Origin of the sequence: Baekduia sp. (assembly GCF_035685985.1) — a bacterium.
In the GTDB taxonomy this organism is placed as follows: Bacteria; Actinomycetota; Thermoleophilia; order Solirubrobacterales; family Solirubrobacteraceae; genus Baekduia.
In genome coordinates this window covers 55,163-110,519 of record NZ_DASRZV010000026.1, presented here as the reverse complement: position 1 = coordinate 110,519, position 55,357 = coordinate 55,163, and the positions used below count along the sequence as shown (strand labels likewise).

General features: G+C 74.0%; 56 protein-coding genes (2 of these 56 cut by a window edge). 40 read left to right on the top strand and 16 right to left on the bottom strand.

Translation table 11 applies throughout. The annotated features are described in order from the left end of the window. Together VFG42_RS17430 and VFG42_RS17425 are read right to left on the bottom strand one after the other, a co-directional pair. A protein-coding gene (locus tag VFG42_RS17430) for a class I SAM-dependent methyltransferase (protein ID WP_324910040.1) crosses the window boundary here: on the bottom strand, window positions 1-354 show its 5' portion. 282 nt of this gene lie to the left of the window's left edge; the window shows 354 of its 636 coding nt (coding positions 1-354); the start codon lies at window positions 352-354; its stop codon lies off the left edge, out of view. Then, complete coding sequence (locus VFG42_RS17425; protein WP_324910039.1) at window positions 351-1,397, bottom strand: glycosyltransferase family 2 protein; 1,047 nt, start codon at window positions 1,395-1,397, stop codon at window positions 351-353. The genes VFG42_RS17430 and VFG42_RS17425 overlap by 4 nt, the downstream gene beginning before the upstream one ends. A 135-nt stretch (window positions 1,398-1,532) precedes the next feature. Between VFG42_RS17425 and VFG42_RS17420 the strand changes: the two genes are divergently transcribed. Genes VFG42_RS17420 through VFG42_RS17385 form a run of 8 tightly spaced genes read left to right on the top strand, consistent with a single transcriptional unit; the run spans window position 1,533 to window position 10,205 of the window. Beyond that, window positions 1,533-3,023: a hypothetical protein gene (locus VFG42_RS17420; RefSeq protein ID WP_324910038.1), complete on the top strand. Its 1,491-nt coding sequence runs from the start codon at window positions 1,533-1,535 to the stop codon at window positions 3,021-3,023. Further along, complete coding sequence (locus VFG42_RS17415) at window positions 3,010-4,533, top strand: hypothetical protein (protein ID WP_324910037.1); 1,524 nt, start codon at window positions 3,010-3,012, stop codon at window positions 4,531-4,533. The genes VFG42_RS17420 and VFG42_RS17415 overlap by 14 nt, the downstream gene beginning before the upstream one ends. Continuing rightward, complete coding sequence (locus tag VFG42_RS17410) at window positions 4,520-6,313, top strand: ArnT family glycosyltransferase (RefSeq protein ID WP_324910036.1); 1,794 nt, start codon at window positions 4,520-4,522, stop codon at window positions 6,311-6,313. The genes VFG42_RS17415 and VFG42_RS17410 overlap by 14 nt, the downstream gene beginning before the upstream one ends. Before the next feature lie 30 nt (window positions 6,314-6,343). Continuing rightward, window positions 6,344-7,474: a bifunctional diaminohydroxyphosphoribosylaminopyrimidine deaminase/5-amino-6-(5-phosphoribosylamino)uracil reductase RibD gene (gene ribD, locus VFG42_RS17405; protein ID WP_324910035.1), complete on the top strand. Its 1,131-nt coding sequence runs from the start codon at window positions 6,344-6,346 to the stop codon at window positions 7,472-7,474. A gap of 4 nt (window positions 7,475-7,478) precedes the next feature. After that, entirely contained in the window at window positions 7,479-8,072 is a 594-nt protein-coding gene (locus VFG42_RS17400) for a riboflavin synthase (RefSeq protein ID WP_324910034.1), read from the top strand. After that, window positions 8,069-9,382, top strand: coding sequence for a bifunctional 3,4-dihydroxy-2-butanone-4-phosphate synthase/GTP cyclohydrolase II (locus VFG42_RS17395; protein ID WP_324910033.1), 1,314 nt, complete (start codon window positions 8,069-8,071; stop codon window positions 9,380-9,382). The genes VFG42_RS17400 and VFG42_RS17395 overlap by 4 nt, the downstream gene beginning before the upstream one ends. Then, window positions 9,379-9,822: a 6,7-dimethyl-8-ribityllumazine synthase gene (gene ribH, locus VFG42_RS17390; protein ID WP_324910032.1), complete on the top strand. Its 444-nt coding sequence runs from the start codon at window positions 9,379-9,381 to the stop codon at window positions 9,820-9,822. The genes VFG42_RS17395 and ribH overlap by 4 nt, the downstream gene beginning before the upstream one ends. 44 nt (window positions 9,823-9,866) lie before the next feature. Next, window positions 9,867-10,205, top strand: coding sequence for a hypothetical protein (locus VFG42_RS17385; protein ID WP_324910031.1), 339 nt, complete (start codon window positions 9,867-9,869; stop codon window positions 10,203-10,205). Here VFG42_RS17385 and VFG42_RS17380 read toward each other — a convergent pair. The 4 genes from VFG42_RS17380 to VFG42_RS17365 form a co-directional block, all read right to left on the bottom strand. Next, the gene (locus VFG42_RS17380) at window positions 10,202-11,038 is read right to left on the bottom strand and encodes an MBL fold metallo-hydrolase (RefSeq protein ID WP_324910030.1); all 837 of its coding nucleotides are present in this window, start codon (window positions 11,036-11,038) and stop codon (window positions 10,202-10,204) included. The genes VFG42_RS17385 and VFG42_RS17380 overlap by 4 nt on opposite strands. A gap of 23 nt (window positions 11,039-11,061) precedes the next feature. After that, a complete protein-coding gene (locus tag VFG42_RS17375; protein WP_324910029.1) occupies window positions 11,062-11,955 on the bottom strand; it encodes a hypothetical protein in 894 nt (297 codons plus the stop codon). A gap of 66 nt (window positions 11,956-12,021) precedes the next feature. Beyond that, window positions 12,022-14,235 carry a virginiamycin B lyase family protein gene (locus tag VFG42_RS17370; RefSeq protein ID WP_324910028.1) on the bottom strand — a complete coding sequence of 738 codons (2,214 nt, stop codon included), beginning with the start codon at window positions 14,233-14,235 and terminating at the stop codon, window positions 12,022-12,024. A gap of 91 nt (window positions 14,236-14,326) precedes the next feature. Then, window positions 14,327-15,916: a serine/threonine-protein kinase gene (locus VFG42_RS17365; protein WP_324910027.1), complete on the bottom strand. Its 1,590-nt coding sequence runs from the start codon at window positions 15,914-15,916 to the stop codon at window positions 14,327-14,329. Between the two features lie 163 nt (window positions 15,917-16,079). Between VFG42_RS17365 and rpmB the strand changes: the two genes are divergently transcribed. The 8 genes from rpmB (at window position 16,080) to VFG42_RS17325 (ending at window position 22,539) form a co-directional block, all read left to right on the top strand. After that, entirely contained in the window at window positions 16,080-16,271 is a 192-nt protein-coding gene (gene rpmB, locus VFG42_RS17360) for a 50S ribosomal protein L28 (RefSeq protein WP_324910026.1), read from the top strand. A gap of 59 nt (window positions 16,272-16,330) precedes the next feature. Then, window positions 16,331-18,025, top strand: coding sequence for a DAK2 domain-containing protein (locus VFG42_RS17355; protein WP_324910025.1), 1,695 nt, complete (start codon window positions 16,331-16,333; stop codon window positions 18,023-18,025). A gap of 2 nt (window positions 18,026-18,027) precedes the next feature. Beyond that, window positions 18,028-20,160 (top strand): ATP-dependent DNA helicase RecG, encoded by a 2,133-nt coding sequence (locus tag VFG42_RS17350; RefSeq protein ID WP_324910024.1) that lies wholly within the window; start codon window positions 18,028-18,030, stop codon window positions 20,158-20,160. A gap of 4 nt (window positions 20,161-20,164) precedes the next feature. After that, on the top strand, window positions 20,165-20,707 hold the full coding sequence (gene rsmD, locus VFG42_RS17345) for a 16S rRNA (guanine(966)-N(2))-methyltransferase RsmD (RefSeq protein ID WP_324910023.1): 543 nt from the start codon (window positions 20,165-20,167) through the stop codon (window positions 20,705-20,707). Next, complete coding sequence (gene coaD / locus VFG42_RS17340; RefSeq protein ID WP_324910022.1) at window positions 20,704-21,201, top strand: pantetheine-phosphate adenylyltransferase; 498 nt, start codon at window positions 20,704-20,706, stop codon at window positions 21,199-21,201. The genes rsmD and coaD overlap by 4 nt, the downstream gene beginning before the upstream one ends. Before the next feature lie 16 nt (window positions 21,202-21,217). Then, window positions 21,218-21,685 carry a hypothetical protein gene (locus tag VFG42_RS17335; RefSeq protein WP_028075061.1) on the top strand — a complete coding sequence of 156 codons (468 nt, stop codon included), beginning with the start codon at window positions 21,218-21,220 and terminating at the stop codon, window positions 21,683-21,685. Window positions 21,686-21,763: 78 nt separating this feature from the next. Then, window positions 21,764-22,273: a macro domain-containing protein gene (locus VFG42_RS17330; protein ID WP_324910021.1), complete on the top strand. Its 510-nt coding sequence runs from the start codon at window positions 21,764-21,766 to the stop codon at window positions 22,271-22,273. Further along, entirely contained in the window at window positions 22,270-22,539 is a 270-nt protein-coding gene (locus tag VFG42_RS17325; protein WP_324910020.1) for an acylphosphatase, read from the top strand. Before VFG42_RS17330 ends, VFG42_RS17325 begins: the two co-directional genes overlap by 4 nt. Before the next feature lie 4 nt (window positions 22,540-22,543). Here VFG42_RS17325 and VFG42_RS17320 read toward each other — a convergent pair whose 3' ends face one another. Continuing rightward, the gene (locus VFG42_RS17320) at window positions 22,544-23,332 is read right to left on the bottom strand and encodes a hypothetical protein (protein ID WP_324910019.1); all 789 of its coding nucleotides are present in this window, start codon (window positions 23,330-23,332) and stop codon (window positions 22,544-22,546) included. Then, window positions 23,329-24,264: an ABC transporter ATP-binding protein gene (locus VFG42_RS17315; RefSeq protein ID WP_324910018.1), complete on the bottom strand. Its 936-nt coding sequence runs from the start codon at window positions 24,262-24,264 to the stop codon at window positions 23,329-23,331. Before VFG42_RS17315 ends, VFG42_RS17320 begins: the two co-directional genes overlap by 4 nt. Before the next feature lie 130 nt (window positions 24,265-24,394). Between VFG42_RS17315 and VFG42_RS17310 the strand changes: the two genes are divergently transcribed. Both VFG42_RS17310 and VFG42_RS17305 read left to right on the top strand, forming a co-directional pair. Further along, window positions 24,395-25,615 carry a sensor histidine kinase gene (locus tag VFG42_RS17310; protein ID WP_324910017.1) on the top strand — a complete coding sequence of 407 codons (1,221 nt, stop codon included), beginning with the start codon at window positions 24,395-24,397 and terminating at the stop codon, window positions 25,613-25,615. Then, window positions 25,612-26,271, top strand: coding sequence for a response regulator transcription factor (locus VFG42_RS17305; RefSeq protein WP_324910016.1), 660 nt, complete (start codon window positions 25,612-25,614; stop codon window positions 26,269-26,271). The genes VFG42_RS17310 and VFG42_RS17305 overlap by 4 nt, the downstream gene beginning before the upstream one ends. A 27-nt stretch (window positions 26,272-26,298) precedes the next feature. Here the strand turns inward: VFG42_RS17305 and VFG42_RS17300 are convergent, their stop codons facing one another. After that, window positions 26,299-29,967, bottom strand: a complete 3,669-nt coding sequence (locus VFG42_RS17300; RefSeq protein WP_324910015.1) for an AAA family ATPase — start codon at window positions 29,965-29,967, stop codon at window positions 26,299-26,301. Next, entirely contained in the window at window positions 29,964-31,175 is a 1,212-nt protein-coding gene (locus VFG42_RS17295) for a DNA repair exonuclease (protein ID WP_324910014.1), read from the bottom strand. Before VFG42_RS17295 ends, VFG42_RS17300 begins: the two co-directional genes overlap by 4 nt. Before the next feature lie 60 nt (window positions 31,176-31,235). Between VFG42_RS17295 and VFG42_RS17290 the strand changes: the two genes are divergently transcribed. Together VFG42_RS17290 and VFG42_RS17285 are read left to right on the top strand one after the other, a co-directional pair. After that, window positions 31,236-32,162 (top strand): hypothetical protein, encoded by a 927-nt coding sequence (locus tag VFG42_RS17290; protein ID WP_324910013.1) that lies wholly within the window; start codon window positions 31,236-31,238, stop codon window positions 32,160-32,162. A gap of 52 nt (window positions 32,163-32,214) precedes the next feature. Beyond that, complete coding sequence (locus tag VFG42_RS17285) at window positions 32,215-33,870, top strand: acyl-CoA synthetase (protein WP_324910012.1); 1,656 nt, start codon at window positions 32,215-32,217, stop codon at window positions 33,868-33,870. 41 nt (window positions 33,871-33,911) lie between these two features. On the opposite strand, the gene VFG42_RS17280 is transcribed toward VFG42_RS17285, so the two are convergent. After that, window positions 33,912-34,868 carry a zinc-dependent alcohol dehydrogenase family protein gene (locus VFG42_RS17280; protein WP_349260431.1) on the bottom strand — a complete coding sequence of 319 codons (957 nt, stop codon included), beginning with the start codon at window positions 34,866-34,868 and terminating at the stop codon, window positions 33,912-33,914. A 28-nt stretch (window positions 34,869-34,896) separates the two neighbouring features. Here VFG42_RS17280 and VFG42_RS17275 point away from each other — a divergent pair, with 28 nt between their 5' ends. Further along, entirely contained in the window at window positions 34,897-35,418 is a 522-nt protein-coding gene (locus tag VFG42_RS17275; RefSeq protein ID WP_324910011.1) for a DUF177 domain-containing protein, read from the top strand. 83 nt (window positions 35,419-35,501) lie between these two features. Here VFG42_RS17275 and VFG42_RS17270 read toward each other — a convergent pair whose 3' ends face one another. The 3 genes from VFG42_RS17270 to VFG42_RS17260 all read right to left on the bottom strand — a co-directional run bounded on the left by VFG42_RS17270 (window position 35,502) and on the right by VFG42_RS17260 (window position 37,892). Further along, window positions 35,502-36,461, bottom strand: coding sequence for a hypothetical protein (locus VFG42_RS17270; RefSeq protein ID WP_324910010.1), 960 nt, complete (start codon window positions 36,459-36,461; stop codon window positions 35,502-35,504). A gap of 67 nt (window positions 36,462-36,528) precedes the next feature. After that, complete coding sequence (locus VFG42_RS17265) at window positions 36,529-37,035, bottom strand: GNAT family N-acetyltransferase (RefSeq protein WP_324910009.1); 507 nt, start codon at window positions 37,033-37,035, stop codon at window positions 36,529-36,531. Further along, window positions 37,032-37,892, bottom strand: a complete 861-nt coding sequence (locus VFG42_RS17260; protein ID WP_324910008.1) for a GNAT family N-acetyltransferase — start codon at window positions 37,890-37,892, stop codon at window positions 37,032-37,034. The genes VFG42_RS17265 and VFG42_RS17260 overlap by 4 nt, the downstream gene beginning before the upstream one ends. A gap of 105 nt (window positions 37,893-37,997) precedes the next feature. Between VFG42_RS17260 and rpmF the strand changes: the two genes are divergently transcribed. The 5 genes from rpmF to VFG42_RS17235 all read left to right on the top strand — a co-directional run bounded on the left by rpmF (window position 37,998) and on the right by VFG42_RS17235 (window position 43,658). Then, complete coding sequence (gene rpmF / locus VFG42_RS17255; RefSeq protein ID WP_324910007.1) at window positions 37,998-38,201, top strand: 50S ribosomal protein L32; 204 nt, start codon at window positions 37,998-38,000, stop codon at window positions 38,199-38,201. Between the two features lie 3 nt (window positions 38,202-38,204). After that, window positions 38,205-39,296, top strand: coding sequence for a phosphate acyltransferase PlsX (gene plsX, locus VFG42_RS17250; protein WP_324910006.1), 1,092 nt, complete (start codon window positions 38,205-38,207; stop codon window positions 39,294-39,296). Then, entirely contained in the window at window positions 39,293-39,544 is a 252-nt protein-coding gene (gene acpP, locus VFG42_RS17245) for an acyl carrier protein (protein WP_324910005.1), read from the top strand. Before plsX ends, acpP begins: the two co-directional genes overlap by 4 nt. A 7-nt stretch (window positions 39,545-39,551) precedes the next feature. After that, window positions 39,552-40,244 carry a ribonuclease III family protein gene (locus tag VFG42_RS17240; protein WP_324910004.1) on the top strand — a complete coding sequence of 231 codons (693 nt, stop codon included), beginning with the start codon at window positions 39,552-39,554 and terminating at the stop codon, window positions 40,242-40,244. Between the two features lie 72 nt (window positions 40,245-40,316). Continuing rightward, window positions 40,317-43,658, top strand: a complete 3,342-nt coding sequence (locus VFG42_RS17235; protein WP_324910003.1) for a chromosome segregation SMC family protein — start codon at window positions 40,317-40,319, stop codon at window positions 43,656-43,658. Here the strand turns inward: VFG42_RS17235 and VFG42_RS17230 are convergent. Next, window positions 43,655-44,455, bottom strand: a complete 801-nt coding sequence (locus VFG42_RS17230; protein ID WP_324910002.1) for a hypothetical protein — start codon at window positions 44,453-44,455, stop codon at window positions 43,655-43,657. The two genes, VFG42_RS17235 and VFG42_RS17230, sit on opposite strands and share 4 nt — an antisense overlap. Before the next feature lie 16 nt (window positions 44,456-44,471). Then, the gene (locus tag VFG42_RS17225; protein WP_324910001.1) at window positions 44,472-44,936 is read right to left on the bottom strand and encodes a GNAT family N-acetyltransferase; all 465 of its coding nucleotides are present in this window, start codon (window positions 44,934-44,936) and stop codon (window positions 44,472-44,474) included. Window positions 44,937-44,956: 20 nt separating this feature from the next. On the opposite strand from VFG42_RS17225, the gene ftsY reads away from it, so the two are divergent. From ftsY to VFG42_RS17155, 14 genes are all read left to right on the top strand, one after another. After that, complete coding sequence (gene ftsY / locus VFG42_RS17220) at window positions 44,957-45,955, top strand: signal recognition particle-docking protein FtsY (protein WP_324910000.1); 999 nt, start codon at window positions 44,957-44,959, stop codon at window positions 45,953-45,955. Between the two features lie 81 nt (window positions 45,956-46,036). Further along, on the top strand, window positions 46,037-46,468 hold the full coding sequence (locus VFG42_RS17215) for an NfeD family protein (RefSeq protein WP_324909999.1): 432 nt from the start codon (window positions 46,037-46,039) through the stop codon (window positions 46,466-46,468). Window positions 46,469-46,493: 25 nt separating this feature from the next. After that, the gene (locus VFG42_RS17210; RefSeq protein WP_324909998.1) at window positions 46,494-47,414 is read left to right on the top strand and encodes an SPFH domain-containing protein; all 921 of its coding nucleotides are present in this window, start codon (window positions 46,494-46,496) and stop codon (window positions 47,412-47,414) included. Further along, on the top strand, window positions 47,392-48,036 hold the full coding sequence (locus VFG42_RS17205) for an O-methyltransferase (RefSeq protein ID WP_324909997.1): 645 nt from the start codon (window positions 47,392-47,394) through the stop codon (window positions 48,034-48,036). Before VFG42_RS17210 ends, VFG42_RS17205 begins: the two co-directional genes overlap by 23 nt. Window positions 48,037-48,091: 55 nt before the next feature. After that, a complete protein-coding gene (locus VFG42_RS17200; protein WP_324909996.1) occupies window positions 48,092-49,474 on the top strand; it encodes a hypothetical protein in 1,383 nt (460 codons plus the stop codon). Window positions 49,475-49,486: 12 nt separating this feature from the next. Continuing rightward, on the top strand, window positions 49,487-50,821 hold the full coding sequence (gene ffh, locus VFG42_RS17195) for a signal recognition particle protein (RefSeq protein WP_324909995.1): 1,335 nt from the start codon (window positions 49,487-49,489) through the stop codon (window positions 50,819-50,821). Window positions 50,822-50,887: 66 nt separating this feature from the next. After that, window positions 50,888-51,124 (top strand): 30S ribosomal protein S16, encoded by a 237-nt coding sequence (rpsP, locus tag VFG42_RS17190; RefSeq protein ID WP_414642402.1) that lies wholly within the window; start codon window positions 50,888-50,890, stop codon window positions 51,122-51,124. 30 nt (window positions 51,125-51,154) lie between these two features. Further along, a complete protein-coding gene (locus tag VFG42_RS17185; protein WP_324909993.1) occupies window positions 51,155-51,388 on the top strand; it encodes a KH domain-containing protein in 234 nt (77 codons plus the stop codon). 10 nt (window positions 51,389-51,398) lie between these two features. Beyond that, window positions 51,399-51,914: a ribosome maturation factor RimM gene (rimM, locus tag VFG42_RS17180; protein ID WP_324909992.1), complete on the top strand. Its 516-nt coding sequence runs from the start codon at window positions 51,399-51,401 to the stop codon at window positions 51,912-51,914. A 2-nt stretch (window positions 51,915-51,916) separates the two neighbouring features. Continuing rightward, on the top strand, window positions 51,917-52,729 hold the full coding sequence (gene trmD, locus VFG42_RS17175) for a tRNA (guanosine(37)-N1)-methyltransferase TrmD (RefSeq protein ID WP_324909991.1): 813 nt from the start codon (window positions 51,917-51,919) through the stop codon (window positions 52,727-52,729). A 229-nt stretch (window positions 52,730-52,958) separates the two neighbouring features. Beyond that, window positions 52,959-53,534, top strand: a complete 576-nt coding sequence (rplS, locus tag VFG42_RS27450) for a 50S ribosomal protein L19 (protein WP_349260430.1) — start codon at window positions 52,959-52,961, stop codon at window positions 53,532-53,534. Between the two features lie 4 nt (window positions 53,535-53,538). Beyond that, window positions 53,539-54,168: a signal peptidase I gene (gene lepB / locus VFG42_RS17165; RefSeq protein WP_324909990.1), complete on the top strand. Its 630-nt coding sequence runs from the start codon at window positions 53,539-53,541 to the stop codon at window positions 54,166-54,168. 22 nt (window positions 54,169-54,190) lie between these two features. Further along, window positions 54,191-54,922: a ribonuclease HII gene (locus tag VFG42_RS17160; RefSeq protein ID WP_324909989.1), complete on the top strand. Its 732-nt coding sequence runs from the start codon at window positions 54,191-54,193 to the stop codon at window positions 54,920-54,922. A 343-nt stretch (window positions 54,923-55,265) separates the two neighbouring features. Continuing rightward, a protein-coding gene (locus VFG42_RS17155) for an SDR family NAD(P)-dependent oxidoreductase (protein WP_324909988.1) crosses the window boundary here: on the top strand, window positions 55,266-55,357 show its start. Its footprint extends 562 nt past the window's final position; the window shows 92 of its 654 coding nt (coding positions 1-92); it begins with the start codon at window positions 55,266-55,268; the stop codon falls past the right edge of the window.

Sequence of the window (55,357 nt, the reverse complement as noted above, 5' to 3'; positions counted from 1 at the left end):
CGTGGCGACCTCGAACTCGTCGTCGCCGAACGGCAGGTTCTCGGCCTTCATGACCACGTACTGCAGGCACGGGTGCCGGCGGCCCTTCCATGCCTCGTGCAGCTGCGGGTCGTCGAGGTCGAGCCCCACGATCCGCTCCATGCCCGGCTTCTGCGCCCACTGGTGGGTCAGGACGCCCTCGCCGCAGCCCACGTCCAGCAGCGTCTTCGGCGCGGCCTGGGTGAACAGCTCCTCCAGCGTGCGCTCGAAGCCCGCCTGCAGGCGCCGCGCCACCGGGTTGGTGGTGCCGTACTTGTCGTACGTGTTGCCGGTGACCGTGCCTTCGGAGTCGACGGTGACGGTGGGCGGGGTCATAGCTGGAGAGCCTCTCGTTCTTCGGTGCGGCCGGCCTGGGCGCCCGTCGTGGCCTGGTGGCCGGTGTCGGTCGCGCCGGGCTCGTAGTGCGACGGCGGGACCTTGAGCTGCAGCTCGATGCGCCGGACGCGCTCGAAGATCCGCTGGGACATGATGCGCTGCGAGTAGAGCAGGTCGCCGAGGATGCCGAGCACGCCGACGACGACCGCGGCGTTGAACAGCACCGCGCCGAGGATCAGCGACTGGACGTGGCCCGCGCCCTCGCCGTCGGCGTAGGCGACCAGGAACCGGATGAAGGGGATCAGCGCGAGGATGAACAGGAACAGCGCCAGCCGCGAGAAGACCTTCAGCGGCTCGTACTGCGTGTAGATCCGGGAGATCGCCACCGCGTTGCGGCGCACGTAGGAGCCCATCGACGGGAACAGCCGCGACTCGCGCGTCTTCGGGTTGGTCCCGATCGCGACGTGGTCGGTGGCGACCAGCAGCTTGCCCGCCTGGATGATCGTCTCCAGGGTGTAGGTGTACTTCGAGACGACCGCCATCTGGATCGCGGCCTCGCGGTTGTAGGCGCGGAAGCCGGAGGTCGTGTCGGGCACCTCGGTCTCCGACGCCTGGCGCACGACCCACGAGCCGAGCTTCTGCAGCCGCTTCTTCAGCGGCGAGAAGTGCTCGATCGTGTCGGTCTGGCGGTCGCCGACGACCATGTCGGCGCGCCCCGCGACGATCGGCTCGACGAGCTTGACGATGTCGTGACCGGAGTACTGGTTGTCGGCGTCGGTGTTGACGATGACGTCGGCGCCGAGCTTCAGCGACGCGTCGAGGCCCGCCTGGAACGCCGCGGCGAGGCCCTTGTTGTTCGTCAGCTTGACGATGTGGTGGACGCCGTTGCGCCGCGCGACCTCGATCGTCCGGTCCGTGCTGCCGTCGTCGATGACGAGCACTTCGACCGTGTCGAAGCCCGGGACCTCGCGGGGGAGATCCGCCAGCGTCTGCGGCAGCGTCTCCTCCTCGTTGAGGCAGGGGATCTGGATGATGAGCTTCATGAGCAGAGGGGTGGGGACGGCGCGCGAAGGGAGGGAGGCGTGCCGTACACTCGCGGCCCCAGTATCTCAGAGGTTCTGGACGACTGCGGTCGCCCCCAACATGTCCTAACCGGAGGCGCTGGGCCTCGACTCCGCATGGAGAGCAGCACGCTCACCTCGCCGCGGCTGCGCGCCGTGCCGGAGCGCGTGTACGCACGCGCTGGCTTCGCGCTGCTCTGCCTCGGTGCGCTCATCGGATATCTGGTGTACCCGACCTATCCGAATTACGACAGCGCGTATTCGCTGATCTGGGGTCGGGAGCTGGTCGACGGCACGCTTCCGAGCTTCGACGCCTACCGCGCGCCGACCGAGCATCCGCTGGCCGTCGCGGTCGGCGCGATCCTGTCGCTGCTGGGCGACACGGTCGGCCCGCGCGTGTGGCTGGCGCTCAGCGTCGCGTCGTTCTGCCTGCTGGTCGCGGGCGTCTACAGGCTCGGGCGCGCCGCGTTCGGGCCGTGGGTCGGGCTGGTCGCCGCGCTGCTGGTGATGAGCCGCCTGGACTACGCGTTCCTGGCCGCGCGCGGCTACATCGACGTCGCCTACCTGGCGCTGGTGGCGTGGGCGGCGGCGGTGGAGACCGAGACGCCGCGGGCGCGCACGCGGACCGTCTGGATCCTGCTGGCGCTCGCGGGCCTGCTGCGCCCGGAGGCCTGGCTGCTGCTGGGCGCCTACTGGCTCTGGCTGGCGTGGCCGCCGGCCGCGCGGCGCGACGTGCGCGAGCGCGTCCGGACCGCGCTGATCGCCGCGATCGCGCCGGTGCTCTGGGTGCTGGCCGACTGGACGGCCACCGGCGACCCGCTGTTCTCGCTGAACCACACGTCGTCGCTGGCCAACGACCTGCAGCGCACCAAGCCCGCCTCCGAGGCGCCGTCGTTCGCGCTGCACTCGCTCGACTCGACGCTGAAGTGGCCGATCCTGCTGGGCGCCGTGCTCGGCGTCGTCCTGGCGGCGCTCTTCGCGCGGCGCCGGGCGGGCGTCCTGGCCGCCGTCACCGCCTCGGGCCTGATCACGTTCGCGGCGATCGCCGCCGCGGGCCTGAGCGTGATCGACCGCTACCTGGCGATCAGCGCGGTCGGCCTGATCGTCTTCGCCGCGTTCGCGATCGCGGGCTTCACCGCGCTGCCCTCCGGCCACCCGGCCCACCGCCCGTGGATCGCCGTCGCGGCGGTCGTCGCGCTGGGTGGCGCCGCGTTCACGGCCACGCATCTTCATCCTGGGTACATCGACCGCGAGCTGACCACCCGCCGCGAGCTGCGCCAGGAGCTGGCGCGGCTCGTCAAGACGCCGGCCTTCACGCTGGCGCGCCGCTGCGGCGTGGTCTCGGTCCCCAACCACAAGCTGATCCCCGACGTCCGCTGGATCCTGCACGACGACGTCGAGCAGGTCCGCGCCCGCTCCGACCTGCCCGACTTCGGCCAGGACACCAAGGGCGTGCAGATCTTCGTCAGCGGCCCCACCATGCTCACGAACTCGACCTACGGCCCGTTCGTCCCCGGCTCGCGCGACGATGCGCGGATCCAGGTCCCCGGCCCCGGCCTGCGCCTCATTGACCGCTCACCGCACTTCCTCGCCTATGCCGCCTGCTGAGGGCGCCGTCGCCCCGGCGCCGCGCTCGACGTTGGCGGCCCGCCTCGGCGCCGTCCCGTGGCCCGCGCTCGCGCTGGCCGCGCTGGCGATCGCGACGTTCGTCGGGTTCTTGATCTACCCGACCTATCCGAACTACGACAGCTACTACTCGCTGATCTGGGGCCGGGAGATCCTGCACGGCCACCTGCCGAGCTTCGACGGCTACCGGACGCCGACCGAGCACCCGCTGGCGGTGTTCTTCGGCGCGGCGCTGTCGCTGTTGGGCCGCCACGGCGACCGCGTGATGGTGTTCTGCACCGAGGCGTCGTTCGTCGTGCTGTGCGCGGGGATCTACCGGCTCGGGCGCACGGCCTTCACGCCGCTGGTCGGCCTGGCCGCCGCGGCGATCCTCTGCACGCGCTTCGACTTCCCGTTCCTGGCCGCGCGCGCCTACATCGACATCCCGTACCTGGCGTTCGTGATCTGGGCGGCGGCGCTGGAGCTGGAGCGCCCGCGGCGCGGCGGGATCGTCTGGGTGCTGCTGGCCTGCGCGGGCCTGCTGCGGCCCGAGGCGTGGCTGATCATCGGCCTGTACTTCCTGTGGATGTGCGGCGGGGAGCTGGGCCCCGAACATCGGGCCCACCCGCCCCGCGAGCGCTGGATCCGCTGGGCCAAGTACGCGACCTGGGCGGCGATCGGCCCGTTGGTGTGGGTGCTGATGGACTTCGTCGTCACCGGCTCGCCGACGTTCTCGCTGACCCACACGACCGGCCTGGCCGAGGAGCTGGGGCGGACCAAGGGGCTGGCCGAGGTCCCGGACGCCACGCGCCGGTTCTTCCTCAACCTGGCCAAGGCGCCGGTGCTCTACGCGGCGATCGCGGGCTTCCTGGTCGCGCTGTGGCTCGCGCCGCGGCGCGTGGTCATGCCCGCCGCGCTGTGGCTGATCGGCACCGGCACGTTCGTCATGGTCGGCGTCGCGGGCCTGTCGGTGATCGACCGCTACCTGCTGGTCCCGACGCTGATGGTGATGGTCTTCGCCGCGTTCGTGCTCGGCGGCTGGACCGTGCTGCGGCCCGGGCTCTGGACGCGGCGCGTGTGGGCGGCCGCGGCGCTGGCGGTGATCGTCTACGGCGTCGTCTTCACGGCGACCAAGGTCAACTTCCACAACTTCGACTCCGAGCTGACGCTGCGCGGCAACTCGCACCGGTCGCTGGTCGAGCTGCTCGACCGCCCCGACGTCAAGGCGGCGGTGGCCAGGAAGTGCGGCCCGGTGTCGACGCCCAACCACAAGCTCGTGCCGGACACGCGCTGGATCGTCGACGGCAGCGACCGCGAGGTCGTCGCGCGCGCCGATCCGACGCAGAAGGCGCGCGTGGCCCGCGGCGGCGTGTCGATCTTCGTCGTGGACCGCGGCGCGCTCCTGCGCCAGGCGCTGGTGGCCACGACCGACGACCCGTTCGACAACGTCCCGCTGCCCGGCTACACGAAGGTCGCGTCGACGGGCTACTACGCGGCCTATGTCCGCTGCTGAGGCCGTGGCGCTCGACGACGCGCCGGTCCATGAGGACGCGGCCCGCCGGGCGGTGCGCCGCGCGCGTCGCCACGAGCGCCTGAAGTGGGCGCCGTGGGTGGCGCTGCTGCTGGTGGCGTCGTTCGCGCTGCGCGTGTGGGGCGCCAAGCAGGGCCTGCCCTACGCCTACAACGCCGACGAGAACGCGCACTTCGTCCCCAAGGCCATCGGGTTGTTCGGGCACACGTGGAACCCGGACTACTTCGTCAACCCGCCCGCCTACACGTACCTGCTGCACATCGTCTTCGCGATCTGGTTCGGCGGGCGCGAGGGCGTCAGCGCGTCTTACGCCGCGGACCCGACCGAGGTCTTCCTCGTGGCGCGCGTGGTCAGCGCCGCGTGCGGGACGATCGCGGTCTGGCTGCTCTACATGGCCGGGTCGAAGCTGTTCGACGACCGCCGCGTGGGGTTCCTCAGCGCCGGGCTGTTGGGCGTCGCGTTCCTGCCGGTCTTCTACTCGCACCTGGCGCTCAACGACGTCCCGACGCTGGCGCCGATCTGCCTGGCCCTCTACGGCACCGCCGGGATCGTGCGCCAGGGGCGGCTGGTCGACTTCCTGCTGGCCGGCGCGGGCGTCGGGCTGGCGTGCTCGACGAAGTACACCGGCGGGATCACGGTCCTGCCGGTGGTCGCGGCGGGCCTGGGGTGGCTGGTCGGCAAGCGGAGGCTGAAGTGGTCGACGGTGCTCGCCGGGCTGGTCCTGGCGGGGCTGTGCGCGGCGGTCGCGTTCTTCGTGACCAACCCGTACTCGGTGCTGGACTACAGCGCGTTCAGCGACGGCCTGAACCACCAGACGACGGTCGCCGACGACGCGCTGGGCAAGCTCGGGCTGACCGAGTCCAACGGGTTGGCCTACTACCTGTGGACGATCACCTGGGGGCTGGGGTGGATCCCGGGGATCGCGGCGGCGGTCGGCGTCGTGCTGACCGCGCGCGACAACTGGCGGATCGCGGCCGTGCTCGTGCCCGCGCCGGTGCTGTTCCTGTTGTTCATGGGGACGCAGGAGCGCTTCTTCGGGCGCTGGCTGATGCCGGTCTTCCCGATGATCTGCCTGCTGGCGGCCTACGCGATGGTGCGCGTCGCGGGCGCGATCGGCCGGCGACGGCCGGTGCTGGCGCCGACGATGCTCGTCGTGGTCGCCGCGCTGCTGTGCGGCCAGGGGCTGGTCTACTCGCTGCACATCGGGCAGGTGCTGTCGCGCGACGACACGCGCAACCTGGCCCGCGCGTGGCTGGTCGAGCACGTGCCGCCGGGGACCAAGATCGTCGTCGAGCCCGTCGTGCCCGACGCCTGGGCCCAGGACGTCGGGCATCCGCTGCCGGTGACCGCCAACGGCTACCGCTGGTCGAAGTTCCCGACGTCGCGCTCGACGATCGCCAACGACGGAAGCGAGCTGCCGCCGCCGGGGCGCGTGGTCAACATCGAGGACTACGAGCGGACGCTGTACCCCGGGCTGGTCGACCAGTACGAGGAGAAGGGCTACTGCTGGGTCGTCGTCGGCTCCACGCAGCGCGGCCGCGCCGAGGTCGAGCCCGACGCCGTGCCCCGCGCGCTGGCCTACTACCAGGAGCTCGAGAAGCGCGCGGACACCGCCTACGTGGCCTCGCCCTACCGGTCCGGATCGCGGGCCGTGGACTTCAACTTCGACTGGTCCTTCGACTTCTATCCGCTGGCCTACCACCGCCCCGGGCCGACGATGTGGATCTACCACCTGCGCGGCGGCCAGTGCGCGGGCGGCTGATCGACCGCGCGCCCCCTATCCTCCAGAGCGGTGCAGAGGACCGAGACGGACCACACCCATCTGTCACGCGCGATCGACCTCGCGACGCGTGGCCGTGGGCGCGTGCATCCCAACCCCGTGGTGGGCGCCGTGGTCGTCAAGGACGGCCAGGTGCTCGGCGAGGGCTGGCATGCGGAATACGGCGGACCGCACGCGGAGGTCAACGCGATCGACGCCTGCGACGGCGCGGACCTGACCGGCGCGACGATCTACGTCTCGCTGGAGCCGTGCTGCCACCAGGGCAAGACGCCGCCGTGCACCGACGCGATCCTCGCCGCGGGCATCTCGCGCGTGGTCGTGGCCAGCGACGACCCGACCGAGAAGGCGTCCGGGCGCGGCCTGGGCATCCTGCGCGACGAGGGCGTCACCGTCGACGTCGCGGGCGGCGAGCTCGCCGCCCGCGCCCGGCTGGCCAACCAGGCCTTCCGCAAGCACGCGCGCACCGGCCGCCCGTGGGTGCTCTTCAAGTCCGCGATGACGCTGGACGGCAAGGTCGCCACGCGCACCGGCGACTCCAAGTGGATCTCCAGCGACGCCTCACGGGCGCTCGCGCACAAGTGGCGCGCGTCGGTCGACGCGGTCGTCGTCGGGATCGGGACGGCCCTGGCCGACGACCCGCAGCTGACCGCGCGCATCGAGGACCCCAACGTCCCCGAGCTGCGCCAGCCGCGCCGGGTCGTCTTCGACGCCACCGGCCGCCTGCCGCTGGACTCCCAGCTCGTCCGGCAGGCGCCGGAGATCCCGCTGACGGTCGTCCTGAGCCGCGCCGCGCCCCGGAGCGCCGCCGACGGCCTGACCAACTCGGGCGCCGACGTGATCGTCGCCACCGGCGAGAACGAGCCGGCGCGCGTGCGCAGCGCGCTGGACCAGCTCGGCGAGAGCGGCGTCCACGCGATCCTGCTGGAGGGCGGACCGCACCTGGCGGGCGCGTTCCTGGACGCGGGGGAGATCGACGAGGTGCGGCTGTTCCTGGCGCCGCTGCTGCTCGGCGGCTCCAAGGCCCGCGACCCGCTGGAGGGCGAGGGCGTGGAGAAGATCTCCGAGGCCCTGCGGGCGCTCACGCTCGACTGCGAGCGGGTCGCCGACGACATCTTGATCAGCGCGCGGCTGAAGGAGTGGTAGCCCGGTGTTCACCGGACTTGTTGAGGATCTCGGGACGATCGTGTCCGTCGACCGCGACGGCGACGGCGCCGTGCTGACCGTCGAGTCGCGGCTGGCGCCGCAGATCGGCGAGGGCGACAGCGTCGCCGTCAACGGCGTCTGCCTGACCGCGACCGGCATCCGCGGCGAGCGCTTCGGGTTCGACGTCATGTTGGAGTCCTTGCGCCGCTCGTCGCTGGGCGAGCTGGACGCGGGCTCCGCGGTCAACCTGGAGCTGGCCCTGCGCGCCGACGCGCGCCTGGGCGGCCACATCATGCAGGGGCACGTCGACGGCGTCGGCGCCGTGAGCGGCATCCGCGAGGACGGGTTCTCGCGCGTCGTGACGATCGAGACGGACCCCGACCTGTTGAAGTACGTGGTGGAGAAGGGCTCGATCGCCGTGGACGGCGTCAGCCTGACGGTCTCGCGGGTCGACGACTCGACGTTCGACGTGTCGTTGATCCCCGAGACGCTGGAGCGGACCAACCTGGGCGGCACCTCCGTGGGCCGCACCGTCAATCTGGAGGTCGACGTGGTGGCCAAGTACGTGGAGAAGCTCGTGGGGGCGCACGCGCGATGAAGGCTTCCTCGGAGACCGGCGCGGTGGCCCGCGAGGACATCACGTTCTCCAGCATCGAGGAGGCGCTGGAGGACATCGCGGCGGGCAAGATGGTCGTCGTCGTCGACGACGAGGACCGCGAGAACGAGGGCGACGTCGTCATGGCGGCCGAGTTCGTCACCGCCGACGACATCAACTTCATGACGCGCCAGGCGGGCGGCTGGATCTGCCTGACGCTGACCGAGGAGCGCTGCGACGAGCTCGGGCTCGAGTTGATGGCGTTGAAGAACGAGTCCGCGCACGAGACGCCGTTCACGGTCACGATCGAGGCGCGCGAGGGCGTCACGACCGGCATCTCGACCGCCGACCAGGCGCACACGATCCGCACCGCCGTCGACCCCGAGAAGGGCAAGGCGGACATCGTGGTCCCCGGCCACGTGCACCCGCTGAAGGCGCGCTCGGGCGGCGTCCTGGAGCGCACGGGGCACACCGAGGCGTCGGTGGACCTCGCCCGGCTGGCGGGCGTGACGCCCGCGGGCGTGATCTGCGAGGTGCAGAACGAGGACGGCTCGATGGCGCGCGTCGGCGACCTCGCCGCCTACTGCCACAAGCACGGCTTCAAGATGATCACGATCGCCGACCTGATCGCCTACCGGCGCCGCCACGACAAGCTCGTCGAGCGCGTGGTCAGCACCGCGATGCCGACCGGCTTCGGCGATTTCACGGTCTACGGCTACCGCTCGCTGGTCGACGACAAGCACCACGTCGCGATGGTCAAGGGCGACGTCGCCGGCAAGGAGGACGTGCTCGTCCGCGTGCACTCCGAGTGCCTGACGGGCGACGTCTTCCACTCGCTGCGCTGCGACTGCGGCGAGCAGCTGGAGAGCGCGCTGTCGATGATCGAGGCCGAGGGCGAGGGCGTGCTGCTCTACCTCGCCCAGGAGGGCCGCGGCATCGGCCTGCTGAACAAGCTCAAGGCCTACAAGCTGCAGGAGGAGGGCTACGACACCGTCGACGCCAACCTCGAGCTGGGGCTGCCCGCCGACCTGCGCGACTACGGCATCGGCGCCCAGATCCTGGCCGACCTCGGGCTGTCCTCGATCCGCATCCTGACCAACAACCCCAAGAAGATCCGCGGGTTGGAGGGCTACGGGCTGCGCGTCAGCGACCAGGTGCCGATCGTCCACGCGCCCAACCCGCACAACGAGAACTACCTGCGGACCAAGGCCGAGCGGATGGGGCACACGCTGCACCACCAGGGCCTGGCGCTGGACGAGGAGATGCTCCACGAGGAGCACGTCTCCGACGCCGAGAAGGGAGAGGGCGCGTGAGGGTCGCGATCTGCGTGGCGCGGTTCTACGAGGACCTCGCCGAGCGGCTGATCTCCGGCGCCCGCGGCGTCCTGGAGGAGGCGGGCGTCACCGACGTCGACGTCTTCGACGTGCCCGGCGCCTACGAGCTGCCGCTGGCCGCGAAGTTCGCGGCCGAGAGCGGGCGCTACGCGGGCGTCGTGTGCCTCGGCGCGGTCATCCGCGGCGAGACGTCGCACTACGACTACGTCTGCGGCGAGAGCGCGCGCGGGATCCAGGACGTGCAGCTCGACACCGGCGTGCCGTGCTCGTTCGGGGTGCTGACGGTGGACGACCTGCAGCAGGCGCTGGCGCGCTCCGGCGGCGACAAGCGGGACTCGGGGCGCCACGCCGCCGAGGCCGTCCTGGCGCTGCTGAAGATCAAGCAGGAGCTGGCGGGCGCTTCGGCGACCGCGTCCTGACGTCCGGGCTTGGCGCCCGCGCTGGTCCCGGTAGGCTCCGGCTCGTGACCCTCGAAGTCATCGCGATCGTGCTGACGGTGGTCGCCCATTTCGTGGGCGCCATCGTCCTCGTCGGCGTCTTGCTCAACGGCGAGAAGATCGACTGGCGCGGCGTGCTCTTCCCGGGCGACGACGACGGTCCCGGCCCGGGCTTCGACCCTCCGCCGTCCGACGACGGCCCCGATGGCGGCGGCGTCCTCGCGCCGACCCCGCTGCCAGACGCCGCACCTTCCCCGGTCCGCCTCCGCGAGCCCGGCCGCATCGGCGAGGGCTACCCGCGCCCGACGCGCCGCCCGGTCCACTCGCCGCAGCGGACGCCCGAGCGCGAGCCCGCGGACTCCTAGCCCACCGCGCCCGCGGGCCGCGGGCGCAGGACCTCGGTGCTCGCCAGCCGGCGGGCCGAGTCGGGGTCGTGGGAGGGCAGGACGACGGTCGGGTGGCCGGCCGCGTGGGCGAGGATGCGCTTCATGGTGTCCTTGGCCACCGACTCCTTGGGGCTGACGCCGTCGACCTGGAGGTCCTGGAGCTGGGCGAGGTCGTAGCAGGCGTCGCCGGAGATCAGGACGTGGTGGTCGGGCTGGACGACGAGGATCGCCAGGTGGCCGGGCGTGTGCCCGGGCGTGGGCACGGCGATGACGCGGCCGTCGGCGGTCAGCGGCGTGGAGGAGCGGAACGCGCCGACGGCCGGGCCGTCGAGCGGCAGCGGCCGGGGCGCGAAGGGCTCGGGCAGCGGCTGGCCGGTGAAGCGGCGCGTCGCGGCCGCGGCGAGCGAGCCCACCACCGCGATCTCGCGCGCGCTCGCCAGCAGCGGCGCGTGCGCGACGTGGGGGACGCCGTCGGCGTGGTCGCCGTGGACGTGGGTGAGGACCACGCGGTCGACCTGCTCGGGCGCGATCCCGGCGACGGCGCGCAGCTGGTGGTCCAGCTCGTCCTCGCGGGCGACGTGGAACTCCGCGAAGCTCGTGTCCTTGGCCGCCTGCGTCTCGCCGGTGTCGACGAGGATCCGGCCCTCGCTCGGATGGACGATCAGCCACGCGTGGATCGGCAGCGGCTCGCCCATCGGCCCCTTGCGCAGGATCCGCGCACGGCGCACGAGCCCCGGGCCGCGCCCGCGGTGCATGTCGTCGTGGATTCGGACCTGGCCGGTGGTGAGCGCGACGATCTCGAGCGGGTCCACGACCCGCGACGCTATCGCACCGCTCAGCCGATGACACCGTTGGTGGCCGGAACGCTCCAACGGCGCTTGGCGACGGCGTGGATGCGCGCGATCGCCCAGGTGACCGCGATCGCGTCGGCACGGCGCGGGCAGTCGATGTAGGCCTCGTCGTCCGGGTCGGTCACGCAGCGGCGCAGGGCGGACGAGCCGTGGGCCGCGAGGAAGCGGCGGATGCGCGAGACGCCGTGCTCGACGGTCCCGTCGTCGACGTAGTCGAGGCGCCGGGGATCGACGAACGCGGCGATGAGGTCGCCGCCGACGAACCACCACCGATCCTGGCCGTCGACGATCGGGCACAGCTCCTCGGCCGCCATCGTCGTGCAGCGCCCGTGCTTGGGCGCCACGTTCCCGCAGCGGCCCGAGAGGTCGCCGACGACCGACCGCAGGCAGGTCGTGGCCGCCCGCTGGCGCTGCGCCATGGCGTCGAACGCCCGCCCGAAGGCTTCCGGGCTCGCGCCCGCGCGGCGCAGGACGTCGTCGAAGATCGTCTCGGCCAGGAGGCCGTCGGCGATCTCGGCCTGGCGCTGGGCGGTGGTCTCGCCGACCGAGGCCAGGAAGCGGGTGCGCTCGGCGTCCCCGCCGCGGCGGCGGACGTCGGCGGCGACGGCCGCCTCGAGCGCCGCGGGGGTCACGGCCAGCCCGCGCGCGGCCGCCTGGTGCCGGTGCCATTCGGTGTCGGCCACGCGCCAGGCGCCCAAGGCGAGGTCGACGTGGGCGGCCTTCGGATCCCACGCGCCGATCCGCGCGACGTCCTCGATCTCGGCGGCCGTGAACGCGCGATCGCCGACGACCAGCGGAGTCTGGGCGTCGACGGCCCGGGCCGCGGCCGGGACGGTCAGCGCGACGAGCAGCGGCAGGAGCGAGGCGATGCGACGCACGACGCCGGACCGTAGCGGGATGCGGGCGACGAATCTCAGCGGTGGACGATCGTCCGGATTCCGCGCTCAGCGGTGACGGCGCAGCGTCCGCGCGACGCTCGCGCGGCGGCGGTTGCCCGCCAGGTCCTTGGCGTCGATCGCCACGGTCACGCGAGCGCCCGGCCCGTGCTTCGGAAGGCGGCGCAGCGCGGCGGCGGGGAGCTTGATCGCGACCGTCGCGGTCCGGCCCGCGGCGGCGCGGAAGGCGGCCGCGCGGCCGAGCGCCGTGCCGCCGCGCCACCGCAGGGCGACGGTGCCCGCGCAGGCGCCGCGGCCGCCGCCCTCGCGCGGCGAGCAGCGGACGCGGACGGCGACGACGCGGGCGGCGTCGGCCGTCAGCGTCCGGCCGCCGAGCACGCTGACCGTCGGGGCGTTGGGGTTGATCTGGAAGCGGGTCTGGGCCACCTCGCCGACCGGCGTGCCGGCGGCGTCGAGCGCGCGCACCGAGAGGACGTGGTCGCCGGCGACGAGGCGGTCGATCGCGAACGGCGACGCGCACGGGATCCACGGGCCGTCGTCGACGCGGCACTCGCTGCGCCCGGTCGGCGAGGTGAACGCGATCCGCGCGCTGTGGCCGGCGAGCACCGCGGCGGGGCGGGCGGTGAGCGCGAGGGGCGCGACGGGCGCGACGGGCGCGGGGGCCGGCGCCGGCGCCGGCGCCGCGGGCGTCTCGGCCGGCTCCTCGACGGCGGCCGGCGCCGACGTGAACGTCCCGTCCGCGCCGAAGGTGGTGCCCGACGCGCTCGACGCGATCAGGCGGAAGTGGTAGGTCGTGCCCGCCGTCAGCCCGTGGAGCGCGGCGTGGACCGCGACGCCGTCGGCGCCGTCCCCGACGTCCTGCGCGGGGGTGACCGACCCATAGGCGTCGGTCGTGCCGTACTCGAAGCGAACGCTGGTCGCGACGCCGTTGGGCGTGGCGAGGCCGGCGAGGACCGCGCCGTCGCGGCCGACGTCGGTCGCCGCGCCGGTGGCGGCGCTGGGCGGCGGGAGCGTCACGGTCGCCGTGAGCGGGATCGACCGGGGCGAGCCCGAGGCGGTGTCGGCGATCGTCAGCGTCGCGCTCCGGGGCCCGGGCGTCGCGCCCGCGGCGAGGTCGAGCACGACGTCGCACGACGCGTCGGGCGCCAGGACGGTCGCGTCGGCGCAGGTCGTCCCCGCGTCGAGTGAGATCTCGTCCGCGTCCGGGCCGGAGACGTCCACCGACGGGATCACGAGGTCGCCGGTGCCGGTGTTGCGCACCGTGACGGTCCGCTGGGCCGTCGTGTTGGCGGTGACCGGGCCGAAGTCCACCGTGCTCGCGTCGAGCGTCGCGGCGGGCACGCCGGCGAAGACGCGGGTGATCGCGTTCGCGGTCGGGCCCGTGCCCCAGATCACGTCGCCGCCGGCGGCGAGGTCGCGCAGCGGGCCGGGGGTGGCGTACTCGGTGACCGCGCCGCCGGTCGTGATCCGGCCGATCTTCGCGATCGCGCTCTCGGCGAACCACACGTTGCCGTCGGGGCCCGCCACGATGCCGGCCGGCGCGGCGCCCACCGAGGGGAGGTCGAACTCCGTGACGATGCCGGACGGCGTGATCCGGCCGACCTTGCCGGCGACGAGCTCGGTGAACCAGAGGTTCCCGTCGGGGCCGGCAGCGATCCCGAAGGGCTGGGCGCCCGCGGTCGGGACGCTGAACTCGGTGACGACGCCGGCCGTGGTGATCCGGCCGATCCTGTCGGCCTGGCCCTCGGTGAACCAGAGGTTCCCGTCCGGGCCGACCGCGATGGCGTTCGGCCGGGCGCCGGGGGTGGGCAGCAGGAACTCCGTGACGACGCCGGAGGTGGCGATGCGGCCGATCTGGTTGGCGCCGCTCTCGGCGAACCAGAACGCGCCGTCCGGGCCCTTCGCGATCCCCAGCGGCTGGCCGCCGATGGTGGGGAGGCTGAACTCGGTGAGGACCCCGGAGGTGGTGATGCGGCCGATCTTGTTCGCGAAGCTCTCGGTGAACCACAGGTCGGTGCCGCCGCCGTCGGCGATGGCGTAGGGCGTGGCGCCCGGGGTCGGGACCGGGAACGCCGTGACCGCCCCGGCGGCCGTCATCGCGCCGATGGCGTTGCTGCCGTAGCCCGCGTACCAGACCCGGCCGTCGGGGCCGAGGGCGACGCCGGTCGGGGCCGCGATGCCGGCCGGGAAGGCGCCCGCGTCGCCGACGGTCTCGGCCGCGGCGGTCGCGGCGGGCAGGGCGACCGCGAGCGGCAGGAGCACGGCGGCGGCGATCAGGGCACGGCGAAGCGAGGAACACGACGGCATATCCGCGAAATCGGCACGCCGATGGCCCGCTTGAGCGGAGAGGGAGCTACTGGTCGCCGGGGAAGCCGCCGGCGGCGGGGCCCGCGCCGGCGCCCTGCGCGTTGCCCGCGGCCTGCTGGGCGTGCTTCAGCTCGGCCTCGACGATCCCGCGCTTGTAGTTGGAGACCTTCAGGCGCTCCTGGAGGTACGGGATCGCGTCGGCGGGACGGCCGGCGAGGTCGAGCGCCCAGCCGAGGTTGTAGAGCGCGTAGGCGTAGGTGATGCTCGACGTGTCGTCGGCGGCGCGGAAGCCGTCGACGGCCTGCTGCAGCAGCGGCACCGCGCCCCGCGGGTCGCCGGGCAGCATCGCGTAGCCGGCGTCGTTGAGCTGGGCGGAGGAGCGACCGTCCTCGGCGCCGGAGCCGTCGTCGCCCGCGGCGGGCGTCGTCGTGGTCTGGGCGGGCGCGGTCTCGGTCGTCGTCGGGGCCTCGGTCCGCGGCGTGGCCGCGCGCTCGACGCCGCCGGTCGGCTGCCCCTGGGAGCGCGAGGCGGTCGCGCGCGGGCCGCGCGGGCCCTTGCCGCCGTCGTTGCCGTTGTCGCTGATCAGCGCGGCGCCCGCGCCGGCGACCAGGCACAGCAGCGCGACGATCCCCAAGATGATGCTGTTGCGGTGCGGGCTGCGCGGCCGCGCCACGGGATCGCGCGGCGGCTCGCGGCGCGCGGGCTCGGCGGCGGAGCGCGCGAACCGCGGGTGCTCGCTCCCGACCCACTCCGGCCCGTTGGTCCGGTGCGGCGCCATCACGGTCGTCGCGCGCGTCGGCTCGGCGTCGTCGGCCAGCGCGGCCTCCAGCTCGTCCACGAACGCCCGCGCGGTCGGCGGGCGGTCCTCCGGCGCGCGCGCGAGCCCGTGGCGCAGCGCCGGAAAGGCCGCGCCGTGCGCCCCGGTGGGAGCCGTCGGCTCCCGCTGCAGCCGGGCGCGCGCCTGCTCCATCGCGGTGTCGCCCGGGAACGGACGCCCGCCGCACAGCAGCTCGTAGGCGACGACGGCCAGCGAGAAGCGGTCCGACGCCGCGGTCGCGGCGTGCCCGCGCGCCTGCTCGGGCGAGAGGTAGGCGGCGGTCCCGAGCACCTGGCCGGTCGCGGTCACCGCGGTCTCGCCCGCCAGCGACGCGATGCCGAAGTCGCCGACGGCCAGCCGCCCATTCTCGTCCAGCAGCAGGTTGCCGGGCTTGACGTCGCGGTGCACGACGTCGTTGGCGTGCGCGGCGTCCAGCGCGCTCGCGGTCTCGCGCAGCCAGCGCAGCGCCAGCGGCACCGGGATCGGATCCCCCGACTTCAGCCGGTCGGCGACGGTCCCGCCCGCGAAGTGCTCCATGACGATGAAGGCCTGGGCGTGCGAGGGCTCCATCTCGCCGATGTCGAAGATCGTGACCACGTTGGGGTGGTCGCTCACGCGCGCGGCCGCACGCGCCTCGCGCGTGAAGCGGCGCCGGGCCGCGGGGTCGGCGGCGTAGCCCGCTGCCAGGACCTTGACGGCGACCAGACGCTCGAGCACGGAGTCCTCGGCCGCCCACACCGTGGCCATCCCGCCGTTGGCGATATGCCGGACGACGCGATACCGCGGCGGCAGACCGACCTGCTGGGAAAGGGCGGGCATCGACGGGCGTTTACCCTAGCCATGACCCGGCCAACCTGACGGTCGGCATTCCTACGAAACACCCGCAAAGGTGTGACGAACCGCACGAGCCGCGCGGCTCGAACCCGGGTCCTCCACGGCGGGCCTCGCCGGCGGCGCGCGAACCGCTACACTCCCCGGCCGAATGTCCAAGGTCTGTCACAGCTGCGGTCGCGGCCCCGCCTTCGGCCAGAGCCGCAGCCACTCCATGCGCGCCACGAAGCGGCGCTTCGATCCGAACCTCCAGAAGGTCCGGATCTTCGTCGGCGCCGCCCCGCGTCGCGTGTACGTCTGCACGCGCTGCCTCAAGGCCGGCAAGGTCACCAAGGCCGTCTGATCGACCGGGCGCCCGCCGGGCGCCGCGTGTCGGCCGACGGACCCGCTACGGTCGCTGACGTGTCCGATCCGAGCCTCGTCCGCTTCCGCGTAGCGGTCCAGGGCGCGCTGGCTCATCTCGAGTCGCGTCGCCAGGAGATCAACGACCTCAACGTCTTCCCGGTCGCCGACGGCGACACGGGGGACAACATGGCGCTCACGCTGCGCGCCGTGCTGACCGAGCTCGACCGCCTCGAGGCGGAGGCCGGCGATCGCACGGTCGACGAGATCGGCCGCGACGAGATCGTCGAGACCGTCGCGCGCGCGGCGCTGCTCGGCGCGCGCGGAAACTCCGGCGTCATCCTCAGCCAGCTGATCCGCGGCGCCGCCGAGGAGCTGGTCTCGCGGCCCGGCGAGCTGGTCGACCCCGTCCTGCTCGGCGCCGCGTTCGCCAACGCCGCCAACCGCGCCTACGCGTCGGTCCAGGCGCCGGCCGAGGGCACGATGCTCACGGTGATGCGCGACATGGCGACGTCGATCGCCCACGACCTCGCGCACCTGCCGGAGGAGGCCCGCCGCCTCAGCGCCGAGGCCGACGTCGAGACGCAGAACCTGCTGATCGCCGCCGCGCTGGAGCGCGCGATCGTCGCCGGCGAGGCCAGCGTCAAGCGCGGCCCCGAGCTGCTGCCCGCGCTGCGCGAGGCGGGCGTCGTCGACGCCGGCGGCTACGGCGTCATCATCATCTTCGCGGGGATCGTCGCGGCGCTGAAGGGCACTGCCCCGGAGCTGCAGCACTACGCGCCCGCCGCGCGCGTCACGCACCCCGAGCACGCCAGCGAGACCTACCGCTACTGCACGAACTTCGCGGTCACCGGCTCCGGCCTGGAGTCCCAGCGGTTCGTGCCGCTGCTGGAGGCGATCGGCGACTCGATCCTCGTCGTCGGCGACCACGCCACGCTGAAGGTCCACGTCCACACCGACCATCCCCAGCAGGCGACCGAGCTGTTCGAGGCCGCCGGGGGCGAGGTCTCGCGCCTGGACGTCGCGGACATGCGCGCGCAGGTCGTCGAGCGCGAGGCGCGCCTGGGCCTGGGCTCGGACGGCAACGGCGCGGGCGCGGGTGGGACCGACTCCGTCGCGATCGAGCACTGCTGCGGCGCGCTGGCCGTGGCCCGCGGCGCCGGCCTCACCGCGCTCTTCGAGGGCCTCGGCGCGACCGTCCTGGACGGCGGCCCGACGCTCAACCCCTCCACGATGGAGATCCTGGCCGGCATCCACGACGTGCCCGCCGAGGAGGTCGTCGTCCTGCCGAACTCCTCCAACGTCTTCATGGCCGCCGAGCGCGCCGCCGAGCTGTCGGACAAGAAGGTCGTGGTCGTCCCGTCGCGCTCGCAGCAGGCCGGGCTCAGCGCGGCGTTCGCGCTGAACGCCGACCGCTCCGCCGCCGAGAACGCCACGGCGATGAACGAGACCCTGGAGGCCGTCCGCACGGGCGGCGTCGCGCCCGCCGCGCGCCAGGATCCCGAGGGCCGCTTCGCGATCGGCGACGCCGTCGGCTACGTCGGCGAGCGCCTCGTCGCCTGGGGCGAGCCGTCCAAGACCCTGCAGATCGTCCTCGGGCAGCTGTCGGCCGACGCCGAGCTGGTCACCTGCATCGAGGGCGAGGGCGCGCCGCTGGACGGCGACGCGGTCGCGGCGCTGGCGCCCGCCGGCGTCGAGCTCGAGCTGGAGGACGGCGGGCAGCCGTCCTGGTGGTGGCTGCTGGCGGCCGAGTAGCCGTGGCCGCGGGGACGCCGCCGATCCGCGCGTTCGCCGAGCCGCGCGAGCTGACCGCCGAGGAGCTGTGGCGGTCGCCCGCGCGCACGCCACGCCCGTCGCGGCTGGCGCAGCCGTTGGACATCAAGCCGCCGACCGCGCAGGCGGCGGCCGAGTCGCTGGGCCTGGAGACGGTCGGCGACCTGCTGCGGTGGCTGCCGCGCGCGACCGGCGAGGCGCGCACGATCGCCGAGCTGGCCGTGGACGAGAACGCGACCGTGCTGGTCGAGGTCAAGTCCATCACCTCGCGTCCGGTGCGCCGGCGGGGGATGAAGCCGCTGGTCGAGGCGACGGTCAGCGACGGCACCGGCATCATGAAGGCCACGTTCTTCAATCAGCCGTGGCTCAGCGCGCAGTACGCGCCGCCGACCAGGTTGATGCTGTCGGGCAAGTACCAGGGCCGCAACCGCTTCCGGGTCAACCAGCACGCCAAGACCGACGCGGTCGCGGCGGTCGGCGGCGAGGCCGGAAGCGGGGGCGGGGCGGCGGGGCAGTATCCGGCGACCAAGGGCATCACCTCGACGCAGATCCTCGCCGCCGTGCAGGCCCATCGCGGCGCCGTCCACGACGTGGTCGACCCGTTGCCCCTGGCCCTGCGGCGCGCGCACGGGCTGCCGCCCAAGGCCACCGCGGTCGCCGCCGCGCACTTCGGGCCCGACCACGAGGCGGGCCGCCGGCGCCTGGCCTTCGACGAGCTGCTGCTCGACCAGATCGTCCAGCTGCGCCTGCGCCGCGAGCGCCGCGCCGACGTCCGCGCGGCGGTCCTGGCCGACCCGCCGTCGCTCAGCGCGGAGTGGCGCGCCGGGTCGCTGCCGTTCACGCCGACCGGCGACCAGGTCAACGCGATGGCCGACGTCGACGCCGACCTCGCGCGCGAGCGCCCGATGCAGCGGCTGCTGATGGGGGAGGTCGGCTCGGGCAAGACCGTCGTCGCGCTGCACGCGATGCTGCGCGCGGTCGAGCACGGCGGCCAGGCCGCGCTGATGGCGCCGACCGAGACGCTGGCCGAGCAGCACTTCGCGACGATCCAGTCGCTCATGCCGGGCAGCCTGATCACCGCCGCGCTGCTCACCGGTTCGACCACCGCCGCGCGGCGTCGCGAGATCCTCGCGCGCCTGGCCTCCGGCGAGCTGGCGATCGTCGTCGGCACCCACGCGCTGATCGAGCCCGACGTGGCGTTCGCCAACCTCACGGTCGCGGTCGTCGACGAGCAGCACCGCTTCGGCGTGCGCCAGCGCGCGGCGCTCGACGCCAAGGCACCGTCCGGCCTCGTCCCGCACCTGCTGCACATGACCGCCACGCCGATACCGCGCACGCTGCGCCTGGCGAACTTCGGCGCGCTGGACGTCACCGCGCTGCGCGAGCTGCCGCGCGGCCGCAAGGCCATCAAGACGCACGTCTGCTCCACCGAGGCCGAGCGCCACCGCGCCTACGAGCGCATCCGCGAGGAGCTGCGCGCGGGCCGCCAGGCGTTCGTGGTCTGCCCACTGGTCAGCGAGAGCGAGGCACTCAACGCGCGCGCCGCGACCGCCGAGCACGAGCGGCTGAAGACCGGTGAGCTGAAGGACTTCGAGGTCGTGCTGCTGCACGGCCAGATGCGCCCCGCCGAGAAGGCCGCCGCGATGCAGCGCTTCGCCGACGGCGCGGCGCACGTGCTGGTCGCCACGACGGTCATCGAGGTCGGCATCGACGTCCCCAACGCCACCGTGATGCTCGTCGAGGACGCCGACCGCTACGGGATCAGCCAGCTGCACCAGCTGCGCGGGCGCGTCGGCCGCGGCGCCCACGAGTCGCTGTGCCTGCTCTTCGGCCCGCGCGAGTCCAAGCGCCTCGACGCCCTGCGTCTGAACTCCGACGGCTTCCGGCTGGCGGAGATCGACCTGGAGCTGCGCGGCGAGGGCGAGCTGACCGGGACGCGCCAGTCCGGGCTCGCGCGCTTCCGCTTCGCCCGCCTGCCCGACGACGGCGAGATCCTCCGCGTCGCGCACGCCGTCGCGAGCGAGCTGTTGGAAACCGACCCCGACCTGACGGCCTCCGAGCACGACCTGCTGCGCGCCGAGCTGGCGGCCGCGGAGGCCGCGCCGGTCGCGGCATGACGTCATGAGGATCGTCGCCGGCCACCTCGGCGGCCGCCGCATCGACGCGCCGCCCGGCACCGACACGCGTCCGACCTCGGACCGCGTCCGCGAGGCGCTGTTCTCGGCGCTCGGCGACGTCGGCGACGCGCGCGTCCTCGACCTCTTCGCGGGCTCCGGCGCGCTGGCCGCCGAGGCGCTCTCGCGCGGCGCCGCGAGCGCGGTCCTGGTCGAGAAGGACGGCCGCGCCGCGCGCACGATCCAGGGCAACCTGAAGGCGTTGGGGCTGACGCCACCGCGGGCGATCCTGCGCCGTCGCGACGCGCTGGCGGCGCTCCGGGACGCACGCGAGGCGGGCGAGTCATACGATCTCGTCTTCCTAGACCCTCCGTACCGGCTCGCGACCGGGCTGGGGCCGGAGCTGGCGAGCGCGCTGGCCCCGGTGCTGGCGCCCGGCGCGCGCGTGATCGGGGAGAGCGACCGGCGCACGCCGCTCGACCTCCCCGGCTACAGCACCACGTTCGAACGCCGCTACGGCGACACCCTCCTTCGCATCCACACCGCATGACCGACGAGAAGCGCATCGCTGTCTGTCCGGGCAGCTACGACCCGATCACCAACGGGCACCTCGACATCATCAAGCGCGTCGCGCAGCAGTTCGACGAGGTCGTCGTGGCCGTCGTCAACGTGTCCGTACGCAAGAACCAGCCGCTGTTCGGCATCGAGGAGCGCCTGGCCTTCATCAACGAGGCGACCGCGGGCCTGGGCAACGTCCGGGCCGAGCCGTTCAGCGTCCTCGTCGTCGACTTCGCGAAGTCGATCGGGGCCCGAACGATCGTCAAGGGACTGCGCGCGATCTCCGATTTCGAGTACGAGCTGGAGATGGGTCAGCTCAACCGGATGCAGGCGCCGGAGGTGGACACCCTCTACCTCATGGCCAGCCCGCAGTACAGTTTCCTCAGCTCCTCTGGAGTCAAGGAGCTCGCCACGTTCGGCGGGAGCATCGACGAACTCGTCCCGGAGCGCGTTGCCCGTCGCCTGAAGGAAGAGCTCACCCGATAACGAAAGACGCTTAGCCATGGACGTCCTGGTCCTCATTGACAAGCTCGACGACCTTGTCCACAACGCCAAGAAGGTCCCTCTCACCGACGAGGTGCGGGTGGATCGCGAGCAGATCTACGACATTCTGGATCAGATGCGCGCGACGATCCCCGAGGAGATCAAGCAGGCGCGTTGGATCGTCAAGGAGCGTCAGGAGATGCTGGCCGAGGCCAAGCGCGAGGCCGAGCGCATCGTGAAGGACGCCGTGCGCAAGCAGGAGGAGCTCGTCTCCGATCAGGAGGTGACGCGCGAGGCCGAGCGTGCCGCCGAGGAGATCGTCGAGGACGCCCGCGCCCGTGAGCGCGAGATCCGCCTCGGCGCCGAGGACTACGCGGACGAGATCCTCAACACGCTCGAGGTGAACCTCTCGAAGTTCATCGCGGCCGTGCGCCGCGGGCGCGAGCGCCTGCAGGGCAAGGAAGAGGAGTCGGTCGAAGCCGCATAGCTCGCCTGGCGGCTCGCCATGCGGGACGGGTGTCGGCCCATGGGGCCGAACCCGCCGCACCGGGTACCTTCGGCGTCGATGACGTCCATCGAGGTCCTCGACACCGACATCACCACGCTGGCGGTCGACGCGATCGCCAACGCGGCCAACACCCAGCTGCGCCACGGTGGTGGCGTGGCGGGCGCGATCGCCCGTGCCGGCGGCCGCGCGGTCGACGACGAGTCGCGGGCGGCGGCGCCGATCGGGCTCGGCGAGGCGGTCGTCACGAGCGCGGGCGACATGCCGTCGCGCTGGGTCGTCCACGCGGCGACGATGGAGCTCGGCGGCCCGACCTCGGCCGACGTCATCCGCCGCGCGACCGCCGCGACGCTGTGGAAGGCCGAGGAGCTGGGCGCCCGCTCGCTCGCGCTGGTCGCCTTCGGGACCGGCGTCGGCGGCTTCCCCATGGAGGAGGCGGCCGCGATCGAGGTCGAGGAGGTCCGCCGCCACGTGGCGTCCGGCTCGCGCCTGGAGCGGATCGTCTTCGCGGTCCACGGCGAGGAGGCCCGCGCGGCCTTCGAGCGCGCGCTGGCGGCCACGGCGCCGTGATCGCCCGGCGGCTGGTCGCCCGCGGCCTGGTCCAGGGCGTGAACTTCCGCGGCTGGGTGCGCGACCGCGCCGAGTCGCGCGGCGTGGTCGGCTTCGCGACCAACCACGGCGACGGCTCGGTCGAGGTCTGGCTGCAGGGCGACGCCGACGCGGTCGCCGCCGTCGAGCGCGCGGTCGCCGACGGCCCGCCGCACGCGCGCGTCGACCGCCTGGAGGCGGAGGACGCGGCGCCGCGCGACGGGCTGGCCGGCTTCGAGCGGCGCTGAGCGCCTAGCGCACCTCGCCCTTGACGAAGCGCACGACGCCGATCGCCATCGGCAGCGCGCACCACAGCAGCGTCGCGGTGACGACGCGCCCCCACTCGGTGCCCGAGAGGGCGTGATCGCTCAGCGGCGACAGCGCCTCGCCCTGGCCGATCCAGCTGGCGACGTGGTCGAGGCCCGGGATCAGCTCCAGGACGAGGCTGACCCCGACCGGCAGCACGAACGAGGCGACGATCGCCGGGGCCGAGAGCAGGATCGCCGCGCCGAGCCCGACGCCGATCAGCATCGAGATCAGGTCGAACAGCGCGAGCTGCGCGACGATGCCGCCGTCGAGGTGCCACGCGCCGACCGAGCCGAACGACTTCCCGCCGATCGCGGTGAACGCCGCCGAGAGGAGGAACGTCAGCACGAACGCGGCGAGCGCGAGGGCGACGCTGGCGCCGATCTTGGACACCAGCACGCGGGCGCGCTGCGGCACGAGCGTGAACGTCACCTGCGCCGTCCGCTGCGACCACTCGGAGGTCACGAGCAGGATCCCGACCACGGGCACGAGGAAGTTGATGGCCTGGGTCGAGTTGTTGAGGGCGTTGGCGAAGTTGCGGCTGTCGTCATGGCCGGTCAGGGCCGTCAGGCCCGCCGCCAGCGCCGCCAGCGCGACGGCGGCCAGCAGCAGCCAGAAGCCCGCGCGCGTGTCGTACATCTTGCGCAGCTCGACGCGCACGAGCCGGCCGAGGCCGGGGCGCGTGTCGCGCGAGAGGCCGCCCGGGGCGGGCGGGGCGTAGGCGGTGGTGCTCATCGGGCGGTCTCCTGGAGGTCGGCGGCGGGGACGTCGGGCGCGTCGGCCGCGCCGCTGGTCAGGTCGAAGAACAGCTGCTCGAGGCCGGCGCTCTCCGACGGCCCGAGGCGGCTCAGCGCGACGCCGCCGGCCAGCGCGGCGCGGCCCACGTCGTCGGGCTCGGCCTCGACGATGAAGCCGCCGTCGGGATGGGCGTGGATCGTCAGGCCCGCGTCGCCGAGGGCGCGCGAGAGGCGGTCGTCGCCGTGGTCGGCCGCGGCGCGGACCAGCGTCCCGGCGCCGGCCAGCAGCTCGTCGCGCGTGCCCGCCGCGACGATCTTGCCGCCGCCGATGATCACGAGCTGGTCGGCGACCGCCTCGACCTCGTGCAGCAGGTGCGAGGACAGCAGCACCGTGCCGCCGCGGTCGGCGAAGTCCCGCAGCAGCTCGCGCATCCAGCGCATGCCCTCGGGATCCAGGCCGTTGGCGGGCTCGTCGAGGATCAGCACCTCGGGGTCGCCGATCAGCGCGCTGGCCAGGCCCAGCCGCTGGCGCATGCCGAGGCTGTAGGCCTTCAGGCGCTGGCGCGCGGCGCGCTTGGGCAGGCCGACGCGGTCCAGCAGCTCGGGGACCTTGCCGGGGTCGGCGCCGATCGTCAGCGCCGACAGCGTCAGGACCTCCTCGCCGCGGCGGCCGGCGTGCTGGGCGCTGGCGTCCAGCAGGATGCCGACGCGGCGCCCGGGGTTGGGCAGCTCGCGGAACGGCACGCCGAGGATCGTCGAGCTTCCGGCGTCCGGGTCCGACAACCCGCACAGCATGCGCATCGTGGTGGTCTTGCCCGCGCCGTTGGGCCCGAGGAAGCCGGTGACGGTGCCGGGGCGGCAGGTGAACGTGATGTCGCTCACGATCGTCCTGCCGCCGAGCCGTTTCGTGAGGCCGTTGGACTCGATCATGGTCTGGAGCATCGTCGTTCGGGGGGACGGGTGCGACCTCCCTCGGTCGATCGTGTCCGCGACCGGGGTCGATCGGGGGACCGACTTCGGTAGGGGGTCGCGCGCGGGAGGGGCCCGTACGCTTGTCGGCATGGCGCAGCCCGGTCCCGTCGGCGTCTCCCAGTGGCAGCGACCGCTGCTGCCCGCCGCCCTGCTCGCCGGGTCCGAAGGGCGACGCACGCCGCGCGACTGGGTCGTCGACGGGTTGATGTACGCGCTGTGCGGGACGTTCGGGCTGCTGATCCTGCTCAGCACGGTGCGCTACCGCGGCACGACGGTCTCGGTGCTCGACGCCGTCTGCGGCCTGGTCGCGTTCGCCGCGCTGTGGTTCCGGCGCGGACGTCCGGGCCTGGTCGCGCTGGTCGTCGTGTCGCTGGGCGGGTTCTCCGCGCTGGCGGCGGGCGCGAGCGCCGCGGCGCTCTTCAACGCGGCGCTGCGGCTGCCGCTGCGCGCGCTGGCCGGCGTCGGCGCGCTGTCGGCCGTGGCCACGGCGACCTCCGCGTTGGCCTACGGCAACGACAAGGGCTATGACTGGAGCGGGCTGGTCGTCGGCCTGCTGATCACGGCGATCCTGCTCGTCTCGGGCCTGTTCACGCGCGCCCAGCGCGACCTGGTGGCCTCGCTGCACGAGCGCGCGGCGCGGCTGGAGGCCGAGCGGCGGCTGCACGAGGAGGAGGCGCGCGCGGCGGAGCGGCGGCGGATCGCGCGCGAGATGCACGACGTGCTCGCGCACCGGATCTCGCTGCTGAGCCTGCACGCGGGCGCGCTGGAGTTCCGGCCCGACGCGCCGCCGGAGGAGATCGCCGCCGCGGCCGGCGTCGTGCGCGGCGCCGCGCACGCGGCGCTGCAGGAGCTGCGCGACGTCATCGGCGTCCTGCGCGAGGACGACCTGGCCGAGGCGGTCGAGCCGCCGCAGCCGACGCTGTGCGACGTCCCGGCGCTGGTGGAGGAGTCGCGGGCGGCGGGCGCGCGGGTCGACCTGGAGGTCGACGTGCCCGACGCCGAGGCGCTGCCGTCGGCGGTCGGCCGGACCGCGTACCGGATCGTCCAGGAGGGGCTGACCAACGCGCGCAAGCACGCGCCGGGCGCGGCGGTGGCCGTGGGCGTCCTGCGGGTCGGCGGCGAGCTGACGGTGCGGGTCGTCTCGCGCCCGCCCGTGGCGGTTGGCGCGGTGCCGCCGCCGGGCGCGGGCACCGGGCTGATCGGGCTCGGCGAGCGCGTGGGGCTGGCCGGCGGGACGCTCGCCCACGGCCTGGACGACGAGGGCGACTTCGTGCTGTCCGCGACGCTGCCGGCGGAGGGCGCGGCGTGATCCGCGTGCTGCTGGTCGACGACGACGCGCTGGTGCGCTCGGGCCTGAAGATGATGTTGTCGGGCGCCGAGGGCGTGGAGGTCGTCGGCGAGGCCGAGGACGGCCGCGAGGTCCTGCCCGCGCTGGACCGCCACCGTCCCGACGTCGTGTTGATGGACATCCGCATGCCGGTCGTCGACGGCATCGCCGCGACGCGGCTGGTGCGCGAGCAGCCCGACCCGCCGGCCGTGGTGGTGCTGACGACGTTCGACGCCGACGAGCTGGTGCTGCGCGCGCTGCAGGCGGGGGCGTCCGGGTTCCTGCTGAAGGACACGCCGCCGCCGGAGATCGTCCGGGCGATCGAGCGCGTGCACGCGGGCGACGCGATGCTCTCGCCGGGCGTGACGCGCCGGCTCATCGCGCTGGTGGCCGCCGACGGCGAGGCCGCGCGGCGCGCGGCGCGGGCGCGGACGTTGTTGGAGGGCTTGAGCGAGCGCGAGCACGAGGTCGCCCGAGCGGTGGGGCAGGGGAAGGCCAACGCGGAGATCGGCGCCCAGCTGCACATGAGCGTGGCGACGGTCAAGGCCCACGTGTCGCGGCTGCTGATGAAGCTGGAGGTCGAGAACCGCGTGCAGATCGCGCTGCTCGTCCAGGAGGCGAGCAGGGACTACAACTAGCGACGGTGGCGCGGGCGCGGGCGACGCCTACAGGAACGTCGTCTGCTCGCCGTAGGGCGTCGGATCCGTGCGCGGGCCGGCGCCGGCCGCGACGGCCTCGAGCTCCTCGGCGAGCGTGGGCGCGGGCTCCTTCGCCGACGCCGCCTGCTCCGCCCGCGCCGCCTGCTCCGCGCGCGCCTTCGCCTTCCGCGGCCGCGCGCCGGAGCCGGCCGCGGCCGGCGGCGCGACCGGCGCGTCGTCGCCGAGCGCGATGACGTCGAGGCGCTCGCCGACGGTCTCCGTGGCGATCTCGACGAGGTGGCGGTGGTGGGTGAGGACGATGACCTGGGTGTGGGTCGCCAGCCCGGCCAGCGCGGCCAGGATCCGCTCGGCGCGCTCGTCGTCGGACTCCAGCAGGACGTCGTCGAAGAGGACCGGGAGCGGCTGGGCGGTGGCGGCGTGGCGCTCGATGGCGGCCAGGCGCAGCGCGAGGAAGAGCTGCTCGCGGGTTCCGTCGCTGAGCTGGTCGACGCGCAGGCGGGAGCCGTCGGCGCGGATGGCGACCAGGATGTCGCGGTCGCGCTCGTCGAGGTCGGTCTCCAGGCGCGCGAAGCGCTCGCAGGTCAGGGCCGGGAACAGCTCGTTGGCGCGCGTCAGCAGCGGGCCCTCGTGCGCGGAGCGGAAGCGGGCGATCGCGTCGCGCAGCACGCGCTGGGCGAGGCGGGCGCGGGCGTAGCGCTCGGCGACCTCCTGGATCTCCGCCTCCAGGACCGTCGCCTCCTGGCGCGCGGCGGCGGCCTCCTCGGAGCGCTCCAGCTGGGCCAGCTCCTTGCGCGCCAGGGCGAGCCGCTCGGAGGTGGCCTCGCGCTCGTCGCGATGGCGCGCGGCGGCGGCCTCCAGCTCGTCCAGACGCGCGGGCAGCGCGTCGGCGTCCAGCTCGGCGACGGCCGCGGCGACCTCGTCGGCGGGCCGGCCGCCGGCGCGGGCGAGGTCGGCGTCGAGCCGGCGCAGCTCGCCGCGCAGCCGCTCGGCCTCGGCCACGGCGCGCTCGCGGCGGACGAGGTCCTCGTCGTCGGCGGCACCCGCGGCGGCGCGCAGCGCGGCCAGCTCCGCGTCGGCCTCGGCGGCGATCGCGGTCGCCTCGGCGTGCTCGGCCTCCGCCTCGGCGATGGCGGCGGTGATGTCGGCGCGCTCGCTCGCCGCGGCCCGCGCGGCGGCGGCACGGCCGTGCAGCGTGCTCGCGGCGGCGGCCGGGGCGGCGTCGGACAGCTCGGGCGCGATCGCCGCGAGGAGCGCGGCGAGCGCCTCCTCGAACGCCGCGCGCCGCGCGTCGACGGCGGCGATCTCGGCGCGCAGCGCGTCGAGCTGGTCGCGGTCGCGCGCGGCCTGGTCGAGCGCGCGGACGGCGGCCAGCGCGTCGTCGGGCGCCAGCGACGGGGAGAGCCCGCACGCGTCGCGCAGCGACGTCCAGCGGTCCTGCCACTCGTCGCGCCGGGCGACGGCGCGGCGGGCGGCGACCTCGGCGTCCTCCAGCTCGGTGGCGGTGCGCGCGACGGCGTCGGTCGCCCGCGCGTGCCGGTCGGCCTCCTCGCGGAGCGTGTGCAGCCGCGCGTCGGCCTGCTCGACGAGCGCCGGCAGCGGGACGTCGCCCGCGGGCGCGTCGTCGCCCAGCAGCGCGCGCAGCGCCGCGGCGTGCTGGGCGCGCAGCGCGGCGGCCGCGGCGGCGTCACGCGCCGCGCCCGCCGCCGCGGCGAGGTGGTCGAGGACCGCGTCGCGTCCGGCCAGCCACGCGCCGGCCTGGGCGGGGGAGGGGACGGCGGTCGGGGACGCGTCGCCCCCGAGCGCGCGCGCCGTCGCCGACCACGCCTCCTCCCAGGCCCGCGTCGCGTCGGCCAGCACGGCGGCGTGCCGCTCGCGCCGGTGGGCCAGCTCGCTCGCGTCGCGGCCGAAGGTCGCCAGGCGCTGCTCGACGTCGACCAGGCGCGTGAGGTCCGCGGCGTGCAGGAAGCGGGTGTCGGCGACGTCGTCGGCGGCGGCGACCGCGTTCTCATAGGCCTCGGGATCGGCGGGCGTCCCGGCGAGCAGCGCCGCGCGCAGCGTCGCCCACAGCGCGCCGCGGGCCGCGCGCGCGTCGTCGAGCGCGGTCGCCGCCAGCGGCGCGGGATCGGTCGCGATGCGCTCGCGGTCGCGGTGCAGGCGGTCGATCTCGTCGGCGATCGCGGTCGCCTCGGTCGCCAGCTGCGCGTCGACCTCCTGGGCCTCGACCAACCCCTCCAGCACCCCGGCGACCGCCCCGCGGTCGGGCACGGGCAGGCGCGCGAGCGTCTCGGCGTCGCGCACGGGCGGGGCCATGCGCGCCGCGTGGGCCTCGGCCTCGCGGCGGGCGGCGGCCTCCTCGGCGCGGGCGCGCGCGACCTGCTCGTCGACTCCGCCCGCCGCGCGGGCGGCGCGGATCGCGGCGGCCAGCGGCGCGTCGTCGGCGGCGCCCGGCAGCGCGTCCAGCGCCCGCCGCGCGCGCTCGGCGGCGCGGCCCGCCTCCTCGACGGCCGCGGCGGTCGACCGCGCCGCCTGCTCCACCGCCGCGCGCTCCTGCAGGCACGCCTCCAGCCGCGCGCGCGTCGCGTCGTCGGGCGTCGCGACGCCCTCGGCCGACGCCGCCTCCACCCGCGCCGCCAGCGCCGTCGCCCGCGCGCTCAGCTCCGCGCGCCGCTCGCCGTCCTGCGCCACGCCCGAGGCCCGCGCGTGCAGCGCGTCGATCTCGGCCGCGCGCGGCAGCAGCGCGTCGTCCACGGTCAGCTCGTCCAGGCGCGCGCGACGGCGGCCCAGCTCGCGCTCGGCGGCGCGCGCCCGCGCCCCCGCGTCGCGCCGGCGCTCCAGCGCGCCCACGCGGCGGGCGCTCGCGTCGCCGTCCAGCGCGGGCAGCTCGCCGAGCGCCTCCAGCGCGCGCGCCGCCGTCACCCGCTGGGCCACCAGCGGCACGACGCCCTGCAGCCGGCCGAGGCGCGCGCGCTCGCGGTCGGCCGCCAGCAGCTGCTCGCCGGCCGCGTCATGGGCCTGCTCCAGCTCCCGCAGCTCGCGGGCCAGCTGCTCCCACCGCGGCGGGCGCAGCGACGCGTCGCGCAGGACGCGAAGCGCCTCCGCGTGCCGCGCCAGCAGCAGGTTGAGGTCCTTCTTGGACGGGCGCGTGGAGAAGAGCTCGTCCGCGTCGGCCTCCAGCCGCCGCATCAGGGCATGGAGCCGCGAGGTGCCGGCGGCCGCCGCGAACAGCGACTCGCCGACCGCGCCGCGCCCGGCCAGCAGGTCCATGCCGCCCTGCACGAGCCGCTCGTGCGTGATCTCGAACAGGCCCTCGTGGACCTCGCGCGTCACGCCGCCCAGCGCGGCCTCCAGCGGCGCCGGGTCCAGCGGCGCGCCGTCGGCGTCCAACAACGTGTCCTTGCGGCCCTTGCGCCGGACGACCTCGAGCGACGCCGCGTCGTCGCCCGCGCCCAACTCCAGCCGCGCGCCGATCCGCAGGTCGCCGGGCGCGCGCCCGTAGGTGTCGCCCGTGCGCTCCGGGACGCCGAACAGCAGCGCGCCGATCGCGCGGCGCGTCGTCGACTTCCCGGCCTCGTTGGGGCCGTAGACGACGTGCAGCGACCCCGCGTCGCCGAAGGGCAGCGAGCGGCCCTCGAAGTGGCCCCAGCGCGCGAGGTCCAGCCGGGCGATCCGGATCACGACGTGCCACCGTCCAGCAGCAGCGCCGGCAGCTCGCGCTCGACGTCCTCCAGCAGGGCGCGGACGACCGCGGGGTCCGCCGGATCCCAGTCGAGCGTCACCGGCAGGCGCGCGGCCAGCGGCGCCAGCTCCTCGGCCAGCGACGCGACGTCGGCGTCGGCGATCGCGGCGCCCAGCGACGCCAGCGCGTCGTCGGCGTCGAGCGCCGGCGCGGCGACCGGCGTCGTGCGCACCTGGACCTTCTCGATCCACGCGCCGTCGCCCGCGGCGGCGCGCAGGTCCCACGCGAAGCGCCGCGCGTCGCGCAGCAGCGCCGCGTGGGCGGGCGAGGCGCCGACGACCCGCACGCGCGCCGCGAGCAGCCGTCCCTCGGCGTCCTCGACCGCGCTCGACAGCGCGGAGGCCGCGGCCAGCGCCACCTCGTCGACGTCCGCGAGCTCCGACGCGTCCACGTCGACGACCGCCCAGCGCACGACGTCCAGCACGCGCTCCTCCAGCAGCGGCCGCCCGTCGGTCCCGAACGTCACGATCGTCGCGCCCTTGGGCCCGGTCTCGCGCACCGAGCGCCCCTGCAGGCAGCCCGGGAACAGGATCGGCGGATCCGCCCACAGCAGCGCGCGCTCGTGCACGTGGCCGAGGCCCCAGAAGTCGTAGCCGCGCTCGGCCAGCCGCTCGACGCGGCACGGCGCGTAGGGCGCGTGGTCGAACTTGCCGTCGGCGCTGGTGTGCAGCAACCCCACGTTGACCAGGCCGCTCACCGGCGCCGGGTAGTCCGCCGACAGGTCGGCCGAGACGACCGGCGTCGCGTAGCCCTGGCCGTGCACCGCCAGGCCCAACCCGTCCAGGACGACCGACCCCGGCGCGTCCACCGGCAGCACGTGGACCGACTCCGGCAGCCGCAGCGACCGCGTGATCCGCGAGGCCGCGTCGTGGTTGCCGGTGACGACCACGACCGGGATGTCCGCCTCGGCCAGCCGCGCGGCCTCGCGCGCGAAGAACGCGCCGGTCGCGTAGTCGTGCCAGTCGCCGTCGTAGAGGTCCCCGCCGATCGTCAGCGCGTCGGCGCGCTCGGCCAGGCAGAGGTCCACCAGGCCGGAGAACGCCCGGCGCGCGGCAAGGCGCAGCTCCTCGACGGGAGCTCCGTCGTAGGCGGCGAGCCCGTGCATCGGGCTGTCGAGGTGGATGTCGGCGGCATGGACCAGCTTCATGGAGTTCGGGACGACCAGTGTGCGGTCCGGGACGGACGGACCTACAGTTCCGGGCCATCCATGCGGCCGACCCTCACCGGCATCGAGCAGGTCCTGGCCGACGCCGGCGGCGCCGACGCGCCGCGGGAGCGCCACGGGCAGCTGCGCGAGCTGCTGCAACGGGAGTTGCACCACGGCGAGCAGGAGCTGCACGAGGCCCGCTCGGGCTACGAGCATCCGATCGTCGTCGCGGCCGCGTCCGACGACGACGGCATCTACGCGGTCCTGCCGGTCCCGGTCGAGCTGCGCGCCGATCCCGACGCCGTCGACGAGCGCGCGTGGCTGCTGACCGCGGCGACCGTCGGCGCGCTCGTGCAGTGCACGGGGGAGACGCTGCTGGAGCTGACCGCGGGCCTCGCGTCGACCGGCCATCTCGCGCTGCACCTCGCCAGCCCGACCGCCGACCTCGAGCTGTGGCCGCTGGCCTTCGAGGAGCAGGCCGAGCCGATCGACCGCCTCAAGGCGCTGGCTGTCGCGATCCCCGCCGAGATCGCCGAGCCGACCGACCTCAAGCCGCCGATCGGCCCCGCCCATCCGCTGCTGATCGCGCTGGAGCTCGCCCGCCTCGGCGCGCGGCCCGCCGACCCGCACGCCCACGACGAGCACGAGGACGCGATCCTCGCGCTGCAGGACCAGGGCCGCGGCCCCGCGCGCCCGCACGACGACCCCGACCCGTCACGCCGCGTCGCGCGCCGGATCCTGCAGCGGCTCGACGGCATGGGCAAGTGGGGCGGCTACCACACCGACTTCACCCACCTGGCCCGCGGCTTCGCGGGCAACGACCGCGCGCTGGCCGACGCCGTCGGCGAGGCGCTGCTGCACGCCGGGCTGCTGCTGGAGAAGCCGAGCGTGGGGCAGCGTCACGTCTTCCTCAACCCCGGCCGCGCCGCCGACATCCGCGCGCTGATCGAGCGGGGCGAGGTCCCCCGCGATCTGGCACTGCCCTGACGGCTCTTGAGCGCGGCAGACGGGGCGGCTAGCTGCGATAGTCACGAATCACATGTCCTCTCAGGTTCACCAAGTGCTCGACCGGGTCGGTCATGCGGGCCACGCGGTCAAGATCCTCGCCGACGCGGGCGTCGTCCGCCCGATGCGTCCCGAGAAGCTCTTCCACATGGCCTCGACCATGCTCCGCTGGGGCCCGACGCCCGCCGCGGGGTACAGCGTCTCGGCCGTCCGGCGCCCCGACAAGGTCGGCATCGTCGACGAGCTGGGCACGCTGACCTTCCAGGAGATCCACGAGCGGACCAACGCGCTGGCCAACGCGTGGAGCGACCTCGGGATCGGCGAGGGCGACGGCGTCGCGATCCTGTGCCGCAACCACCGCGGGTTCGTCGACGCGACCGTCGCGTGCTCGAAGCTCGGCGCCAACGCGCTGTACCTCAACACGATGTTCGCGGGGCCGCAGATCACCGACGTCTGCCTGCGCGAGAAGCCCAAGGCCATCGTCTACGACCAGGAGTTCGCCGGGATGGTCGAGGAGGCGGGCAAGCGCCGCAAGCGCTTCGTCGCCTGGCTCGACGGCGCGGACGGCAAGCCCGCCAGCGGCGACCCGTTGTTGGAGGACCTGATCCGCGGCGGCGACACGGGCAACCTCGTCCCGCCCGCCGAGAAGGGCCGCGTGGTGATCCTGACGAGCGGCACCACCGGCACGCCGAAGGGCGCCAACCGCTCCCAGCCCAAGTCGCTGCTGCCCGCCGCGGGCCTCCTGTCGAAGATCCCGCTGCGCGCCGAGGAGCCGTGGATGGTCGCGGCGCCGATGTTCCACTCCTGGGGCTTCGCGCACTTCACGCTCGGGATGGCGCTCGGCGCCCAGCTCGTCCTGCGCCGCCGCTTCGACCCGGAGGGCACGCTCAGCGCGATCGCCCAGCACGAGTGCACGACCCTGGCCGTCGTCCCGGTGATGCTGAGCCGGATCCTCGAGCTGCCGCCCGAGACGATCGCGCGCTACGACCTGCGCACGCTGAAGATCATCGGCGCGTCCGGCAGCGCGCTGCCCGGCCCGCTGGCCACCGAGGTCATGGACCGCTTCGGCGACGTGCTCTACAACCTGTACGGGTCGACCGAGGTCGCCTGGGCGACGATCGCCACGCCGCAGGACCTGCGCGCCGCGCCCGGCACGGCCGGCCGGCCGCCGTTCGGCACGGTCGTCAAGCTGTTGGACGACGACGGCCACGAGGTCCCGCGGGGCGAGACCGGCCGGATCTTCGTCGGCAACGAGCTGGTCTTCGACGGCTACACCGGCGGCGGCAACAAGGCGATCGTCGACGGCCTGATGTCGACCGGCGACCTCGGCCACCTCGACGGCGGCGGGCGCCTGTTCGTCGACGGTCGCGACGACGAGATGATCGTCAGCGGCGGCGAGAACGTCTTCCCGCGCGAGGTCGAGGACCTGCTCAGCCACCACGAGTGCGTGGACGAGGTCGCGGTGCTCGGCGTCGACGACGAGAAGTTCGGTCAGCGCCTGCGGGCGTTCGTCGTGCTGTCGTCGGGCCGCGGCGCGTCCGAGGACGAGCTCAAGGCCTACGTGAAGGCCAACCTGGCGTCCTACAAGGTGCCGCGCGAGATCCTCTTCCTGGAGGAGCTGCCCCGCAACGCGACCGGCAAGGTCCTCAAGCGCGAGCTGGCCGTGGAGTCATCGCCCGGAGGGCGCTGACTCCATTGCGAGAATCGCCCAGGGGGCGAATCTCGCGGTCCTCACGGCACGATCACGGCGGCGCCCTCCAGGGCGCCGCCGCGCAGGTCGTCCAACGCCCGCTGCGCGTCTTCGAGCGCGTACGTGGTGACCGCCGCGCGCAGCGGGACCTTCGGCGCGAGCGCCAGCAGCTCGCGGCCGTCCGCGCGCGTGAGGTTGGCGACCGACCGCAGCGACCGCTCCTCCCAGAGGTCGGCGTAGGGGAAGGACGGGATGTCGCTCATGTGGATCCCGCCGCAGACCACGACGCCGCCCGGGCGGACCGCGCGCAGCGCGAGCGGGACCAGCTCGCCGGCGGGCGCGAAGATCAGCGCGGAGTCCAGCTCGACGTCCGGGCGCTCGTCGGTCCCGCCCGCCCACACCGCGCCCTGCTCCCGCGCGAAGGCCTGCGTGCGCTCGTCGCCCGGCCGCGTGAAGGCGTACACCTCGCGCCCCTCCCAGGTCGCGACCTGGCAGATCAGGTGCGCCGCGTTGCCGAACCCGTAGATCCCGACGCGCGCCGCGTCGCCGCCCGCGCGCAGCGTCCGCAGGCCGATCAGCGCCGCGCACAGCAGCGGCGCCGCGTGCACGTCGTCGATCGCGTCCGGCAAGGGCAGGCAGAAGCGCTCGTCGGCCACGCAGTACTCCGCGTACCCGCCGTCGAGGTCCTTGCCGGTGAACCGCGCGGCCACGCACAGGTTCTCCTGGCCGCGCGCGCAGTACGGGCACGTCCCGTCGGTCCAGCCCAGCCACGGCACGCCGACGCGCTCGCCGGTGTCGGTCCGCTCGCCGACGATCTGGTGGCCCAGCACCAGCGGCGCGCGCGTCGCGTGGACCTCGTCGTCGACCACGTGCAGATCCGTCCGGCACACCCCGCACGCTTTGACCTTCAAGAGCACCTGGCCCGGGCCAGGAACGGGCATCGGCAGGTCGGCCGGCCGCAACGGCGTTCGAGGAGCATCGAGGACCATGGCGCGCACCGAACCATCTTCTACCCTCGTCAACGCGATGTCCGCGCGTACCGACACCTTCGACCTGGCCCCGCTGCACCTCCGTGCCGGCGAGGCCCGCACCATCGACCTCGAGGTCCCGCTCGACCACTTCGAGCTCAGCAACGAGCGCTACGACGTCCGGCCCGCGCCGATCCCGGTCCGCCTGGACGCCACGCGCATGACCGGCGGCGGCTGGTCGCTGCGCCTGCGGCTGACCGCGTCGCTGAACGGCCCGTGCATGCGCTGCCTGGAGCCCGCGTCGCCGGAGTTCGAGGTCGACGCCCGCGAGATCGACCAGCCCGGCGACGGCCCGGAGCTGGACTCGCCCTACGTCGACGGCGAGGTCCTCGACGTCTCCGGCTGGACCCGCGACGCGCTCGCGCTCGCGCTCCCGGCCAACATCCTCTGCACGCCCGACTGCCTCGGCCTCTGCCCCGAGTGCGGCGTCAACCTCAACGCCGCCGGCCCCGAGCACCACCACGACAAGGGCCCGGACCCGCGCTGGGCGGCGCTGTCGCAGATCAAGTTCGAGGAGTAGCCCGCGCCCGAACGTGAAGCAGGCCGGCGCGTCCGGCGCCGGCCTGCTTCGACCGCCGGGGTGGCGGGGGCTTGTGGGGCTCGCTACGGGAGCGGCGTGTCCGGAAACGCGGCGTGCAGGTGCGCGATCGCCGCGTCGACGGCAGGCAGGTCGGGCGCCGGGCCGTAGACGACCGTCTCGCAGTCGGCGCCGATCGTGTCGGTCGGGTCCGCGTAGACCGTGTCGTTGCCCGGGCCGCAGGTGCCGCGGTCGGCGCGCGCGGAGGGGTCGCCGTCGTAGACGTCGATCACGTCGGCGCCGTTGCCGCCGTCGAAGACGTCGGCGGTCGGGCCGCCCTTGATCGTGTCCGGCCCGTCGCCGCCGTTCATCGTGACCGTGCCCAGGAACGCCGGGTTGCCGGTGCCGAGGCTCACGAGCGTGTCGGCCTTGGGGCCGCCGTCGAGCGTCGAGCTGAGGCCGACGACGCTGAACAGCTGGTCCCGGCCGTCGTCGCCCTCGATCAGCTTGTCGTCGAGCGAGTTGCCGACGACGAGGTCGGGGCCGTCGCCGCCGTCGAGCTTCGTGCCGTTGCCGTTCGGGAAGCCGCCGCGGATCTCGTCGGCGCCGGCGCCGCCGTGGGCCAGCGACGTGCCGTTGGCCTGCACGTCGAGGTGGTCGGCGCCGTTGTCGCCCCAGACCTCGGTCGTGTTGCCGTTGGCCGAGATCGTGTCGGCGCCGCCGCCGCCGTGGACCTTGACGCCGAAGAACGAGAACGTGTTGGTGAGACGGTCGTTGCCGCCGCGGAAGAAGACCTCGGCGTCGCCCTGCGGGCAGGTGACGACCGGGCCGCCCGAGCAGTTGGCGCCCGCCGTCAGGGTCTGGGCGGCATCCGACCAGGTGCGGCCGTTGCCCGCGAGCGTGACGTCGCTGCGACCAGGTCCCGCCTGGAAGGTCGTGGAGTAGACGCTGCCGCTGACCTGCGTGGACGACACCGTCGAGGCGCCCGCCGAGGCGGGGAGCAGAAGGGCCGCGGAGAACGTCGCGGCGAGGAGCAAGCGGTTCATGTCGAAGGAGTAACGCCTTTTGGTGAGTGTCCCTACTCGACGTCCGGTTAGTCCGGAATGCCGTCTGTCAGAGTGCCTTGACGTAGGCGACCGTCGCCAGGCCCATCGGGGCGAAGCGGTCGCGCCGGCCGTCGCGCTCCCAGCCCAGCGCGCGGTAGAGGCGCTCGGCCGGCGAGCCCTCCAGCGTCCACAGCTGGGCGCGGTCGTAGCCGGCGGCCCGCATCGCGTCCTCGGCGGCCTCCAGCAGCGCGCGGGCGATGCCGCGCCGCCAATGGTCGGGGTCCACGAACAGCGCGCTGACGTGCGCGAGGCCGGGGACGGGCGTGGGGTCGTCGGCGGCGACCTGCGCGCGGGCGACGGCGATCGTGCCGAGGATCCCGCCGCCGGCCTCGTCCTCGGCGACGCGCACCCACGCGCCGGTGCGCGCCAGGCGCAGCTCCCACTCCAGCTCCTCGCCCTCCTCGGACGGCATCGGCAGGTCGTCGCCGGCCCACGCCCGGTGGGACGCGTCGCAGCGGCGCGTCAGCGCCGTCAGCGCTCGGAGGTCCTCACGGGTCGCGGGCCGCAGCCTCACAGGTAGGCCCCGGACGGCAGGTAGGGCGCCATCGTGCCCAGCTCGCCGCGCACGAAGACCGGGCCCTCGGTCCCCAGCGACAGCCCCATGTCGAGCGCGACGGCGATCGCCCAGTCGTTGTCGTGGGCGATGAAGTCGACGTGCACGGCGCCGCCCGCCGCGCCGCCCGCGAAGCACGACCACAGCAGGTCGGCGGCGACCGCGTCGTCGTGGGCGGCCAGGACGACCGGCGAGCCGTCGCGGTGCATCGCCCAGCCGCCGCCGTCGTGGACGAGCAGCTCGCTGCCCGCCGCGCGCAGCGTCTCGACGTCGGGCGCGTGCGTGGCCCCGCGCGCCCGGCGGGAGGCCGCGTCGATCAGCGCCCGGTCGCGCTCGTCCTCCAGCGCGCCCGGCCGCGCCTTCAGCCCGGACGGGATCCGCGCGCGGTTGACCTCCCCGGCGGCCGCGACGCACGGCACGAGCTTGAACCCCGCGCGGAAGTAGCTGCGCATCGCGCGCGCGTCGGTCGAGGCCAGGACGATCCCGCCGCGGCAGCCGTCCAGCGTGCGCAGCGACTCCCGCAGCAGCTGCCGCCCGACGCCCCGGCTCTGCAGGTCGGGCTTGACGCCCAGCAGGGACAGGCCCCAGACGCCCTCGCGGACGATCGCCAGCGCGACGCCGACGACCTCGCCGTCCTCGTCCTCGGCGACCCAGGCGCCGTCGGGATCGGTCTCCAGCAGGTGCGCGACGCGCGCGACGCGGCGCGTCAGGTGGACGCGCTCCTCCTCGGGCGAGGAGGGCAGGAACGCCACGGGGATCGCGGTCGCCAGCGCGTCGCCGGCGACGACCGCGGCGGCTCGCACGTCGGCGGGGGACATGGGGCGCGCGCAGGGGGATGGGGAGGAGGACACGGCGTCTGAGTCAACCATGCGAGCATCCGCGCAGCACCGCGGTCCGCCGTCCGCTACCCTTCTGCGTCGCTCATGGCCGTCCCGAAGCAGAAGCAGTCGCACAGCCGCACGACGAAGCGTCGTTCGCAGCACAAGATCAGCTCGCCCGCCGTCAACGCGTGCCCGCAGTGCCACTCGCCGCGCCGCCCGCATCGGGTGTGCCCGGTCTGCGGCACCTACTCGGGTCGCCAGGTCCTCGAGCCCGACCACGGGCACCACGGCCACAGCCACGACTAGCTGATGGCTCCGGAAGGGGCCACCGATCGCGTCGTCGTCGCCGTCGACGCCAACGGGGCTGATCTCGGGCCGGCGGAGGTTGCCGCCGGCGCCGCCCTCGCGGCCGCCCAGGGCGTCCGCTCCATCGTCTTCGGGCCCGCGGACAAGCTCCGTGAGGCCGACCTGCCGTCCGGCGACCTCGTCGAGATCGTCGACGCGCCGGTCTCGATCGCCAAGGTCCCGGACCCGGTCTCGGCCGCGCGGTCGACGGCCGACGCCTCGATCGTGCTGGCCGCCAAGGCCGTCGCCGACGGCCGCGCCGACGCGCTGGTCAGCGGCGGCTCGACGGGCGCCGCCCTCGCCGCCGCGCTGCTGAACGTCCGCCGCGCCCAGGGCATCTACCGCCCGGCGCTGGCGATCCCGCTGCCCGTCCCGGGCGGCCGCCCGCCGGTCACGCTGCTGGACGTCGGCGCCAACGCCGAGGTCCGCCCCGAGCACCTCGTGCAGTTCGCGTTCATGGGCGCCGCGCTGGCGACCACGGTGCTGGGGCTCCAGCGCCCGCGCGTGGCGCTGCTGTCCAACGGCACCGAGGCGATCAAGGGCACGCCGCTGGTCCAGGAGGCCCACAGGCTCCTGGAGGAGCGCGCCGCGCAGTCGCCGCTCGTGGACTTCGTCGGCAACACCGAGGGCAACGTCGTCATGGACGGCCACGCCGACGTCGTCGTCGCCGACGGCTTCACCGGCAACGTCGCGCTGAAGCTCATCGAGGGCGTGTCGTCCGCGACGCTGCGCTCGATCCGCGAGGCCGCGATGGGATCGAACCGGGGCAAGCTCGGCGGCCTGCTGATGCGCCGCGACCTCGGGGAGCTGCGCGCGGAGATCGACCCGGAGGCCCAGGGCGGCGCGTACCTGCTCGGGCTGCGCAAGCTCGGGGTGGTCCCGCACGGCCGCTTCACCCGTGCCGGCTTCTCCCAGGCGGTCCTCCTGGCGGCGCGCGGCGTGCGCAACGACGTCGTCGGCTCGACGCTGACCGCGCTGGACGACGCGGGGGCGTTGAAGTCCCGCCCGCCGCTGGCGTCCGCCGAGAGCACTACCGTTGGGGACCAACCGTCATGACCCGCGAAGACGTCTTCACGCTGATCCGCAACCACCTGGCCGACGAGCTCGACCTGGATGCCGAGCGCATCACGGAGGAGACGCGCTTCAAGGAGGACCTGGACGCCGACTCGCTCGACCTCTACACGCTCGTCCAGGAGCTCGAGGACTCCTATGGGGTCAAGATGAGCGATGAGCAGGCGGCGCAGATCCTCTCGGTCGGCCAGGCGGTCGACTTCGTCCTCGCCCACGCGCCCAGCGCGACCTGAGACTCGCTTGCAGCAGCTGCGCGATCTCCTCGACGAGGTGCCGGAGGACCTGGCCCGCCAGGTCTTCACCCACGCGTCCTGGACGGCGCGGCGGTCGGACTCCTACGCGCGCCTGGCGTTCCTGGGCGACAGCGTCCTGGGGCTCGCGATCACCGCGCACATCTACCCGCTGCTGGAGGCCGAGCGCTACGGCGCCGGCCGCCTGACGAAGATCCGCGCCCAGACGGTGTCCGGGCCGTCGTGCCGCAACGTCGCCGAGCGCCTCGGCGTGCCGGAGCGGCTGCGGGCCGCGGCGCCGGAGGGCGCCGAGCAGACCACGGCGCTGATGGAGACCGAGCGCGTGCTCGCGTCGATCATCGAGGCCGTCATCGGCGCCTGCTTCCTGCACGCGGGCTACGAGCGCACCGCGGCCGCCGTGGTCGAGGCCTTCCAGCCCGAGCTGGAGAACGCGCTGGAGCATCCCGTCGACTACAAGTCGACGCTGCAGGAGCGGCTGGCGCAGCGCGGCGAGGTCGTGGCCTACGAGGTCACCGCCGAGCACGGCCCGCCGCACGACCGGACCTTCGCGGTGGCCGCCACGGTGGACGGCGCCGTCATCGGCACGGGGTCCGGGCGGTCCAAGAAGCACGCCGAGCAGGAAGCCGCGCGGGTGGCGCTGGAGTCGCTGGAGCGCGACGAGCCCGCCGAAACCCCTGCATAACGGGTAGGCCCCGAACCTTCGGGCGCGAACGTCCGATGGCTTCGCCACCATGTGCGGGTGCACCTGAAGTCGATGACCCTGAAGGGCTTCAAGTCCTTCCCCGACCGCACCAAGCTCGAGTTCGGGCCCGGCGTGTCGGTCATCGTCGGCCCGAACGGGTCCGGCAAGTCGAACATCACCGACGCCGTGCTGTGGGCGATGGGCGAGCAGTCGCCGCTCGCGGTCCGCGGCCAGTCGATGCAGGACGTGATCTTCGGCGGGGGCCGCGGCGTGCAGGCGCGCTCGTCGGCCGAGGTCGAGCTGGTGCTCGACAACTCCGACGGGACGGTCGACCTGCCGGTCGGCGAGATCTCGATCGTCCGCAAGCTCGATCGGTCCGGCGACGGCGAGTACCGGCTCAACGGCGCGAAGTGCCGCATGGTCGACGTGCTGGAGGTGCTGAGCGACACGGGCCTGGGCAAGGAGATGCACTCGGTCGTCTCCCAGGGGCGCGTCGAGGCGATCGTGACGTCCAAGCCGAAGGACCGGCGGCTGCTGATCGAGGAGGCCGCCGGGCTGGGCAAGCACCGCAAGCGCCGGCGGCGCGCGCAGCTCAAGCTGGAGCGCACGCAGGACAACCTCGATCGCGCGCTGGACGTCGAGCGCGAGGCGCGGTCGCGCCTGCGGCCCTTGAAGCGCCAGGCCGAGGCGGCCGAGCTGCACGAGCGGCTGGAGCGCCAGACGGTCGAGGCGCGCTGGGAGCTGGCCCGGGAGACCGTGCGCGCGCGGCGCTCCGAGATGGCCGAGGCCGTCGAGAAGGTGACGTCGTCGCGTGCCGAGCGCGAGGCGATGCAGGGCGAGCTGCGCGAGGTCGCGGCGCGCCGCCAGCTGGCCGAGGAGGCGCTGGCCAAGCGCTCCGAGCAGCGCGAGGCGCTGGCGCGGCGGGTGGAGCGCGCGCGGTCGGCGGCCGACCGGATCGAGCTGCGCCTGGAGCGCACGCGCGAGACGGCCGAGCAGGTGGCCGAGCGCGCCGGCGGGCGCGAGCGCCAGCTGGACGCGCTGCGGGTCCAGGCCGCCGAGGACCAGCCCGACGAGAACGGGCTGGAGCGGATCGAGTCGATCGAGGCGCAGCTCAAGGAGCTGGACGAGGACCGCGCGGCCGCGCTGGAGCGCGAGCTGAAGGCCTTGGAGGAGCAGCGCGACGCGGCGGCGGCGCGCGTCGAGGAGCTGAAGGCCGACGTCGAGGCCAAGCGCGCGGCGCTGGCCGAGGCCGACCAGGCGTGCGAGGTCGCGCGCCAGGCGCGGCGGGCCGCGGAGGCGTCCGCCGAGGCGGCGCGGCGCGAGGCCGCGAAGGTCGGCGCCGAGCTGGCGCGGGCCAACCAGTTCCTGCGGTCGCACAGCGGTCCGGCGGGCGGGGCGCGGTCGCTGAGCGACGACCTCGAGGTCGAGCCGGGCGCCGAGCTGGCGCTGTCGGCCGCGCTCGGCGCGCGCCTCTCCGCTGCCGTGGTGGCCGACCGCGCGGCCGGCGCGGCGCTCCTCGATCGCGCCAAGCGCGACGGTGGCCGCGCGCTGATCGCCGACGCCTCCGCGAACGAGGGCGCCTCGCCTGCCGACGCCGCCTCGCCGTCCGACGCGACCGTCGCGCCGGCCACGCCGACGCCGCCCGTCCCCGGCGCGCGTCCCTTCACCGACCTCGTCCGCGGCCCCGAGCCCGCGCTCTCGCTCGCCCGCCGGCTCCTCGCCGACGCCTGGCTCGTCGAGTCCCTCGACGACGTGCCCGACACGTTCACGGGCGTCGCGGTCACCGCCGCGGGCCGCGCCTGGCTCGGCGCGACGCGCGAGCTGCAGCAGGCCGCCGAGGGCGGGGCGGAGCGCGTGCTGGCGATGCGCAACCAGCGCGACGCGCTGATCGCCCAGGCCGAGAAGCAGGTCCAGGCCGAGCACGAGGCGGGCAAGGGCGTCGAGGCGGCGACGTCGGCGGTGGGCGCCGCCGACAGCTCGCGCGACGTGGCCGAGCGGGAGCGGCGCGACGCCGAGCGCGCCTACGCGGAGGCCAAGGAGTCCGAGCGCCAGGCCGCGTGGCTGATGGAGGAGCGCCGCAAGGCGCCCGAGCAGGGCGAGGCCGCGGTCCGGCGCGCGCAGCTGGAGGGCGAGCTGGCGGCCGAGAAGCGCGTCGCCGAGCAGGCCGCCAAGGCGCGCGAGGAGCGCACGCGGCGGATCGCCTACCTGGAGGCGCAGCTGGAGCGCGACCGCCGGTTGGGCCCGGCCGCCGGCCGCGTCGCCGACGTCCTGGCCGTGGTCCTGGAGGCGGTCGTCGCGCGCGTCGGCGAGATGGAGTCCGCGCTGGCCGCCGACCGCGCCGAGGGCGAGGGCGTCGCGCAGGAGCTGCGCGCGTGCGCGGCCGCGGAGGCCGAGATCCAGCAGAAGCTCGGGGAGCGCAACGAGGCCGTGACGCGGGCCGAGGTCCGCGCGCAGCAGCTGCGCGACCAGGAGAAGGAGGCCTCCGAGGAGCTCGGGCAGCTCGCCGAGAAGCTCGGGCTGGAGGCCGAGCCGCGCGAGGAGCCGCTGCCGGTCGAGGAGGCCTCGCAGCTGCGCCAGCGGATCGAGCGGCTCGTCAAGCGCCGCGAGCAGCTCGGCCCGGTCAACCCGCTGGCCAAGCAGGAGTACGACGAGGCCGTCGCCCACGTCGACGAGCTGGAGCGCCAGCGCACCGACCTGGAGACCGCGCTGCGCGAGTTGAAGGCCTTCATCCGCGACACCGACAAGCAGATCCGCACGACGTTCACCGAGACGTTCGAGGCCGCGGCCAAGAACTTCGAGGAGCTGTCCAAGACGCTCTTCCCGGGCGGCAGCGGCCGGCTGTCGCTGGTGCGCGAGGAGAACGCGCCGCGGCCGGTCCTGGGCGGACAGAAGGCCGACGACAACGGCGACGGGTCCTCCGAGGTCGAGGCCGAGGCGGCCGCCGAGGCCGCCGCCGACGCCGAGGCGCAGGCCGAGGAGGGCGGCGTCGCGCCCGACGACGACCTCGGCGTCGAGATCGAGATCACGCCCGCCGGCAAGTCGATGAAGCGCCTGACGCTGCTGAGCGGCGGCGAGAAGACCATGACCGCCATCGCCTTCCTCTTCAGCGTCTTCCTGGCCAAGCCCTGCCCGTTCTACATCCTGGACGAGGTCGAGGCGGCGCTCGACGACCTCAACATCACCCGCTACCTCGACCTCCTGCAGGCCCACGCCGACCGCGCCCAGTTCATCGTCGTGACCCACCAGAAGCGCACCATGGAGGCCGCCGACACCCTCTACGGCGTCTCCATGGGCAACGACGGCGTCTCCAAGATCGTGTCGCGCAAGATGCCCAAGGAGTACGTCAAGGACGCCGAGGCGGCGCAGTCCAACGGCAACGGAGCCTCGGCGGAGCCCGTGGGGGCCGGGGCCTAGCCGCCGTACCCCCAGGCGCGCAGCCGCCGCTTCAGCGCCGAGATGTAGGCCTTGCCGTGCGGCCAGCCCTGGTCGGCGCGCAGGCGGCCGGCGCGCAGCTCGGCGGTGAGGAAGCGGTCGGCGGCGGCGTGGCCGGAGGCGCCGAGGCGGTACTCGTCGGCGACCCAGGCGGCGAGCAGCCCGAGGGCCCGCGTGCCGCCCCGGCGCTTCTTGTACTCCTTCAGCCAGCGGGCGGCGTCGGCGCGGAGCGTCGCGGGATGGGCGCGGGTGACGTCGCTGAACGTCCCGGCCTTGAACGCGAGCAGCCGCACGGGCATCGCGGAGTCGGCGAACGACGCGAAGGAGTAGGCGAAGCGGACGTCGCCGGTGACGAACGTGCCGCCGTTCAGCGTGTAGCCGAAGTCGGCGAAGTCGCGCGTGGTCGTCGCGTAGGTGCTGCCCGTCCAGCGGAAGATCTCGGCGATCGTGCAGCAGTGCGCGCCGCCGGTGTAGAGGTCCACGAGGACCTCCGGCTCGCCGTCGCCGTCGAGGTCGGCCACGCGCAGCGCCGACCCGCCGACGGCGCCACCCGGCGCGCAGTAGGGCGGCGCGCAGCCCGGCCCGGAGGCGACGCCCGTGTAGGCCACGGCGCCGGCGCGGGTGATCTGCACGTCCATCCCGCTGTACTGGAAGTCGTCGACCTTGGTGTAGGAGAACGTCGCGCTGACCGCGCCGAGCGAGGCGGTCTGGGTCTCGGCGGCCGCGGGCGCCGCGAGGACCAGCGCGGCGACAACGGCGAGCATGAAGGGGCGGAGCATGGGCGGACGCTAACCGCTACAGCGCCTTCTCGCCCCAGAACGACGCGAACGGGTTGGCGTTGAAGTTCCCGATCCGCGCGTAGCCCGCGCGCTCGTACATCGCCTGCGCCTGCGGCTGGTGCTCGCCGGTGTCCAACCGCGCCACCCGGTACCCGAGCCGCCGCGCCTCGTCCTCCAACCCCTGCAACAACCGCGACGCGTGCCCGCGCCCGCGCGCCGCCGGCACCACGAACATGCGCTTGATCTCGCACGCGCTCGCGTCGTCGTCCAGCCGCTTCAGCCCGCCGCCCGCGACGGCCGCGCCGTCCTCGAACACGACCAAGAACGCGCCGCCGCGCGCGGCGCTGAAGTCCTCGGGCGTGGCGCTCGGCGCCTCCGGCACGTCGATGCGGCCGTACAGCTCGGAGACCTCGTCGACCATCGCGGCGACCAAGGCCGTTGCCTGCGGGTCATCGGACGGGACGGTGCGCAACTCGATCACCTCGCTATCTTCGCGCAGCGATGGCCCGAGACTGGCGCGAACTGTTCATCACCGGCGACGCGGCGACCGCCGCCGACGCCTCCGATCCCGCGGAGGCGCCGGAGAAGCGCCGTGGCTTCTTCCGCCGCCTGCGGGAGAACATGTCCAAGACGCGCGAGGCGCTGACCACCGAGATCCAGGCCACGCTCTTCGACACGCTCGACGACGAGACCTGGGAGCGCCTCGAAGAGGCGCTGATCATGGCCGACGTCGGCGCGCGCACGACCGCCGACGTCGTCGGCCGGCTCGAGCAGGAGGCGACCTCCGGCCAGGTCGAGGGCGGCCCCGCGCTGCAGGAGCGCCTCGTCCAGCTGCTCGCGGGCATCGCCAAGACCGGCACGGACACGATCGACCTCACCCACGAGCCCACGGTCATCATGGCCGTCGGCGTCAACGGCACCGGCAAGACGACCACGATCGGCAAGCTCGCCTGGCACATCCGCCAGGAGCTGGGCAAGACCGTCCTGCTCGGCGCCGCCGACACCTTTCGCGCCGCCGCCGTCGAGCAGCTGGCGGTCTGGGCGAAGCGCGCCGACGTCGAGATCGTCACCGGCCCGCCGAACTCCGACCCCGGCTCCGTCGCCTTCGAGGCCGTCAAGCAGGGCCGCGAGCGCGGGATCGACGTCGTCATCATCGACACCGCCGGCCGCCTGCACAACCAGGACCAGCTGATGGACGAGCTGACCAAGATCCGCCGCGTCATCGGCAAGCAGATGCCCGACGCGCCGCACGAGACGCTGCTGACGATCGACTCGACCACCGGCCAGAACGGCGTTCGCCAGGCCAAGCTCTTCTCCCAGGCCGTGCCGGTCGACGGCATCGTCCTGACCAAGCTCGACGGCACGGCCAAGGGCGGCATCGCGCTGGCGATCGCCGGCGAGCTCGGCATCCCCGTCAAGCTCATCGGCATCGGCGAGGCGCTGGAGGACCTCCGCCCGTTCGACGCCGACGACTTCGCCCGCGCTCTGGTCACCGCTTAACGCGCGCCGCACCGCGTAAGAACCTGCACAACGGGCAGTTAGCTCTCGCAGGATGCCCGCCCTGGGATACTCAGCTCACTGATGGACGCTTGGCTGATCTGGTTGGTCTGCGCGGTTGCCGCGGCGGTGGGGGAGATCGCCACCACCGGGTTCTTCCTCGCCCCGTTCTCCGCCGGCGCGTTCGGCGGGATGCTCGCCGCGCTGCTCGGCGCCGGCGGCGCGATCCAGCTGATCGTGTTCGCGGTGATCACGATCTTCTGCTTCGCGCTCGTGCGCCCGATCGCGCGGCGCCACATGTACACGCCGCCCGCGATCCGCACCGGCACGGCCGCGCTGATCGGCCGCAGCGGCATCGTCCTGGAGCGCATCGCCAACGACGAGGGCGTCGGCGCGGTGCGCATCGACGGCGAGGTCTGGACCGCGCGCGCCTACGACGACCACCTGGTCATCGAGGCGGGCGCGAAGGTCGACGTCGTCGAGATCCGCGGCGCCACCGCCTTGGTCGCACCATGAACATCAACTACACGGAGGTCACCACGTGGTCGCGTTGATCGCGCTCGCCGTCGTCCTGCTGTTCGCGCTCTTCGTCGCGGCGCGGACCATCAGGATCATCCCCCAGGCCCGCGCCGGCGTCGTCGAGCGCTTCGGCCGCTACAGCCGCACGCTCGAGCCCGGGTTGGCGATCGTGGTGCCGTTCATCGACCGCGTCAGGCCGCTGATCGACCTCCGCGAGCAGGTCGTCTCGTTCCCGCCGTCGGGCGTCATCACGGAGGACAACGTCACCGTCAACATCGACACGGTCCTCTACTTCACGATCACCGATCCCAAGGACGCGTCCTACGAGGTGGCCAACCCGCTGCAGGCGATCGAGCAGTTGACGGTGACGACGCTGCGCAACGTCATCGGCGGCCTCACGCTGGAGGACTCGCTGACCTCCCGCGACCAGATCAACTCGCAGCTGCGCACGGTCCTCGACGAGGCCACGGGCAAGTGGGGGATCCGGATCAACCGCGTGGAGCTGAAGGCCGTCGACCCGCCGGCCGGGATCCAGGAGGCGATGGAGAAGCAGATGCGCGCCGAGCGCGACCGTCGTGCGGCGATCCTCAACGCCGAGGGCCTCAAGCAGTCCCAGATCCTGACCGCCGAGGGCGAGAAGCAGTCCGCGGTCCTGCGGGCCGAGGGCCAGAAGCAGGCCGCGATCCTGGCGGCCGAGGGCGAGGCCAAGGCGATCGGCACGGTCTTCGAGGCCATCCACGCCGGCAACCCGGACCCCAAGCTGCTCAGCTACCAGTACCTGCAGATGCTGCCGCAGATCGCCCAGGGCGACGCGAACAAGCTGTGGGTGATCCCGTCGGAGTTCACCGCCGCGCTGGGCAAGCTGTCGAGCGCGTTCGCGGGCGGCGGCGAGGAGGAGAACCCGCGGGTGGAGCCCCCGCATGGCGGACCTCGTCCGCTCTGACATCGAGGCCTACGCGGCGGCGCACACCACGCCGCTGCCGGCCGCGCTCCAGCGCCTGCACGACGAGGCGACGCGCGAGCTGCCCTACCCGTCGATGCTGTCGGGGCCGGTGGTCGCGCGGCTGCTGCAGACGCTGGTCGCGGCGGCCCGGCCCCGCCTGGTCGTCGAGGTCGGCACCTACGCCGGCTTCAGCGCGCTGGCGATGGCGGAGGCCCTGCCGCCCGAGGGCAGGATCATCACCTTGGAGCTGGACGACCGCCACGCCGACTTCGCCCAGCGCCACGTCGACGCCAGTGCCTACGCCGATCGCATCGAGATCGTCCGCGGCCCGGCGCTGGAGAGCCTCGCGCGGCTGGACGGCCCGTTCGACCTGGTGTTCATCGACGCCGACAAGACCGGCTACCCCGACTACTACGAGGCGGCGCTGGCCAAGCTCGCGCCGGACGGGCTGATCGTCGCCGACAACACGCTGCGCGGCGGCGACGTCCTGGCGCCGGACTCGGAGGGCGACGAGGCGATCGCGGCGCTGAACGACCGCTGGGCCGGCGATCCGCGCGTGGTGGCCACGCAGCTGACCGTGCGCGACGGGGTGACGATCCTGCGCCGGCGCCAGAACGCCTGACGAAATCCTCACGAAGCGCATGAAACCCGGGCTGCCGGGGCTACGTTGAAGGGGCATGCCTTTCCGTCGTACCCCCGTCGTCCTCGCGGCCGTCGCGGCGCTCGCCACGACCGTCGCCGCCGTGCCCGCCGCCACCGCCGCCGCCGTCGCCGCCGCGCCCTGGACGGAGCCCGCGGCCATCCCCGGCGCCGCGCCGACGCCCGCCCCGCTGATCGTCACCGGCGACGGCCGCGCGCTGGTCTTCCCGGCGTCGGACCGCTCCAACGCCGTGACCCCCGCCGGCGCGCCCACCGAGATCGTCCCGCTGAACCCGGCCACCGGCGCCGCCGCCGGCACGCCCCGCAGCCTGTCCATCGCCTCGGTCCTGGCCGCGTCCTACGCCCGCGACCACTACGTCATCGCCGGCTCGACGCTCGACCGCGACGGCACGATCTCCGACAAGAGCCACGTCCAGGTCGCCTACGGCACCGGCGGCGGCGACGTCGGCCCGCTGAAGGGCATCCCGGGCTCCACGGGCGAGCACGCCTTCGCCCTGGCCGCCAACGACGACGGCGTCATCGCGATCGTCCTGGGCAACACCACCGAGCGCCGCCTGCTGATCCGCCGTCCCAACGGCCGCGGCTTCGTCCAGGCGTTCCAGGCCAAGGTCGGCTCCCAGGGCCGCGGCGCGACCGTCGCGGTCGGCGCCAAGGGCGACGTCCTGATGGTCTGGGAGAACGCGCACCACATCTACGCCCGGCACGTCGGGACGTCCGGCGGGGTCGGCGCCGTGCACCACATCGGCGACGGCGTCCAGTCGCACCTGCAGGCCGCGGTCGAGAGCGGGGGCCGGCTGATGGCCGCGTGGGTGAGCCAGCGCGTCGGCGAGGGCGACGCCTCCACGCCCGCCACGCTGTTCTTCACCACCGCCGCCCCGGGCAAGGGCTTCAACAAGGCCAAGCAGATCGAGTCCGTGGGCGTCGAGGGCACCGGCCGCTACGTGAGCGACCCGGCGGTCCGCCTGGTCACCGGCGGCGCGTCGCTGCTGGCCTGGACCGGCTACGACGCGGGCACCGGCCACTACGTCGTGCGCGTGATGTCGCTGAGCGGCGGCCACACGAGCACGCCGCAGACCGTCTCGGATCCGGCCGTCGACGCGGTCCTCGGCGACCTGAGCGTCGACGCCGCGGGCGGCGCCGGCGTCGTCTGGCGCACCGGCGTCGCGGGCGCCGACCCCGACGGCGCGTCGCAGCAGGCGCAGGCCGCGCTCCGTCCGTCGCCGTCGCAGCCCTTCGGCGCGCCGGAGACGATCGAGGCCCCCGCGTCCGGCGGCAGCCTGCCCTACGCGCCGCTGATCGCGCTCGCGCCGTCCACCGGCGCGGCGCTGGCCGAGGTCAGCGTGTTCGGCCCGGCCGGAGCGGCATCGCCGCTCGTCGTCAGCGCTCGCCCCGCGCCGTAGACTGAGCGGACAGTGTTCGACGCCCTTGCCGAGAAGCTCCAGGAGACCCTGTCCGACGTCCGCGGCCGCGGCACGCTGACCGAGGACGACGTCAACAAGGCCATGCGCGAGATCCGCCTCGCGCTGCTGGAGGCCGACGTCAACTTCAAGGTCGTCAAGCAGTTCACGGCGACGGTCAAGGAGCGCTGCCTCGGCGCCGACGTGCTCGGCCAGCTCAACCCCGGCCAGCAGGTCGTCAAGATCGTCAACGAGGAGCTGACCGCCCTCATGGGCGGCTCCTCGGCCGGGATCACGTTCGCACCCCGGCCGCCCACCGTCATCCTCATGGCCGGCCTGCAGGGCTCGGGCAAGACGACCGCCACGGCCAAGCTCGCCCGGTTCCTGAAGGAGCACAACGGCTCGTCGGTCGCCGTCGCCGCGTGCGACGTCTACCGCCCGGCCGCGGTCGACCAGCTGATCAAGGTCGGCGGCCAGGCCGGCGCCGACGTCTACGAGCAGGGCACCGACAAGGATCCGGTCGACATCGCCCGCTGGGCGCTGGACCGGGCCAAGATGGAGGGCAAGGACGTCCTCATCGTCGACACGTCCGGCCGCCTGCACGTCGACGAGCGCCTGATGCAGGAGCTCAAGGACATCCGCAAGGTCGTCAAGCCGACGTCGATCCTGCTCGTCGTCGACGCGATGACCGGCCAGGACGCCGTCAACGTCGCCGAGCAGTTCGCCGAGGCGGTCGACTTCGACGGCGTCGTGATGTCCAAGCTCGACGGCGACGCCCGCGGCGGCGCCGCGCTGAGCGTCAAGGCCGTCACCGGCAAGCCGATCCTCTTCGCCTCGGTCGGCGAGAAGCTCGACCAGTTCGAGGCCTTCCATCCGGACCGGATGTCGCAGCGGATCCTCGGCATGGGCGACGTCATGTCGCTGATCGAGAAGGCCGAGCGCCAGTTCGACGAGGACGAGGCCAAGGAGCTCGAGCGCAAGCTGCGCAAGGACGAGTTCACGCTCGACGACTTCCTCAAGCAGCTCAAGCAGCTGCGCAAGATGGGCCCGCTGACGTCGCTGCTGGGCATGATGCCGGGCTTCGCGGGCCAGCAGCTCAAGAACCTCAAGGTCGACGAGAAGGAGCTGGATCGCGTCCAGGCGATCATCCTCTCGATGACCCCGGAGGAGCGCCGCCGGCCCGAGCTGATCAAGGGCTCGCGCCGTCTGCGCATCGCCAAGGGCTCGGGCACGAACGTCCAGGCGGTCAACCAGCTCGTCAAGCAGTTCGCCCAGATGCGCAAGGTCATGAAGCAGATCGGGAAGGGCCGGATGCCCGACCTGCAGGCCCTGATGCGCCAGGCTCGCTAACCTCCAGCGTCGCTTTTCCCCGCTTTCATTCCGTAACGCAAGGAAACCATGGCAGTTCGACTCCGATTGACGCGCGTTGGCGCGAAGAAGAACGCGATCTGGCGCATCGTCGCCGCCGATCAGCGGTCCCCGCGCGACGGCCGCAACATCGAGATCCTCGGTCAGTACAACCCGCAGACCGATCCCTCCACCATCACGGTCAACGAGGACCGCGTCCGCCATTGGGTGGGGACCGGCGCGACCGCCACGCCGCAGGTCCGCAAGCTCCTGCGCACGCAGGGCATCGACATCTCCTCGAACTAACCCACCGCCCACCCCCAGCGCCTGCCTGCCGTGAAGGACTTGCTCGACTACCTCGCCCGCCAGCTCGTGGACGACCCCGAGGCGGTCGCGGTCGAGCAGTTCGACGAGGACGACGGAACGGTCGTCCTCGAGCTGTCGGTCGGCGAGGAGGACTACGGCCGCGTGATCGGCAAGGGCGGGCGCACCGCCAATGCCCTGCGGACGGTCGTCAAGGCCGCCGCCGTCAAGGAGCAGCGCCGCGTCCTCGTCGACATCGTCGACTGACGCGGTCGCGGTGGCCTCCGACGAGCTTCTGTCCGTCGGGCGCGTAGGGCGCCCGCACGGACTCGACGGGTCGTTCCACGTCACGCAGCCGCGCGAGCGGGTGCTGGAGGCGGCCCAGCGGGTCATCGTCAAGGACGAGCCGCTGGAGATCCTGCGCCGCTCCGGCACGCCGGCCGCGCCGATCCTGCGCCTGCCGGGCATCGGCACGCGCGAGGCCGCCGAGGCCCTGCGCGGCACCGACCTCTTCGTCCCGCGCGCGGCCGCGCCGCCGCTGGAGGAGGACGAGTGGCTGGCCGAGGACCTCGTGGGCTGCCGCGTGGTCGACGGCGACGAGCGCGTCGGCGTCGTGGCGAAGCTGCTGCCGTACCCGTCGTGCGAGCTGCTGGAGGTCCAGCGGCCGGACGCCGATCCCGGCCGGCCCGCCCAGGCGCTGCTCGTGCCGCTGATCTCCGACGCCGTGCGGACTGTCGACGTCGAGGCCAAGGTCATCGACGTGAACCTGGCGTTCCTGGGGGAGACCGCCTAGCCATGCAGCTCGACGTCGTCACGCTCTTCCCCGAGTGGTTCGACTGGTTCCAGACCCAGCGCCACGTGCGCAACGCCGTGCAGCGCGGCCATGAGCTGCGGGCGTTCAACCCGCGCGACTGGACGCCGCTGAGCGGCGGCCAGGTCGACGACACGCCCTTCGGCGGCGGCGCCGGGATGGTCCTGCGCGTCGACGTCATGGACAAGGCGCTGCGCGGGATCTACAACCAGGATCCCGTCGACCTGCGCCGCGAGCGGCGCGTGATCGCGCTGACGCCCGGCGGCCGCATGCTCGACGACCACTTCGTCGACGAGCTGGCCGGCGAGTCCGCGATCACGCTGCTGTGCGGGCGCTACGAGGGCTTCGACGAGCGCATCGTCCAGCACTTCGCCAGCGACGCCGTGAGCGTGGGCCGGTTCGTGCTCAGCGGCGGCGAGCTGGCCGCGATGGTCGTCATGGACGCGGTCCTGCGCAAGCTGCCCGGCGCGCTCGGGCACTCCGAGAGCGCGCTGGAGGAGTCGTTCTCCCAGGCGCTCGGCGGCGACCCCGAGTACCCGCACTACACCCGTCCCGCCGAGTACCGCGGCTGGAAGGTCCCGCCGGTGCTGCTCAGCGGCCACCACGAGGAGATCCACACCTGGCGCCGCATGCGCTCCGCCGAGCGCGGCGCGGTCGGGCCGACCGCCCGCCCGCTGGACCCGCAGGCGGACACCACGCGGCGACGCGGGGTCGACGTCTTCGGGTCCATGTCGGACGACGACGACGCTCCGCGCCCCTCCGGGCCCGATCCGTTCGGGCCGATGTCCGCCGGGTAGCGCGCGCCGCTCCCGGCGGTCCGGGCGATCCGGGGCGATCCCCGGCGATCCGGGTCACTCCCGACGTCGCATCGACGTTCGCAGTGACCCGCATCGCGGTCCGTCGTCGCCCGCCGGGCTCGAACCGCCGCGCCCTTGCGGCCGCTCCGCGAGGCCGCGCCGCCTTCGCTACCATCATTCGGCCGACGCGCGGGGATTCCGCTCTGCGCCTGTCGCCCCTCTCTTCGCCATGAGCACCGTCATCGACTCCCTCGAGCGCGCCCAGCTGCGCCGCGTCCCCCGCTTCCAGGCGGGCGATCGCGTCCGTGTCCACTTCCAGGTCATCGAGGGCACGCGTCGCCGTACGCAGGTCTTCGAGGGCGTGGTGATCAAGCGCCAGGGCCACGGTGTCCGCGAGACCTTCACGGTCCGCAAGCAGTCGTTCGGCGTCGGCGTGGAGCGCACGTTCCCCGTGCACTCGCCGAAGATCGAGAAGATCGAGGTCGCCGCCCGCGGTGACGTCCGTCGCGCCAAGCTGTACTACCTCCGCGACCGCGTCGGCAAGGCCGCCCGCGTCCGCGAGCGCCGCTACATCGGGCCGGAGGAGGTCGTCGAGGCCGGCCTGCTGCACGACCCGGCCGCCGAGCTGGAGGCCGAGGCGGCCGCCAGCGAGGGCGCCGTCGACGCCGAGGGCGTCACGGCGGAGGAGACGGTCACGGAGGTCGTCGAGACGCCGGACGCCCCGGCGGCCGAGGCGACCGACGACGGTGCCGCCGCCGAGGCTGAGGCCTCGGCCGAGGCGGACGCCGGCTCCGACGACAAGTAGGCCGATGAGCGCCGCCGCCGGCGGGGCCAAGAAGGAGAAGTCGGCCGGCAGCTCGTTCCTCGAGCTGGTCGTGATCGTCGTCGTGGCGCTCGGGCTCGCGCTCGGCATCCAGGCCTTCCTGGTCAAGCCGTACCGCATCCCGAGCGAGTCGATGGTGCCGACGCTCAAGGTCGGCCAGCGCGTCCTCGTCAACCGCCTGGGCAACCGCTTCAACAAGCCCGAGGTCGGCGAGATCGTGGTGTTCCACCCGCCGGCGGGCAGCGACTCCAACACCTGCGGCGACAGCAACAAGAAGCCCGACCAGGCGTGCGACAAGCCGACGGCGCAGCGGGCGAACGTGAACTTCATCAAGCGCGTCGTGGCCGGCCCGGGCGACACGCTGTACATCAAGGGCGGCCACGCCTACGTCAACGGCAAGCGGCAGAAGGATGACTTCACGCGTCCCTGCGCCGAGGGCGGCTCCGGCTGCGACTTCCCGCGCCCGATCACCATTCCGGCCAACCACTGGTTCATGATGGGTGACAACCGTGGCGAGTCCGACGACAGCCGGTTCTGGGGTCCCGTCCCACGCAAGTGGATCATCGGCGGCGCCTTCGCGACCTACTGGCCGCCCAAGCGCATCGGGCTCCTCTAGTGGGCCGCCGCCCACTGGCTCGATGAACCTCGCCGACGAGCTGGCCGGCGTGGTGGAGGAGGCCGCGCCGCAGAAGCCGCGCACCGCCGCCAAGCGCAAGCCGAAGACCAAGGGCGGTCGGCGGCTCTTCCAGCACGATCGCAAGCTGGGGTACCGCTGGGTCGCGGGCGCCGACGAGGCCGGCCGCGGCTGCCTGGCCGGGCCACTGGTCGCCGCGGCGGTGCTCTTCGACTACGAGCGCCTCGGGCCGCGCGAGGTCCGCGCGCTGGGCAAGCTCAACGACTCCAAGCAGCACACCGAGGAGACGCGCGAGGAGCTCTACCCGGTGGTGATGCGGATCGCGACCAAGGTCGTCGTGACCTCGCGCAGCGCCGGCGGGATCGACCGCCGCGGGCTGCACAAGACGAACATCGCGGCGCTGCGCGAGTCGCTGCTCAAGGTCGCCGAGGGCGGGCCGGGCGACATCATCCTGCTGTCCGACGGCTTCGCCGTGGGGGACATGGACGGCCACGACCGCCGCGCCATCGTCGACGGCGACGCGAAGTCCGCCGCCATCGCCGCCGCGTCGATCATCGCGAAGGTCACGCGCGACCGCTTCATGCGTCGGGCCGACGCCGTGCATCCGGGCTGGGAGTTCGCGACGCACGTCGGCTACTCCACGCCCGAGCACCGCGAGGCGATCGCCCGCCAGGGCGTCTCGCCGCTGCACCGCATGTCGTTCCAGTCGGCGGCGTACGAGTCGCTGTCGCGGTAGCGGCGGGCCCTGAGCCTCGAGCCGCACGCCGCCGTTGGGGTTCCCAGCGTTGGGGTTCCCCGGCGCCGCCCAGGCGTCGCGGCCTCCGTTCGCGTGTCGCGGCCTCCGCTCGTACCCGTTGTGCCGTTCAGCCTCCATTCGCGGCCGTTGGCCCGCTGCTCAGCGTCCTGCCGCGCCCCCCGCGCCGTCTCCGCGTCGGTCACGTGGCGTCCCCAGGTGACCGGCGACCCGCTGTCGTCGGCCTCCTGCATGGCGATGTGCATCATGGAGCTGAACCAGTCGGACGGGCCTTGGCCGTGTCGAGTGAGTTTCGGGTGATCTGCATCTTGGGAGGATCTACCCCATGTCCATCGTCATCGTCGGAGCCGGTCCGAACCTCGGCGCCGCGGTCGCCCGTCGCTTCGGGGGCGAGGGAATGGCCGTCGGCCTCATCTC

Excerpts from the sequence above, each read along its gene's own strand:
- VFG42_RS17205 (WP_324909997.1), top strand. The coding sequence starts at position 47,392 with ATGGCGGACCTCGTCCGCTCTGACATCGAGGCCTACGCGGCGGCGCAC.
- VFG42_RS17320 (WP_324910019.1), bottom strand. The coding sequence starts at position 23,332 with ATGAGCACCACCGCCTACGCCCCGCCCGCCCCGGGCGGCCTCTCGCGC.
- VFG42_RS17420 (WP_324910038.1), top strand. The coding sequence starts at position 1,533 with ATGGAGAGCAGCACGCTCACCTCGCCGCGGCTGCGCGCCGTGCCGGAG.
- rpmF (WP_324910007.1), top strand. The coding sequence starts at position 37,998 with ATGGCCGTCCCGAAGCAGAAGCAGTCGCACAGCCGCACGACGAAGCGT.
- VFG42_RS17200 (WP_324909996.1), top strand. The coding sequence starts at position 48,092 with ATGCCTTTCCGTCGTACCCCCGTCGTCCTCGCGGCCGTCGCGGCGCTC.
- VFG42_RS17310 (WP_324910017.1), top strand. The coding sequence starts at position 24,395 with ATGGCGCAGCCCGGTCCCGTCGGCGTCTCCCAGTGGCAGCGACCGCTG.
- coaD (WP_324910022.1), top strand. The coding sequence starts at position 20,704 with ATGACCGACGAGAAGCGCATCGCTGTCTGTCCGGGCAGCTACGACCCG.
- ftsY (WP_324910000.1), top strand. The coding sequence starts at position 44,957 with ATGGCCCGAGACTGGCGCGAACTGTTCATCACCGGCGACGCGGCGACC.
- rpmB (WP_324910026.1), top strand. The coding sequence starts at position 16,080 with ATGTCCAAGGTCTGTCACAGCTGCGGTCGCGGCCCCGCCTTCGGCCAG.
- VFG42_RS17230 (WP_324910002.1), bottom strand. The coding sequence starts at position 44,455 with ATGCTCCGCCCCTTCATGCTCGCCGTTGTCGCCGCGCTGGTCCTCGCG.
- plsX (WP_324910006.1), top strand. The coding sequence starts at position 38,205 with ATGGCTCCGGAAGGGGCCACCGATCGCGTCGTCGTCGCCGTCGACGCC.
- VFG42_RS17330 (WP_324910021.1), top strand. The coding sequence starts at position 21,764 with ATGACGTCCATCGAGGTCCTCGACACCGACATCACCACGCTGGCGGTC.
- lepB (WP_324909990.1), top strand. The coding sequence starts at position 53,539 with ATGAGCGCCGCCGCCGGCGGGGCCAAGAAGGAGAAGTCGGCCGGCAGC.
- acpP (WP_324910005.1), top strand. The coding sequence starts at position 39,293 with ATGACCCGCGAAGACGTCTTCACGCTGATCCGCAACCACCTGGCCGAC.
- VFG42_RS17285 (WP_324910012.1), top strand. The coding sequence starts at position 32,215 with ATGTCCTCTCAGGTTCACCAAGTGCTCGACCGGGTCGGTCATGCGGGC.
- VFG42_RS17160 (WP_324909989.1), top strand. The coding sequence starts at position 54,191 with ATGAACCTCGCCGACGAGCTGGCCGGCGTGGTGGAGGAGGCCGCGCCG.
- VFG42_RS17315 (WP_324910018.1), bottom strand. The coding sequence starts at position 24,264 with ATGATCGAGTCCAACGGCCTCACGAAACGGCTCGGCGGCAGGACGATC.
- VFG42_RS17365 (WP_324910027.1), bottom strand. The coding sequence starts at position 15,916 with ATGCCCGCCCTTTCCCAGCAGGTCGGTCTGCCGCCGCGGTATCGCGTC.
- VFG42_RS17295 (WP_324910014.1), bottom strand. The coding sequence starts at position 31,175 with ATGAAGCTGGTCCATGCCGCCGACATCCACCTCGACAGCCCGATGCAC.
- VFG42_RS17260 (WP_324910008.1), bottom strand. The coding sequence starts at position 37,892 with ATGTCCCCCGCCGACGTGCGAGCCGCCGCGGTCGTCGCCGGCGACGCG.
- VFG42_RS17335 (WP_028075061.1), top strand. The coding sequence starts at position 21,218 with ATGGACGTCCTGGTCCTCATTGACAAGCTCGACGACCTTGTCCACAAC.
- VFG42_RS17235 (WP_324910003.1), top strand. The coding sequence starts at position 40,317 with ATGACCCTGAAGGGCTTCAAGTCCTTCCCCGACCGCACCAAGCTCGAG.
- VFG42_RS17290 (WP_324910013.1), top strand. The coding sequence starts at position 31,236 with ATGCGGCCGACCCTCACCGGCATCGAGCAGGTCCTGGCCGACGCCGGC.
- trmD (WP_324909991.1), top strand. The coding sequence starts at position 51,917 with ATGCAGCTCGACGTCGTCACGCTCTTCCCCGAGTGGTTCGACTGGTTC.
- VFG42_RS17410 (WP_324910036.1), top strand. The coding sequence starts at position 4,520 with ATGTCCGCTGCTGAGGCCGTGGCGCTCGACGACGCGCCGGTCCATGAG.
- rplS (WP_349260430.1), top strand. The coding sequence starts at position 52,959 with ATGAGCACCGTCATCGACTCCCTCGAGCGCGCCCAGCTGCGCCGCGTC.
- VFG42_RS17425 (WP_324910039.1), bottom strand. The coding sequence starts at position 1,397 with ATGAAGCTCATCATCCAGATCCCCTGCCTCAACGAGGAGGAGACGCTG.
- VFG42_RS17415 (WP_324910037.1), top strand. The coding sequence starts at position 3,010 with ATGCCGCCTGCTGAGGGCGCCGTCGCCCCGGCGCCGCGCTCGACGTTG.
- VFG42_RS17270 (WP_324910010.1), bottom strand. The coding sequence starts at position 36,461 with ATGAACCGCTTGCTCCTCGCCGCGACGTTCTCCGCGGCCCTTCTGCTC.
- VFG42_RS17215 (WP_324909999.1), top strand. The coding sequence starts at position 46,037 with ATGGACGCTTGGCTGATCTGGTTGGTCTGCGCGGTTGCCGCGGCGGTG.
- VFG42_RS17275 (WP_324910011.1), top strand. The coding sequence starts at position 34,897 with ATGTCCGCGCGTACCGACACCTTCGACCTGGCCCCGCTGCACCTCCGT.
- VFG42_RS17395 (WP_324910033.1), top strand. The coding sequence starts at position 8,069 with ATGAAGGCTTCCTCGGAGACCGGCGCGGTGGCCCGCGAGGACATCACG.
- rsmD (WP_324910023.1), top strand. The coding sequence starts at position 20,165 with ATGAGGATCGTCGCCGGCCACCTCGGCGGCCGCCGCATCGACGCGCCG.